The following is a 56,607-nucleotide window of genomic DNA, read 5'->3' on the forward strand; positions in this document are numbered from 1 at the left end:
GAAAGATGCTTGTAGAGCATGGAGAGTTTCACCCATTTGGAGTTTACCTTGCCTCTACTGGAGATATGGTGCATACGGGCGTCAAGATGAATGGTGGAGGCGCCGCAGGTCGGATGAGGCTGCTTCAGTTGGCGCTGCAGGAGCGGAAGGATTGTGCGATCGCATACGGCATAGCTTCCAATGTATGGTTGCCGCAGAATGATGATTCTGGTCTCGATGCGGTTAAAGTGTTCTTGGAGCATCGGGATGGGTATTGTGCGGAAGTGTTCTGCCCGTATGACCTTTCCAAGAGTGATCCGCTGATAGTTGCGGAAATTTTTGCTCAAGAAGGCGATGCAGTCTTCTTCTCCCGCTCGCCCGCTGACGACGAGAGGTGTTAAGCTTGACCGCTGAATGCCTGGTGCCGCCGTTCGATAGGCGAGTCGTTGTGGCGTAGGTCGTAGGTTCGACTCCTGTTTCCGGCACCAGTTGTAATGAAAAGCCCCGGCCTTGGTCGGGGCTTTTTTTGTGCTCCGGTAGTGCCGGCCGCTGGCCGGCAGCTCCAGTAGTGCCAGCCCATGGCTGGCAGCCCAGGATTTCCGAGTCTCGCGGTCTACTCGCCCCTCCGGCTTCCCAGGCGCTTAGCTCCTCGCACAGTTCCTGACCTGGCAACCGCAGCCGGCCATTCCTGTGCTATGAATACCCAGCCTTGCTCCAAGGCTCTTTCAGGGATTGGAAGGATGCACAGGTTCGGGGGAACTGCAGGCGGCGTGTCGACCCGCTTCAGGGGATTTGAGGGTCGAATTCGGAAGTCGGGAGCATTAGGCGCTTGGCTGTGCTGCGTGCTGCTGATCGGCTTTGGCTTGTCGCCAGCCGCAATCGCCCAGGAGACGGTCACCTACATCCACACGGACGCCTTGGGCTCGGTCGTAGCCGAGAGCGATGCCAACGGCAACGTGATCAGACGCTATGACTACGAGCCGTACGGTGCCGTAGTAGGTGGTCAGGTCACGGACGGGCCGGGGTATACCGGTCATGTGAGCGATGCGGCCACCGGGCTGAGCTACATGCAGCAGCGGTACATGGATCCGCAGTTGGGGGTGTTCCTGTCGGTAGATCCGGTAACGGCGTATGAGCAGCCAGTGGGGCAGTTCAATCGATATCGATATGCGAACGGCAATCCGTACAAGTTCACGGATCCTGATGGGCGCAACCCGACTATCCTTGCACCGGTTGTAGTCGGTCCGCTTGTAGTTGCCACGGTCTACTATCTGGGTACGACGCCTGAGCAACGTCAGCAGGCAGGACAAGCGATAGATCGAGGCATAAAAAGGCTTTTCCAAAGAAATGAGGCCGCAGATTCAACGAGCGATGCTGGCACGTCTGCACAGCCTGGTGATGCAGATAGTTCCGAAGGCTGCATCTACTGCGTAGACGGATCCAAGACCCAGTCCGGCAAAGATTACATCGGATCAACGGATGACATGGGGCGGAGGCAGCGCGATACTTCCGACGGAAGGGACCGAAGTGGCGCTGAGAGAATTGGAAGCTATTCTAAAGGTGACAGGACGGGTCGTCAGAACCAAGAGCAGCAGGCCATAAATGATCGAGGTGGCAAAGAAAATTTGGATAACAAACGAAATGAGGTAGCTCCCCCTCGATGGGAGGAGCGAAATATCAGGCCGCCAGAGAGGTAGCGTCTAAGTGATCAATGAACGCCCCATTCCGGATGCAGCCTTCGAGGATGAGAATGCAGTAGAGATGCTGCGTGTCTGGATTGCAGCAAAAGGGCTGCATTGTTCTATGAAGGTTGGAATGTATAGGGAGCAGTTTGAAGTGCCTGAAGAAAGGGCCTGGGGAAGAATTTTGGCAGACGTTGCACGGCATCTGGCGAACGCGCTGGAAACCGGGTACGGTGCTGATGCGCATGCCTCCCTTCGTGAGATACAGGAGTGCTTCAATAATGAGCTTGGCAAAAATTCACCTGCAATCAAAGGTGGTTTCATCGATCGTCATTAAGTGATGGTCGTGGCTGCGTAGGTCGCAGGTTCGACTCCTGTTTCCGGCACCAGTTGTAGAAAAGCCCCGGCCTTGGTCGGGGCTTTTTTTGTGCTCTGGTAGCGCCGGGCCATGCCCGGCGGAATGCCGGCCGCAGTAGTGCCAGCCCATGGCTGGCAGCCCTGGATTTCCGAGTCTCGCGGTCTACTCGCCCCTCCGGCTTCCCTGGCGCTTAGCTCCTCGCACAGTTCCTGACCTGGTAACCGCAGCCGCCCATTCCTGTGCTATGAATTCCAGCCTTGCTCCAAGGCTCTTTCAGGGATTGGAAGGATGCGCAGGTTCGGGGGAGTTGCAGGCGGTGTGTTTACCCGCTTGAGGGGATTTGAAGATCGAATTCGGAAGCTGGGGGCATCAGGCACCTGGCTGTGCTGCGTGCTGCTGATCGGCCTTGGCCTGTCGCCATCCGCTATCGCCCAGACGACGGTCACCTACATTCACACGGACCCCCTTGGCTCGGTCGTAGCTGAGAGCGATGCCAATGGCAACGTGATCAAGCACTATGACTACGAGCCGTACGGTGCCGTGGTGGGTGGACAGGTCACGGACGGGCCGGGGTATACCGGCCATGCGAGCGACTCGGCTACCGGCTTGAGCTACATGCAGCAGCGGTACATGGATCCACAGTTGGGGGTGTTTCTGTCAGTGGATCCTGTGACGGCGTATGAGCAGCCTGTGGGGCAGTTCAACCGGTATCGGTATGGGAACGGCAATCCGTACAAGTTCAAGGATCCTGATGGGCGTGATGCTATAGATGCAGCACGTGGCTTCATAGGCGGCATGGCGGGCAACTTTCTCGCGACCCCGAGTCTTGTCCAACGACAGCAGGTAGATCTGACTCCGCAGACATTTGGAGGAATGAACGGAAACTCAGCAAACATCGACTATGCGATTGGCAGAGGAGCTGCGAATGCACTCGCTGCTGCCCTTGAACTGCCCTTGAACTGCCCTTGACGTTGTTTCCGGTGCAGCGATGGGGGCTGGTTCGGGTCGTCGCGCAGGGGCTGAAACTCTGGCAGAGGCGCGTGCTGCACGTAATGCCTTGGCGGGAGAGTTGGCGCCGCTCAAAGGCCAAGCGCCAGCAACAGTGACTGCTGGTTACAACGTAAGAACAGGGGAAGTTGCTGCCCGTGCTTGTGGTGGAGGAACATGTGCCGAGGGGCACGTCGCGAAGGCGTTGGGCGGCAACAAGGCCGATATTAGGTTTACCGAAGCAATTAGGCCGAGAACTGGTGCTGAAGTTCCTGTCTGCGCAGGCTGTGAAGCAGAGTACGGCCGCGCAGCCTTCCCAAAGGCAACCAAATTCCAGACGGATGAACTTAAAAAATGAACAAGCAGCAGTCCTATCCAGATGGTGTTGATTGCGCATGGCTGGGAGTGGATAGATTCGGCGCGGTTGCGGCCTTTGTTACTGCTGGCCAGGGGGAAGTTCCCAGTGCGATTTTAGCGGGGGATGTCGTTGATTTGCGTGTAATAGAATCTTTACTGATGGCGTTGCCAGTGATCGCAGATGTTAACTTGCGTGTGATGGTCCCGCGACCCGACGATTTTCTGGACATGGCTTGTCGTGGTCTGTACGTATACGATTGGAACGGCGCGCGCTATACACTTGTCGCTGAGCCCAAGAGTGCAATGCAGTGCTCTGCACTTAGTGATGAGTTGAAGTCGATTGCGGAGTTTGCGGTCTTTGATTCGATCGAGTTTTCCAGGCAGACAGACATTTCGGTTGGATCCCTGATGGAAGTAGTCCAGCCCACCATGTGAAATAGCGGTCACGAGGTGAGTCATGCATGCCGAGCATGATCGGGTCGGTTGGTCCGCTTTCCAGGCTTCGCTTGTTGCGCCGCAGTCCAGTTCGGAGAGCAAGGGCGTGATGCAGATCCTGGTCGGCGCATGTTCGGAAGAGGCGCGTGCTACTAATGCCAGCCCATGGCTGGCAACCCGGGATTGTCGAGTATCCCGGTTCGCTCATGTGCTTTTTCCTGCTTCTCAAGTGCTCGGTGCCTCGCGCAAAAGCCGGTGCAGATGAATTCTTTGGATCAACTGCCGCGTTGGAATTCCTTGATCCCCGTTCCTGTGCTATGAATACCGAGCCTTGCTCCAAGGCTCTTTCATGGATTGGAAGGGTGATCATGTTTGGGGGGGGCTGCAGGCGGTGTGCCTACCCGCTTCAGGGGGTTTGGATATTGAATTCGGAAGTCGGGTGCAGTGGTCGCTTGGCTGAACCGTGTGTTGCCGGCGGTATTGGCCTGCTGCCATGCATCTGAGAACCGAAGTATCCAGAACGTTGGGTAGAGCCCGATTGTGGTCGGGTCATGCGTGGGTTTCGTCAAAAAGGGGGCGATACAGATGTGTTCAAGGAACAGTTGGTGGGCATGCCTGCTGCGGATCCCGGATGCAGGGCTGTTGTTGGTCTTGCTGGCCGGGGGGGCGCCTGTTGCTCAAGGGCAGAATGTCACTCCTGACCTGGAGTATCAGCGCTACTTGGCAGCTGCCCAGAGAATTGAAGCCGAATCAACGTTCGGCGAGGAAATCAGCCCGCGCAGTGGAGCGCTCTCATTCCGCCAAGTGGATCTTGAGCTGATCGGAACGGGCCCCGCGATCCGAATCGCGCGGACATTCGGTGTTGGCGGTCGGACGCATAGATTAACTGACACTTCTGGTAACAGGATGGGGGAATGGGAGCTGGTAATTCCGCGCCTGAAAACGCTCGCAAGCGCCAAAGATTTTGCGGTCTCAAGCAGCAGCCCGCGTGGATGGCAGGTGGGGGCAGCCAGCAATGCGCGATGCACGCAGATGAGCAGTCCCGGTCCGGTCATCCCGCTCAAGGACTTGCCAATCGAGACGTCGACCTGGTGGGGGGGGTATCAGCTGGTGACTGATCGCGGGGAGGAGGAGGCCGTGCTGGGACGAATCAATCAATCGCCGATGGGAGCCCCGGCGCACGTTGCCAGAACCAAAAGCAACTGGCTCGTCTCCTGCCTTCCAGGAACCTCCAATGGCGAGCCAGGCGAAGCCTTTCTAGGAACTGCGCCTGATGGTACACGCTACTGGTTTGACTATCTTGTCTATCAGGATGCGCCAAGTGTAGGGGCGCCAGGCCCAGGTGCGCTTCCGCGAAAATACGCAAGCATGCTTGTCAGTCGTATCGAGGATCGCTTTGGGAACTCTTTGCAGTACACCTACAGTGGCGGCCTTTTGACTTCCATTTCAGCCAGTGATGGACGAAGTGTTTCTTTGCAGAACGATGGGGTGAACGTCACTTCGGTGTCGGCCATCAGTGATTCGGGAAGTCGAACATGGAGCTATGGCTATGCGAATGGAGCGCTAACGCGCGTTGGTTTGCCTGACGGCAGCGCGTGGACGTTCGCGCTGGGTGATCTTCCTGATTCGCAGATTGCATCCCTGACGACATCCTCAGGAAACTGTAGCGGGCGCGCGCCAGTTGGTGGCCTGTCTGGAGTCGCCAAGTCTGGACGTATCACATCTCCTTCCGGAGCGAGCGCTCTGTATACCGTGATGCCATTGCACTCCGGTCGATCCAATGTGCCGAAGTCGTGCTGGTCTTACTTCGGAGGCGGTGCGCTGTATGCGGACGTACCAAAAGATAGCTGGTCATTTGCGATAACGTCCAAGGTCGTCTCAGGGCCGGGTCTTCCCAGTAGATCCTGGCTTTTCCAGTACTCCGAGGGAAACTCTAGTTGGGATGAGGACTGCACGGGCGGATGTCCGGGAACTGTCTGGGCCGACCAGATATCCCCGGATGGATCTCGTCGTCGCCTCATATTCAGTAACCGCTATGGTGGTGACGAGAATCTTACATTGCGTGAGGAGTATTTCGCAGCGGGAACCGGGGCGTTGCTGCGATCGGTTGACTATGCTTACGCGATCTCTCCTCCAGTTGAATCCGCCAGCCCCTATCCTTGGCGCTCGGTGGGTCTTGATCGGACCCCGCGCAGCAATAAGCTGATCAGTGAGCGCTGGACGCCATTGCTGTCCACCACGATTCGTCAGGATGGTGAGGTTTTCAGGCACATCGTCAATCAGTACGACATATTGGCACGGCCAGTGTCCGTTACCCGATCCAGTGGTGTTGCGCCTTGAAGGGAATCAAAATGATCAAGAAGATCGCATGGCGCAGCGGCCAGCTCATGGCAGCATCTTCACTGCTGATGCTGTCGTTGAATGTTTGTGGGCAGAGTTTTTCTCGAACTGAAGTCACAACGTACTTCGACGATAGCGCGCGTTGGGTTCTGGGGCAGGTCTCCAGCCGGTCAGTCGATGGATTGGTCCTTGAGCAGACTTCATTCAGTCCAGCTTTGGCTGCTCCCGAAAAACGCTGGAATTCTGGGAAGATTGCGTGGTCGCTTTCCTATAATGCCAACGGCACCATTGCAACCTCCACGGATGGCAATGGAAACACCACGGCATTTGGTGGCTGGAAGTTGGGGATCCCGCAAGTCATTACCTATGCTGATGGAACATCGCAATCGGCAGTCGTCAGTGGACATGGGTGGATCACCCAGGTTGCTGATGAGAATGGCCATGTCACGCGCTACGGCTACGATCCTATGGGTCGTCTGGAGAGTATTGCCTACCCTGGTGACGATGCCGTTGCATGGGCAGGACTTTCACAGGCCTTCGTACAGGTCCAGACCAGCGAGTACGGCATCGATCCAGGGCACTGGCGGCAGCAGACAAGTACGGGCAATGGTCGTCGTGTGACCTATTTTGATGGCTTGTGGCAACCCTTGTTGATGGTCGAGTATGACGCGAACAATGTTGCGGGAACGCAGCGCTTCAGCGGCTTCGAGTACGATCATGAGGGGCGCGTGGTATTTGCCTCGTATCCCTCCGCTGACAGCAACCCCTCGCAGGGGGTCTGGACCAGCTATGACGGATTGGGGCGAACAGTCGGCGTGGCGCAAGATTCGGAGTTGGGCGTTCTGATGTCGACCACGGCCTATCTAAAGGATGCTTCGGGTATATACACCTTGCAGCGCAATGCGAGGGGAAGCGAGGTTCGAACCTGGTATCAAGTGTTCGACCAGCCATCCTATGAGCTGCCGGTCCGGATACTTCAGCCTGAAGGCGTTGTCACCACGATCAGCCGGGATGCTCTTGGAAAGCCCACCGCTATCACTCGCGGTGCTGAAACTGGAGGTGTTCAGATAAGCCGGCTTTACCGCTACAACTCCGCGCAGGAGCTCTGCGCCAGTGTCGAGCCCGAGAGCGGAACGACGTTGTTTGGCTACGATGGGGCGGGAAACCCTGCATGGAGTGCGGCGGGCCTGCCCCCATCCGTTCCGTGCGAACTCGAAGGCAATTCTCTCGGCGTTGTTTCGCGTCGGGTAGCGCGAGCCTATGACAACCGCAACAGGCTGTCGACCCTGACATTTCCCGATGGAAACGGAAATCAGGTCTGGAGCTACACACCCGACGGCAGACCGAGCAGGATCACGACGCAGGACTCCACTTCGTCGTCACCTGTGATCAATAGCTACAGCTACAACAAGCGCCGTTTGTTGATCGCAGAATCCGCCCAGCAAGCGGGAAGCTACAGCTGGACGCTGGGCTATGCATATGATGGAAACGGCTCGCTGGCTGGGGTCTACTATCCCAGCGGGATGTACGTGGACTATGCGCCAAACGGACTCGGTCAGCCGACTAGAGCTGGCCCTTATGCGAATGGGGTGACTTATTATCCAAATGGTGGAATGAGGAGATTTGTCTACGGAAATGGCGTTGTGCATGAGATGCATCAGAATGCCCGCCAACTTCCGGAGCGGGTGAACGAGGATGCTGTTCTTGGCAATGCATACCACTATGACAAAGCGGGGAACGTTGCGGATATTGTTGATTCCATCGACGCCTCCAGGACCCGCGTCATGAGCTACGATGGACTGGATCGCTTGACCAGGGCCGTATCCCCCTCCTTTGGCGGTACCGGGGATATCTCATACGGTTTTGACGCCGCTGACAATCTGCGTTCTGTCAGCTTGGGTGGCGTGAGGAAGCATCACTACTGGTACGACTCGAGCAACCGCTTGAGCAATGTGGTCAGCGATTCTGGTGCCACGGTCATCGGGCTTTCCTACGATGTCCAGGGAAATCTGGCCAACAGGAACGGGCAGGTATTTCAGTTCGACTACGGGAATCGTCTGCGCGCTGCGGTCGGAAAGGAGGTATATCGATATGATGGGCATGGGCGTCGGACAGTATCCTCGTTGCCCGGTGGCGGAGATATCGTTTCCATGTACGGTGTGGATGGCGTGCTGAGACGCCAGGACAATCAGCGCACCGCGAATGTGATCGAGTATGTCCATCTGAATGGAAGCCTCGTTGCTCAGGTGAGTGCTTCTACAGCCCCCGCTGCACCGGTGCTCGAGGTGCCGACCTATAGCGCGGATGGCACTTTTGTTGTCAGCTGGAGCGACATTGTGACGGCCACGCGCTTCGAACTGCAGGAGCAGGTTGATGGCGGAGCGTGGCGGGTGGGTTACACCGGCTCTGGGCGCTCCGAGGGCATGACGGCAAAGGCCGCAGGATACTGGAGCTATCGCGTTCGTGCGTGCCGTCAGTCGGTTTGCGGTGGATGGTCGCCGGTCGCGACTGTGGCCGTGAAGGTCGTACCCTCCGGTATTCCCAGCATATCTGTGCCTGCGTTGTCGACGTCCGGCGCGTTCAACGTGTCATGGACTGCAGTGGCTGGTGCGACCAGCTACCGCGTTGAAGAGCGGGTGGCGGGAGCCGCTTGGACGCAGCTTGGAAGCTCTTCGGCCCTATACCTGGGAATAGGCGGGCGCTCTGCTGGAAATTATTCGTATCGGGTGAGTGCGTGCAATGCTAGTGGGTGCGGCGCGGCTGGGGGAGAGGGCAATGTCAGAGTGGTGCTTCCGCCGACATCCGCGCCAACGCTCACTGTGCCGGTCAACTCTACCGATGGCATCTATACGATCGGTTGGCCATCTGTTGCTGCGGCAACAAGCTATCGGCTGGAGGAGCTCAGCCCGGCGGGAGGGTGGACTTTGCTCTATGTGGGAGGGGCCACCTCTCAGGGGGTTGCGGGAAGAACGAACGGAACCTATCAGTACCGTGCCGTGGCCTGCAATGATGGCGGGTGCTCCGATTACTCACCCGTGGCGACCATTCAGGTCCTTTTGCCGCCTGCCGGTAGCCCCGTGCTGTCGCTTCCTTCCAGTAACGTTAGTGGTGACTATGGAATAAGCTGGTCGGTTCAGGCGTTCGCAACTCACTACAGATTGGAGGAAAGCATCAACGGCGGTGCTTGGATGCTGATTCACGATGAGGGAGCGACATTGCGTTCCTTCACTGGACGGGCATCTGCAGCTTACAGCTATCGGGTTCAGGCGTGTAATGCCAGTGGTTGTGGCGGATGGTCGTCTCAAGTCACTGTATCCGTGTTGAGGATCCCCCCGACTCCTGGAAATGCGTATGCCATGTGGGATAGCCCTACCAAGAGCCAGTGGCTGGTGACGGTTCGTTGGGGGGCAGCCGCTGATGCAACCTACTATGAGTTGTCGGGATATGTTGTCTACAGTGGCCCGGCACGCACAGCTTCAAAACTGGTCAAGTCGGTTAACCCGCCGGCAGGGACGCAGAGTTTCCAGGTGCGTGCGTGCAATGCCAGTGGCTGTTCGGCATGGTCAGCCGTTTTCTATGCAAGCGCATGAGGTTGCTTGCTGAGTTGAAGCCGGCATTTCTACTTGGCAGAGTTCAAGGGATTTTTCGATAACTTGTTCCGGTTTCCGTGAATAATGCAAAGCCCTGGCCTAGGCCAGGGCTTTTTTTGTGTCCAGGCGATCGAGCGTCGGCAGCCTCACCGAAGGCTGCAAGCCTTCATCAACGCCTCGTCATCCCTGCGCCCCGTGCCAGCCACCACGCGAGCTGCCGGAGATAGCCACCTGCTGCTCCCGCCGATGCGCCGATCAGCAGGCGTGCAAGCACTCTGGTCCCGCGCGCGGCCCGCTCCCGCATCCGAGGCAGTACCGCCACCACCTGCGCACCCAGCAACAGCATCAGCACGTCCAGCCCGAGCGCATCCACCACCGGCAGCAACGGCGACAGCGCCGGATTGCAGGCCAGCACGATCACCAGCGCAGCACCCAGCACGGCCATCAGGCGGCGCCCGGCGGGCAGCGTGGTCCAGTTCAGCAGCCGGTTGATCAGGCGCATGGCGTTCCTTGTGTCACGTGCAAGACTCCTCATCAGGCTCAATCGGGCGCACCGACTGCCGCAGCACGGTTTTCAACCGCGCCGCGCCGGTCCTGCGCGGGTCGCTCAGGTAGATCTCATGATGGGGGCCGGCAAAGGTGTAACCCAGTGCGGGCATCAGTTCGCCGTGCAGATGGGCCAGGATCGGGCCCTCGTCATCGTAGGCACCCACATGCAGGGTCTGCAGGCAGAGGCCTTCTTCAAGAATTTCATGGCGAAGGCTGGCCGGGACCTCGCCCAGTTTCTTCGCCGCATTGGCGATGGCAGCCTCCAACTGCTCTGGACTGATCCCGTTCGGCGTACGGATCATCACCGTCCACCTCCACTCATCCTTGTGGCGTGCCACAAAGCTCGACGGATCCTCGGCGCTCCACAGCGCTTCCAGCGGTGGCACCACGTAGTCCTGGCCCATGGCCTTCAGCGCGAACTTCAGTGCATAGCTCACCGAGTACAGCCACTGCACGTCCTGCAGGTAGGCGGGGGCCGTGTTCGGGTCGCCGCGACCATCGACCATCACGTAGGGCAGGGGCGGCACATCGACCCGTACGAACTTGCCGGTGGGCGGTTGATAGAGCGCCCGGTCGCGCTTCCTGAAGTCGATCTTGTCCACGGGCCTTCCTCCTGCGCCGAGCATCCCATGCCGGTCACCCGCCAGCACGCCTGAACAGGTTCAGATGACTTTGCCGAAAGAGGGCGGACTGCCGGCCAGCACCGGATGCTAGGATGCCGCCCCCGGGCGTCCTGCCCGCCGCGCCTGCGCGGTGCGACAACGTGTCGCAGTCAGAATCAGGCCTTTCCTGCGCTCGATCATTGTCAATGCCTTTCTTAAATGGTGCGTGACGGCCTAAAATTGAAAGGCTGACTCGACCCCACCTCCCTGCCTGTCTTCCGGACCGGTGGGACCGGCTTTGGCCGGAACAGGCAGGACGGGGAACGGCATTCCCTCGCAATTGGATCGACCGATGATTCCGTTGAAAACCCTTGGGCGCTGGTTGCGCCCGGGCCTGCTGCTGTCGTTGCTGGTGATGCTCACCGGCTGCGATGCCGTGGCCATCCTCAGTCCGAAGGGCCAGATCGGCCAGGATGAGAAGACCCTGCTGATCACGGCTACCGTGCTCATGCTGCTGGTCGTCATCCCGGTCATCATCATGACCCTGACCTTCGCGTGGAAGTATCGCGCCTCCAACACCAAGGCCCGCTACGAGCCGAAGTGGTCCCACTCGACGGCGATCGAGGTGGTGGTGTGGTCCATTCCCTGCATGATCGTGCTGGTGCTGGCGGTCCTGACCTGGCGTTCGTCGCACGCGCTGGACCCGTACAAGCCGCTGGAATCGGACGTCAAGCCGGTCACCATCGAGGCGATCTCGCTGGACTGGAAGTGGCTGTTCATCTATCCGGAAGAGAAGGTGGCGGTCGTCAACGAAATCAAGTTCCCGGTCAACACGCCGCTGAACTTCAAGATCACGTCCGATACGGTGATGAATGCCTTCTTCATCCCGCACCTGGGCAGCATGATCTACTCGATGGCTGCGATGGAGACCAAGCTCCATCTGATCGCCAACGAGACCGGTGAATTCCCGGGCATGTCCTCGCACTACAGCGGCGCGGGCTTCGCCAAGATGCACTTCACCGCCTACTCGGTCACCGATGCCGAATACCGCCAGTGGCTGGACCAGGTCCGCGCCGGCGATCAGACCCTGGACAAGGCTTCGTTCAAGGCCCTGGGTGATGCGCGCAACGCCGAGTGGTATCCGGTCACCTACTTCGGCAAGACCGAAGAAGGCCTGTTCGACTGGGTCCTGGCCAAGCACATGGGCGACAACAAGCATTACGGCATGAAGCACGAGCACAAGGCCCCGGCCGACGGTGCTGCTGCTGAAGGCCACGATGCCCATGCGGGTCACGAGGGCCACGAAGGCCACGCCGACGCCGCTGCCGCTCCGGCCGAACACGCCGGACACACTGCTGACGAACACGCCGCCGCCGGTCACGCCGGCCACGCTGGTTCGGGAGAATGAACATGTTGGGTAAACTCTCAATTGAGTCGATCCCCCACGATCCGATCGTCCTGACGACGTTGATCGGCGCAGTTCTGGGTGGCCTGGGCGTGATGGCCCTGATCACCAAGTTCAAGCTGTGGGGCTATCTGTGGAAGGAGTGGTTCACCTCGGTGGATCACAAGAAGATCGGCGTGATGTACCTCATCGTCGCCTTCGTCATGCTGCTACGCGGTTTCTCCGACGCCATCATGATGCGTACCCAGCAGGCGCTCGCCGTCGGCGGGTCCGAGGGTTACCTGCCGCCGCACCACTACGACCAGATCTTCACCGCCCACGGCGTGATCATGATCTTCTTCGTGGCGATGCCGCTGATCACCGGCCTGATGAACCTGGCCGTGCCGCTGCAGATCGGTGCGCGCGACGTCGCGTTCCCGTTCGTCAACTCGCTCAGCTTCTGGCTGTTCGTGTCCGGTGCGGTGCTGATCATGCTGTCGCTGTGGATCGGTGAGTTCGCTGCCACCGGCTGGCTGGCGTTCCCGCCACTGTCGGGCATCGAATACAGTCCAAGCGTAGGCATGGACTACTACATCTGGGGTCTACAGGTCGCAGGCCTGGGTACCACGCTGAGCGGTATCAACTTCTTCATCACCATCTTGAAGATGCGTACCCCCAGCATGAAGCTGATGCAGATGCCGGTGTTCACCTGGACCGCCCTGGTGACCAACGTGCTGATCGTCGCGGCCTTCCCGGTGCTGACCATCACCCTGGTGCTGCTGACCCTGGACCGTTACCTGGGTACGCACTTCTTCACCAATGACGGTGGCGGCAACGCCATGCTGTACATCAACCTGATCTGGATCTGGGGTCACCCGGAAGTCTATATCCTGGTGCTGCCGGCGTTCGGTGTGTTCTCCGAAGTCATCGCGACCTTCTCGCGCAAGGCGCTGTTCGGCTACAAGGGCATGGTCTACGCCACCGCCTGCATCGGCGTGCTGTCGTTCATCGTGTGGCTGCACCACTTCTTCACCATGGGTTCGGGTGCCAACGTCAATGCCTTCTTCGGCATCACGACGATGATCATCTCGATCCCGACCGGCGTGAAGATCTTCAACTGGCTGTTCACCATGTTCCGCGGTCGCGTGCAGTTCACCACGCCCGTGCTGTGGACCATCGGCTTCATGGTCACCTTCACCATCGGCGGCATGACCGGCGTGATGCTGGCGATCCCGGCCATCGACTTCGTGCTGCACAACAGCCTGTTCCTGATCGCCCACTTCCACAACGTCATCATCGGCGGCGTGGTGTTCGGCATGTTCGCCGGCATCACCTACTGGTGGCCGAAGATGTTCGGCTTCCGCCTCAATGAGTTCTGGGGCAAGTGCGCGTTCTGGTGCTGGTTCATCGGCTTCTACGTGACCTTCATGCCGATGTACGTGCTGGGCTTCATGGGCATGACCCGTCGCCTGCAGAGCACCGTCAACCCGGCCTACGAGCCGCTGCTGCTGGTGGCTGCCGCAGGTGCCTTCATCGTGGGTGCCGGCATCCTGTGCCAGATCATCCAGGTGGCCGTGTCGATCCGCGACCGCAAGAAGACCGCCGACCTGACCGGCGACCCGTGGGATGCCCGTACGCTGGAGTGGGAAACCTCTTCGCCGCCGGCCTTCTACAACTTTGGCAGCCTGCCGGAAGTCACCGAGCTGGACGATTTCTGGGAGCGCAAGCAGCGTGGTGAAGCCTGGCCGAAGCCGGCCAAGTACACCGACATCCACATGCCGCGCAACACCGGCACGGGCGTTGTCATCGGTGCCTTCAGCCTGGTGTTCGGCTTCGCGATGATCTGGCACATCTGGTGGCTGGCCATCGTCGGCTTCGTCGGCATGATCGCCACGTTCATCTACCGCACCTTCGACCAGGACGTGGACTACTGGGTCCCGGCCGCCGAGGTGGAACGCATCGAGAACGAACACCGCAAGCACCTGGAATCCCAGGGCCTGGTGAAGTCGGAGCTGAAGGCATGAGCACCAATACCTCGACCCTGAGCCACGGGCACGCCGCGCAAGCGGCGGCCCATGGCCATGACGACCACGAGCACCACGACACCGGCGGCAACACCGTCTTCGGTTTCTGGGTGTACCTGATGAGCGACTGCCTCATCTTCGCCTCGCTGTTCGCCACCTACGTGGTGCTGGCCGGCGGCACCGATGGCGGCCCCACCGCGAAGGACCTGTTCGAGCTGCCGTTCGTGGCATGGGAAACCGCGCTGCTGCTGACCTCTTCGCTGACCTTCGGCCTGGGCATGATTGCCATGCACCGCAAGCAGATGGGCCAGATGTACCTGTGGCTGGGCATCACCTGGCTGCTGGGCTTCGGCTTCATGTGCATGGAAGTGTGGGAATTCCAGCACCTGATCCATCAGGGCTATGGTCCGGACCGTAGTGCCTTCCTGTCGGCGTTCTTCGCCCTGGTCGGTACCCACGGCCTGCACGTCAGCGCCGGCCTGCTGTGGCTGCTGGTGATGTTCGTGCAGCTGAAGAAGTACGGCCTGACCCCGACCAACAAGACCCGCATGGCGTGCCTGAGCCTGTTCTGGCACTTCCTGGACCTGATCTGGATCGGCGTGTTCTCCGTCGTCTACCTCAATGGAGCGCTGTAATGGCACATGACAACCATGCACACGACCATGCCGCCGGCGGTGAAAGCCATGGCAGCGTGAAGTCGTACCTGATCGGCTTCGTGCTGGCGGTGGTGCTGACCGTCATCCCGTTCTGGATGGTGATGTCGGGCGACTTCTCGCGCACCGTCAACGGTGTGGTGATCGCGATCACCGCGGTACTGCAGATGCTGGTCCACCTGGTGTTCTTCCTGCACCTGGACCGCTCTTCGGAAAGCCGCTGGAACGTCAACGCTGCGGCCTTCACCGTGGTGGTGATCGGCATCATCGTGGTCGGTACCCTGTGGGTCATGCACAACATGAACGTGCACATGATGCACTGACGTCTTCGCGACGTTGCCACGCAGAAAGGCCGCCCTCGGGCGGCCTTTTTGTTTGCCTGCGAATGGGTAGTGCCGGCCGCTGGCCGGCAATCGCGGGAAGCCGGCCAGCGGCCGGCTCTACCCCGCCACCCGGCGCAGGAACTCTTCGGCATCCATAGGCCGGCCAAGGTGATAACCCTGCAACTGGTCACAGCCCAGTTCGCTCAGGTACTCACGCTGTGCCTGCGTCTCCACGCCTTCGGCCACCACCTGCAGCTGCAGGGTGCGGCCCAGCGCGATGATCGACGACACGATGGCGGCGTCTTCGTCGTTGCGTTCCAGGTCATGCACGAATGCGCGGTCGATCTTGAGTTCGGTAGCCGGCATCCGCTTCAGGTACAGCAGGCTGGAGTAGCCGGTGCCGAAATCGTCGATGGCGATATGCACGCCCATCGCGGTCAGGTCGTTGAGGATCGCCAGGCTGGCGTCGACATCCTTCATCGCCGTGGTCTCGGTGATCTCCAGGGTCAGCCGCGCCGGTTCGATCCGGTGCCGCTGCAGCACCTCGCGCACGCTCTCCAGCAGCGCCGGCGAGGCGAACTGCAGCGGCGACAGGTTGACCGCCATCGACCATTCCGTATGCCCGGCCTCGTGCCATGCCCGCAGCTGCGCACAGGCGCGGTCCAGTACCCAGTCGCCGATCGGCAGGATCAGGCCGCTGCGCTCGGCGATGGGAATGAACACATCCGGCGCCAGCAGGCCCAGTTCCGGGTGCTGCCAGCGCAGCAGCGCCTCGGCGCCGGTAGCCGGTGCGCCAGCGGCCGGGAACTTCGGCTGGTAGTGCAGCAGCAGCTCGTCACGCGCGATCGCCTTGCGCAGGTCCTGCAGCAGGCGCAGCTGGCGGTTGGCGCTGAGCTGCATCGACGGAGTGAAGAAGGTATAGCCGTTACGGCCGGTTTCCTTGGTGTGGTACATCGCCGCGTCGGCGTGCGCCATCAGTTCGCGCTCGTTGCTGGCGTCATCCGGGTACAGGGCGATGCCGAGACTGGCGCTGACCTGCAGTTCGGCCGCATCCAGCGTGAACGGCTCGCCGGCGGCGGCGATGATGCGTTCGGCTACCACCACCGCGTCGTCCGGGATGTCGATGGCCAGCACGATCACGAACTCGTCGCCGCCGAGGCGCGCGAATGTGTCCTGCGGCCGCAGCAGGCCGCCGATGCGCTGTGCCACCGCCACCAGCAGGCGGTCGCCCAATTGGTGGCCGTAGGCATCGTTGACCGCCTTGAAGCCGTCCAGGTCGCAGAACATCACCGCCACCGCGCGGCCACGACGGCGCGCCTTCTCGATAGCCTGCTCGATGCGGTCCTGCAGCAGCATGCGGTTCGGCAGCTGGGTCAACGGGTCATGCAGCGCGGCCTGGATCAGCTTGTCGTTGGCGTGCGCCAGCGAATCGGCCGGCAGGCCGGTGCGCACGCGCATCTGCCGGTCGAACAGCGAGGCGACCAGGGCGATGCCCAGCGTGGCCACGGTGGTGACGATCACCAGCACCGCCAGCCAGCGGGTGTCGATGCCGCCACTGCCGACCGCGCCGCAGATGCTGCCTTCAGGGAAACGTGCGGCGGCCATGCCGGTGTAATGCATGCCAACGATGGCCAGGCCCATCACCAGCGAGGCCAGGGCGCGCAGACGCAGCGTGTTGCGCTGCTCGGCCCGCAGCCGGAAGGCGATCCATAGCGCGGCGCCGGCGGCACCGATGGCGACCGCGATCGAGGCGGCGAACCAGCCTGGGTGATAGTCGATACCCGGCTGCATGCGCATCGCGGCCATGCCCAGGTAGTGCATGGTGGCGATGCCCAGCCCCATCAGCACCGCCCCGGCCAGCAACCGTCGCCAAGGCAGGCTGGGCCGCGACACCAGCCACAGTGCATAGGCCGAAGCACCGATCGACACCGCCAGCGAGTACAGGGTGATGCCGAGGTCGTAGCCGACCGGGATCGGCAGGTCGAAGGCGAGCATGCCGATGAAGTGCATCGACCAGATGCCCAGGCCCATCGCCGCCGCGCCACCGGCCAGCCACCAGCGCGCCACACGACCTTCGGCCGTGGCCAGCCGGCCGGCCATGTCCAGCGCCGTGTACGAAGCAAGAATGGCCACCAGCAGGGAGATGGTGACCAGGCTCTGACTGTAACTGCCAGTCATGTCGGATCCAGTGGGGGAGGGAGGGGCGCCCGCAAGGCGCACGCCCGCGACCCCTATCGGCGCAGGTGGGCGGGACTTGAGCGGTCGCAGCAGCTGCGACCCGGCTCGGCTATCCTGCCACGCCTGTTCCCATTGCTGGAAATCATCCGATGGCTAAAGCCCGCACCGCCTACGTCTGCAATGAATGCGGCGCCGAATTCAGCAAGTGGCAGGGCCAGTGCACCGAGTGCAATGCCTGGAACTCGCTGTCGGAAATCGTGCTGGAAAGCGCGGCGGCGGCCAAGGCACCGGCCTCGCGCCGGGCCGGCTGGGCCGGCAAGATCGACCCGCCGAAGATCACCGCGCTGAAGGACGTGGAGCAGACCGAGCACCGCCGGGTCTCTACCGGCATCGGCGAGTTCGATCGCGTGCTGGGCGGTGGCCTGGTCGAGGGCGCGGTGGTGCTGGTCGGTGGCGACCCGGGCATCGGCAAGTCGACCCTGCTGCTGCAGGCGGTGGCGAAGATGGCGGCCGTGCTGCCGGTGCTGTACGTCACCGGCGAGGAATCGCTGGCCCAGGTGGCCGGCCGCGCGCATCGCCTGGAACTGCCGCTGGACGGCGTCAACGCGCTGGCCGAGACCGGAGTCGAATCGATCCTGCAGCACGCGTCCAAGGGCGGCCCGCGACTGATCGTGGCCGACTCGGTGCAGACCCTGTGGACCGAGAGCCTGACCGCCGCGCCGGGTTCGGTCAGCCAGGTCCGCGAGAGCGCGGCGCGTCTGGTGCGCTTCGCCAAGGAGACCGGCACCGCCGTGTTCCTGGTCGGCCACGTGACCAAGGAGGGCGGCATCGCCGGCCCGCGCGTGCTCGAGCACATGGTCGACGCGGTGCTGTATTTCGAAGGCGAGAGCGGCAGCCGCTTCCGCCTGCTGCGCGCGTTCAAGAACCGCTTCGGCGCGGTCAACGAGCTGGGTGTGTTCGCGATGGGCGACAAGGGCCTGAAGGAGGTCTCCAACCCGTCGGCGATCTTCCTGTCTGGTGGCAGCACCCACCAGCCGGGCAGCTGCGTGATGGTCACCCGCGAGGGCACGCGGCCGCTGCTGGTGGAGGTGCAGGCGCTGGTCGATGCCTCGCCGCTGTCGAACCCGCGCCGTGTCGCGGTCGGCCTGGAGCAGAACCGCCTGGCGATGCTGCTGGCGGTGTTGCATCGCCACGGTGGCGTGCTGGTCGGCGACCAGGACGTGTTCGTCAATGTCGTCGGTGGCATCCGCGTGCAGGAAACCGCGGCCGATCTGCCGGTGCTGCTGGCGGTTCTGTCCTCGCTGCAGGACCGCCCGCTGGCGGAAAAGACGATCGCTTTTGGCGAAGTCGGCCTGTCCGGTGAAATCCGCCCGGTACCCAATGGCGAAGACCGCCTGCGTGAGGCCGCCACCCATGGTTTCAAGCGCGCCATCGTGCCCAAGGCCAATGCGCCCAAGGGTGGTTCGGTGAAGGGCATGGAAGTGATCGCAGTGGAGCGCCTGTCCGAGGCCATCGACGCGGCGTGACCGCGCCGGTAGCGCCGGGCCATGCCCGGCGACGGTTGTCGTTCATCCCGCCGGGCATGGCCCGGCGCTACTGGCGCGGATCTGGAATACGACCTCAAACACGGCAACGGTCAGCCTCCCTGTGCTAGTTTTTCCCGCTCGACGAAGGCGCCCACTGGCGTCTTTCCGTGCCCAGGAGTAACCGATTACATGCAGGACACCGCACTCACCGCCCCCAACGCCGAAATTCGTCGCGCCGGGGTCGATCTCAATGGACTGATGACGGTGCTGGGCAAGCACCTGTATTCCACCCCGGTGGTGGCGCTGCGCGAGCTGGTGCAGAACGCGCACGACTCGATCATCCGCCGTCGCATTGAACAGCCTGGCGTCGAGGTGCCCTCGCGCATTTCGGTGCAGGTCGATGCCGCTGCTGGCGTGCTGCGCATCAGCGATACCGGTGCGGGCCTGACCCGTCAGGAGATCCATGACTACCTGGCCACTGTCGGCGTTGGCTATACCCGTGGCCTGCGCCAGGGCGGCGAGGACGATGAAGGCCTGATCGGCATGTTCGGCCTCGGCTTCCTGTCGGCGTTCGTGCTGGCGCGCAGGGTCAGCGTGCGCACCACCTCGTACCAGACGCCGGAGCTGGGGCACCTGTACGTGTCCAGCAACGCCGAGCAGTACACCGTCAGCGAAATGCCGGCGCGTGCGGTCGGTACCGAGGTGGAGCTGGAGCTGCATCCGGATTTCCTGCCGCTGGCCAACGAAGCGCGCCTGCACGAAGTGTTGGGCCGCTACTGCGCGCTGCTGTCCGAGCCGATTTTCATCGGTGCCGGGGCCGAGGCGCTCAACCCTGAGCCGCCGCCGTGGCGCGGCCAGGGGGAGGTCGCCGTGCATCCGGTGCAGGCGCGGCGCCAGGCGCTGCAGTTCGCGGCGCGCTTCGAGCACGACTTCGAGCCCATCGTGACCATGCCGTTGCGTGCCGATGGCAACAGCGATGCCACAGGCATGTTGTGGGTACAGGACGGCGCTACGTACGGCACCAGTGACAACCGCAACCTGTCGGTGTTCGTGCGCGGGATGCTGCTGGACGACGATGCGCGCGACCTGCTGCCGCCGTGGGCCGGCTTCATCGGCGGTGTGATTGAATCCTCGCGGCTGACGCCCACTGCCAGCCGCGAGGACCTGCAGCGCGACGACCAGTACCGCGCCGTGCAGCATGCATTGCTGGAAGCGCTGATCGATGGCCTGGCCGATGTCGCGCGGCAGCAGCCGGAAGCCTGGCGGCGCGTGCTGAGCCGCCACAACGAGGCGCTGCTGGGCGCGGCGCTGTGTGATGACCGCCTGTTCGAACTGCTGCTGGAGCATGTGCGCGTGCCGACCTCGCAGGGCGACCTGCCGGCCAGCGCGTTGCCGGCGCGTGGCGCGGTGCACGTGATTCTCGACAACGGCGGCGGCTTCGAGGAAATGCTGTTCCGCGCAATGGGCGTACCGGTGGCGCACGGCCATCGCTATGCGGTGGTGCCGTTCCTGCGGCGCTGGTCCCAGGCCAAGGGGTTGCGTCTGGTCGAACTCGGCACCGAGCAGGGCAACCGCGCGCTGTTCCGCACCGATGACAGCTTTGATGAGGCGCAGCTGGCATGGCTGCGCGAGCAGCTCGGCGATGGGGAGCAGCTGCTGCCGGCACGCTTCAGCCCCGAGGCACTGCCGGTGGTGGTGGTGCCTGACCGCGAAGCCGAACTGAAGCAGCGGCTGGAAGACGACGAGAACGACAAGCGTGTGTCGATGGCGGCGCTGCGCCTGGCCCGGCAGTTCACCGCGCGCATCGAGTCGCGCGCGCCGTCGCGGCTGTACCTCAATCTCGACAACCCGGCGGTGCAGGCCCTGCTGCGCGCCCAGCGCGACGGCCATCCGCAGGCCGAAGCCGCTGCACGCCTGTTGCGTTCGCTGAAGATCATCGTCGCCGCGCAGGGCCGTCCGCTGGCCCGCACGGCCGCCGCGCAAGGCCCGGATCTCAATGGCGCCTTCGCCGATATTGCCGGTGCCCTGCAGCAGATGCTGCGCTGAGCACCACACCCTCTCATCCAGCCTTCGCTAGACAGGAGCATTTACCCCATGGACATCTGGAACTGGGTCGAAAAACTGCAGGGTGACCTGCGCCAGGCCGGCCAGGCGCAGAACGCGCACCTGCTGAACCGTCTCGCCGACGAGGTCAGCGAACTGCAGGTCGACCGCGTCGACGCACTGCTGCCGGAAGCGCGTGCGCTGGGCAAGGCGCTGGACAACCCGTGGGTCGACGTTTACGTCGGCCACTGGGCGCTACGCAACCGCGTCGGCAACCGCGTCGAAGGCGAGAGCGCGCTGGGCGAAGCCGTGGCGTTGTTCGAGCGTGCGCATCGCGAGGACACCCTGGAGTGCCCGCAGTCGATCTGCGTGACCCAGGATCTTGCCGCCTGCTACGGCAACATCGATGGGCCCGGTTGGGTGCCCGAGCGTATCGAGGTGTGCGATGAAACACTGGGCCGCATCGACCCGAGCTGGGCCTGCTTCCAGTGCCTGAGCTGCGAGAAGGCCGATGCACTGCTTGATGATGGCCGCGGCCAGGATGCACTGGATTACCTGCAGGTGCAGTCCGACGCGATCGAGGCCTGCGGCAAGGAAGTGTTCGACAGCTTCCCGGAGATGCAGATCAAGATCCTGCTGGGCATGGGCCGCGCTGAGGAAGCGCTGGCGCTGATCGAAAAGCGCGAGGCCGAAGTGGCGGCGTCCGGCGAGTACGAGCCGGCCAACTGCACGGTGCCGCGCCGCCTGTCCAAGGCATGGGCGCTGGCCCAGTTGGGCCGCGACGAAGAGGCGCTGCAGCAGCTGGTGCCGTGGAGCGAACTGACGCCTACCTACTGGCGACTGTGGGCGAACACCGCCGCAGCGCTGTGCCAGCGTGATCCGGCGCGCAATACCTGGGACCTGGGCACGCGCTTCAACACCATCATCGAACACTTCGCCCGCGTCGGTTCGCATCGGCTGCTGATCGAGGTGGCCGCGCTGAGCCTGGAGCTGGCCCTGCAGCGTGGCGCGCGCTGGGTTGCGCAGCGCCAGCTGGAATTGGCCCGCACTCATCTGGCGCAGCTGCGCCAGGACCGTGGTGCGGCAGCGCTGGTGGCCGGCCTGGCGGCACGCATCGATGCATTGCCGGATGTGGCGCCGCTGCCGGTGCCGGCCAGCGAACTGCTGGCCTGGCTGCACGAGCAGGGGGAACAGAACCAGTCGCGCGATCCCGAGCGTGAGGCGCAGTGGTTGCTGCAGGCGCACGAGCAGCTACCCGATGACGAGGCGCTGGCCGAGATGGCTGCCTCCGCCTTGAGCGCCTGCGGGGCGCAGACGGAAGCGCGCGCATTGCTGTGGCGCTTCGTGCGCGCACACACGCAGGATGATGGCCCGGCCGCCTACACGCTGATGCGCTGGCTGACCGAGCACGGCGACGACGAAGGCCTGCGCCAGCTGGCTGATGCCTATCGCGGCAGCGTGCCGGTGTTTGCGCACTGGTGCGAGGTGCAGCGCGCCCGCCGCGTGTCGGACTGGCCGGCGCTGGAGCAGGCCGCGCAGGCGCTGCTGGCGGCCTCGCCGGGCTCGCATGGCGCACGCGGCACGCTGGCACGCATGTACATGGAAACCGGCCGTTTCAGCGAGGCGCAGGGCTGCTATGCGCAGCTGGTGGAGCTGCTGGAAGAGCCGAGCGCCGCGCACTGGGACCACATGAGTGCAGCCAGCGCGGCACGTGACTGGGACGCGGTGCGTCGCTCGGCGGCGGCGATCGGCATGGAGCTGTCCAGCCAGGACGGCGTGGTCGAGGAGCCGTGGGGCTGGGTGATCATCCGCAGCGAAGAGAACGGCGAGCCGATGGAGTACTACGCGCGCCGCAGTGGCCCGGTCACCGCACGTATCGTCGAGAACGCACCGGCCAACCGTGCGCAGCAGGTGGGCGACTGGGTGGTGTTCGATGCTGCGCTGGTGCACCCGGCGCCGGAGGAGGAGGAGGCGCGCGAGCATTTCATCCCGACCTATGCGCAGGTGCATGTCCTGGAGCGTGGCGGCTTCGCCCGCAGCTGGCTGATCGACGGTGCGCACCCGGGCGAAGACGCGTGGAATGCATTTGTCGCAGCGGCCGAGGCGCAGGGCTGGCAGGTGTGGTCGCACAGCCGCCCGGACTACACCGTGACCGATCCGGACGAGGAGGAGGGCACGCTGCCGGGCCTGCTGTTCACCGTCGCCCAGCCGCAGGACCATGCACCGCTGGCGCTGCACCGCTTCCTGCAGCAGGAAACCGCGACGTGGCCGCATCCGCATTGCTGGCTGCGGTTGGCCGAAGCCTGCGACCAGGATCGCCAGCCACATCTGGACGTGATCGAGCGTTACGGGTTGTAAGCTCACCGCGCTGCGCGCTCGCCGGGCATGGCCCGGCGCTACCCACCCGATTCCGGTAGCGCCGGGCCATGCCCGGCGTCCCCCCATGCAAGGAATGGAATACATGCGAAAGACAGGGATGTTCATGATCGCCGGGCTGCTGCTGGCGCCCGCCGTGCAAGCCACACCGGCCTGCCAGGAGCCCACCGCTGTGGCCCGTGCCTTCTACGAGGCAACCACCGGCAATGGCGATCTGCTGGAACCGCCGCCGGCGCTGGTCAGCCCGGCCTTCGTCAAGGCCCTGCGTGGCGAGCGCGCCTGCCAGACGCGTGAGGAAGGCATCTGCACCATCGATTCCGATCCGTGGCTGGACGCCCAGGATGGTGACGTCGACAGCCCGGTGCGATACAGCTGGAAAAAGATCTCGGCCACTACGGGCCAGGTTGAAATGCGCTATTCGGTATGGAATACGGCCTACCTGACCCGCCTGCCGATGGTGCGCGAAGGCCAGGGCTGCTGGCAGGTGGACGACATCCTCACCAACAGCGGTCGTTCGGTACGGAAGATCCTGGCCCAGCCGGTGCCTTGACCGTCTACGGCATCCACGCATGGCGTGGAGCTACTCCATGTGCGATTGCCGGCCAGCGGCCGGCACTACCGGGGTGGGTGCCGACCGTTGGTCGGCACGCCTTTATCGCGAATGCCCGAACACCAGTTCGATCACGAACTGGCTGCCGAAGAACGCCAGCAACAGCAACAGCATCGCCGCCAGCGTCCAGTGCACCGCTTTCATGCCGCGCCAGCCGTAACGTCGGCGGCCGATCAGCAGCACACCGAATACGATCCACGACAGCACGCTCAGCACGGTCTTGTGCACCAGCTTCTGCGCCAGCAGGTCGTCGACGAACAGCACGCCGGTGACCAGGGTCAAGGTCAGCAGCGCGAAGCCGACGGTGATCACCCGGAACAGCAGCGATTCCAGATCGGCCAGCGGCGGCAGCGCCCGCAGCCACGGCCGGAACTCGCGGCGTCGCAGTGCACGTTCCTGCAGCCACAGCATGATCGCCAGCAGCGCGGCGATGCTCAGCGTGGCGTAGGCCAGCAGCGCCAGCCAGGCGTGGCTGGCCAGGCGCCAGCCCAGCACCTTGCTCGGTTCGTGGCCGTAGCCGTGGTAAGCCAGCAGCAGTACCGCGGCCAGCGGGAACACCACCACGCCCAGTGCCGACATGCGCCCGCGCGCGCCGACCAGCGAGGTCAGCCAGGCCATGCCCAGGCCGACCAGCGACAGTGCGGCGAAGAAGTGCATGTCCGGCCCGCCGTTGGTGCGCATGGCCACCATCACGTGGTAGCCGCCGTGCAGCAGCATCGCCGGCAGGGCGGGCCACAGCCAGGCGGGGGAGCCGGTGCTTTCATCGCGGCCAAGCGCACGCACCAGCAGGGCGCTGGCGGCCAGGTAGAGCAGGGCGGCGATGAGAACGATTAACATCGTTGCAGTTTCGCATACCCCCGTGATGCTGGCGACGGCCCCGTGGTCGCAGTCCGGGGAGGGGAGCTGACCCGTTATACTGTCTGCCTTATTGTCCCCCGCTTTCAGACAGGTTGCGCCGCATGTTCGAGTCCCTGACCCAGCGCCTTTCCGGCACCATCGAGCGCCTGCGTGGCCGCGGCCGCCTGACCGAGGAGAACATCCGCGAGGCGACCCGCGAGGTCCGCATCGCGCTGCTCGAAGCCGACGTTGCGCTGCCGGTGGTGCAGGCCCTGATCGAGCGCATCAAGGTGCGCGCGGTCGGCCAGGAAGTGCTGAAGTCGCTGACCCCGGGCCAGGCCCTGATCAAGGTCGTGCGCGACGAGCTGACCGCGGTGATGGGCGCCGAAGCCAGCGACCTGAACCTCAATGTGCCCGCTCCGGCCATCATCCTGATGGCGGGCCTGCAGGGCGCCGGCAAGACCACTACCGTGGGCAAGCTGGCCAAGCACCTGAAGGAAAAGCGCAAGAAGAAGGTGATGGTGGTCTCGGCCGACGTCTACCGTCCGGCCGCGATCGAACAGCTGAAGACCCTGGCCGAGCAGGTCGGCGTGCTGTTCTTCCCGTCCAGCGCCGACCAGAAACCGGAAGCCATCGTCCGCGCCGCCATCGACGATGCGCGCAAGTCGTTCGTCGACGTGCTGCTGGTCGATACCGCCGGCCGCCTGGCCATCGACGAAGCGATGATGGCCGAGATCAAGGCCCTGCACGCGGCGGTCAACCCGGCCGAAACGCTGTTCGTGGTCGATGCCATGACCGGTCAGGACGCGGCCAACACCGCCAAGGCCTTCGGCGATGCGCTGCCGCTGACCGGTGTGGTGCTGACCAAGACCGACGGTGACGCGCGTGGCGGTGCCGCGCTGAGCGTGCGCTACATCACCGGCAAGCCGATCAAGTTCGTCGGTGTCAGCGAAAAGCCGGAAGGCCTGGACGTGTTCCATCCGGACCGCATCGCCAGCCGCATCCTCGACATGGGCGACGTGTTGTCGCTGGTCGAGCAGGTCGAGCAGCAGGTCGACAAGGACAAGGCCGCCAAGCTGGCCGAGAAGGTCGCCAAAGGCAAGAAGTTCGACCTGAACGATATGCGTGACCAGCTTGAGCAGATGCAGAACATGGGCGGCATCGGCGGCCTGATGGACAAGCTGCCGGGCCTGGGCAACATCCCCGACCACCTGAAGCAGCAGGTCAGCCAGGGCAAGGAAGTGCCGCGCATGATCGCCATCATCAGCTCGATGACCAAGAAGGAGCGGCGCAACCCGAACCTGCTCAATGGCTCGCGCCGCGCGCGCATCGCCAAGGGTTCCGGCGTGACCCCGGCCGACGTCAACAAGCTCATGAAGCAGTACATGCAGATGGAAAAGATGATGAGCAAGATGGCCGGCGGTGGCATGAAGGGCATGATGCGCAGCATGAAGGGCATGATGGGTGCCATGGGCGGCCGCGGCATGCCGTTCCGTTGATGCAGCGACGGGGTCGGCGCGCATCGCGATCCGGCCCCGGTCACAATGACTGGCGTATGCTGGGCGGCGACTTCTCCAACAGGTATGTCGCGTGAACGCATCGCCGATTCTTGAACGCGCCGACACTTTCTGTCGGCGTTTTTCATTGCAGCTTCCGATCCTGCTGGCACCGATGGCCGGTGCCTGCCCGGTGCCGCTGTCGGCCGCGCTGGCCAACGCCGGCAGCATGGGCGCGATGGGTGCGGTGCTGTCGCCGGCCGCCGATATCGGCCGCTGGATGGATGACTTCCGCGCTGCCTCTACCGGCCCGGCGCAGGTGAACCTGTGGCTGCCGGATCCGGCGCCCGTTCGCGATGTCACCGCCGAAGCCACCAGCCGCGCCTTCCTCGCCCAATGGGGGCCGGACGTGCCTGCCAGTGCCGCCGATGCTACCCCGGCTGATTTCGACGAACAGTTTGCTGCCTTGCTGGCCGCGCGCCCGGCCGTGGCCTCGACCATCATGGGCGTGCTGTCGCCGCGCCACGTGCAGCAGTTGAAGGACGCCGGCATCGCTTGGATCGCCTGCGCGACCACGCTGGCCGAAGCGCGCGCGGCGCAGGATGCCGGTGCCGACGCGGTGGTGGCACAGGGCGCCGAAGCCGGTGGCCATCGCGGTGCGTTCGACCCCAGCCTGGCCGAGCGCCAGCTGGTGGGCCTGTTCGCGCTGCTGCCGCGCCTGGCCGACCACCTGCAGATTCCAGTGATCGCCGCCGGTGGCATCGCCGATGGTCGTGGCATTGCCGCTGCGCTCACGCTGGGCGCCAGCGCGGTGCAGATCGGCACTGCATTCCTGCGCACGCCCGAAGCGGCGATCGCCTCTGCGTGGGCCGATGGACTGGCGGCCAGCGAACCGGAAGACACCTGGCCGACCCGTGCTTTCAGTGGCCGCCTGGGTCGCGGCCTTGCCACGCCCTATGTACGCGCCGCAGCCGCCGAAGGTGCGCCGGCGCCGCGCCCGTACCCAGTGCAGCGCGGCCTGACCGCACCGATGCGCAAGCAGGCAGCGCAGGAAAACCGGTTGGCCGCAATGCAGGCCTGGGCCGGGCAATCGGCATGGATGGCGCCGGCACGACCGGCCGCCGATGTGCTGCACGACATGTGGAGCCAGGCGCAGGCATTGCTGAAATGACGGTGACCTGCAACGGCCGGCCAGCACAGGTTGAGGATCTGCTGCCGGCGCTGGTCAACTACGGCCACTTCACCTCGCTGCAGGTGCGGGGAGGGGCGGTGCAGGGACCGGACCTGCATCTGGCGCGGCTGTCGCACGCAACGCGTCAACTGTTCGGCAGCGAGCTGGATACGGAGCAGGTGCAGGGCTGGATGGCGCAGGCCCTGCAGCTGGCCGGGCTGGCTGATGTCTCGCTGCGGGTGACCGTGTACTCGCGCCATTTCGATTTCCGCAATCCGCTGGCGGTGGTACCGGTGGACGTACTGGTGGCGGTGTCCTCGCCGGTGGCGCTGGCCGTACCCAAGCGTGTGCGCAGCGTGACCTGGCAGCGCGAACTGCCGCAGATCAAGCATGTGGGCACCTTCGGCCTGTTCGCCGAGCGCCGCGCGGCGATGGCTGACGGCTTCGACGATGTGCTGTTCGTGACCGCCGATGGCGCAGTGAGTGAAGGCAGCACCTGGAACCTGGCCGTGCACGACGGTGAACGACTGGTCTGGCCGCAGGCGCCGGCGCTGCGTGGTACCGCCGAGGCCTTGCTGAGGCAGCACTGGCCAGGCCCGCAGGTCACGCGACCGCTGGCACTGGCTGAACTGGGGGGGGTGAAGGCGGCCTTTGCCTGCAACGCCAGCGGCCTGTGGGCGCTGGACGCCATCGACGGGCATGCCCTGCCGGGTTCGCAGGCGCTGGCGGAACAGGGCAGGGCGGTGCTGGCGGCGGTGCCCTGGCGGGGATTGGGGTCAGATCCCTCTTGCCCTGAAAAAGGGATCTGACCCCGGTTGGCCAACCCTGGGGTTGGCTCCGGCCGACACTGCCGCTATAATCGCCGGCTTACCGCGCCATCCTGGCGACTGGGCAATAGGAAAAAAGACCATGGTCAAGATTCGACTGACCCGCGGCGGCGCCAAGAAGCGTCCGTTCTACCACATCATCGTGACCGACGTTCGCAGCGCCCGTGATGGCCGCAACATCGAGCGCGTCGGCTTCTACAACCCGGTTGCACAGGGTGGCGAGAAGCGCATCGAGCTGGATCTGGCCCGTGTTGACCATTGGGTCAAGAACGGCGCCCAGCCGACTGAAAAGGTCCGCAACCTGATCAAGGAAGCGACCAAGTCCCAGGCCGCTGCGGCCTGATCCCGAAGGGCCGCGCCTGGCGCGGCCCGTCTGGTTGAACGCAGATGAAAGATAACGAGCGCCGCATCCTGCTGGGCAGGATTGTCGGCGCTTTTGGTGTGCGCGGCGAAATAAAGCTCGAGTCCTGGACCGAGCCGCGTTCCGCTATTTTCCGTTACCAGCCGTGGATCCTGCGCAGTCCCAACGGGCAGGAATCCACGCTTGAAGGCGCCCGTGGCCGCGACAGCGGCAAGCATCTGGTGGCCCGTTTTCCGGGCATCGAAGATCGCGATACGGTCGAGGCGATGCATGGCACCGAGGTCTACGTGGCCCGCAGTGCACTGCCACCGCCGAATGCCGACGAGTATTACTGGGTCGACCTTGAAGGCCTGGATGTGAAGACCACCGAGGGCGTTGCCCTGGGCCAGGTCTCGCACCTGTTCAGCACCGGCGCCAACGATGTGGTGGTCGTGCGCGGCGATCGTGAGCGGATGATTCCGTTCGTGTTGCCGGAGTTCGTCAAGTCGGTCGACTTCGAGGCCAACCTGGTCGTGGTCGACTGGGACCCCGAGTTCTGAGTGTGAGCATGCGTTTCGACGTCATCACCCTGTTCCCCGAGTTCCTCGCCCAGTCCGCCGGACTGGGCGTGGTCGGGCGTGCGCAGGAGAAGGGCCTGTTCAGCCTGCACGGCTGGAACCCCCGTGATTACGCTGAAGGCAACTACCGCCGGGTGGACGACCGTCCGTTCGGCGGTGGCCCGGGCATGGTGATGCTGATCGAGCCGCTGCAGGCGTGCCTGCAGGCGATCCGCGATGCTGATCCGACCCCGGCGCGGGTGATCTATCTCAGCCCGCAGGGTACGCCGTTGACCCAGGCCAAAGTGCGGGAACTGGCGGCGCTGCCGCGCATGGTCCTGCTCTGCGGCCGCTACGAGGGCATCGACGAGCGCTTCCTGGAAGCCAATGTCGACGAGGAGATTTCCCTTGGCGATTACGTGCTGTCCGGCGGCGAGCTGGGCGCGGCGGTGATCATCGACGCCGTGGCCCGTCTGCAGGACGGTGCCCTGAACGATGCTGAATCGGCCGCCCAGGACAGCTTCGAAGGTGACCTCGGCCTGCTCGACTGCCCGCATTACAGCCAACCGGCCCAGCATCCGCTGGGTGACGTGCCGGAGGTGCTGCGCTCGGGCAACCATGCGGCCATCGCCGCCTGGCGCCGCCAGCAGTCGCTGGTCCGGACCGCGCAGCGGCGCCCGGACCTGCTGGATGAACAGGCACTGGGCAAGCCCGACCGAAAACTGCTCGACCAGGCCCGCCAGGCCCGGAAACAGAAGGCCAGCCCCTAGCGCAGGGCTGGCTTTTTCGGCTATCATGTCCAATTACCGCCAGCTTCGGCCGGCGCGCGCAGTACCCACAACAAACGTGCAGCACAGTCCAGTGACTGCATCAGCCTACGTTGTCGAAACGACACGCCCACCCGAACAAGAATCGGTGTAACCCATGAGCAAGCTGAACAAGTCCATCGTCGCGGAATTCGAATCCGCCCAGATCACCCGCGAACTGCCGAAGTTCAGCCAGGGCGACACCGTTGTCGTCAACGTGAAGGTGAAGGAAGGTGCCCGCGAGCGCGTGCAGGCCTATGAAGGCGTTGTGATCGCGACCAAGAACGGCGGCCTGAACTCCTCGTTCACCGTCCGCAAGATCTCGCACGGCTACGGCGTCGAGCGCGTCTTCCAGACCCACAGCGCCATCATCGACTCGGTCGAAGTGAAGCGTCGTGGTAAGGTCCGCGCCGGCAAGCTGTACTACCTGCGTGGCCTGGAAGGCAAGGCTGCCCGCATCAAGGAAGACCTGGCTGCCGCTGCTGCCGCCAAGGCTGCCCGTCTGGCCGAAAAGGCCTGATAAACAACTTCGGTTGTTGCCGCGACGGCCACCTTCGGGTGGCCGTTTGCGTTTTCGGCATCGCATCGGCCACGATCAGGCGATGAACGAGATCAACCCACGCTATCCCGCCGTGATCCAGTCGGCGTTGCGCTTCCTCGACGGCAAGGGGCTGGCGCGCGTGCAGTCGGCACCGTTGCTGCACCGGTTGTTGTGGCGCATGGGCATCGCACTGCCGCCGCCGATCCTGGCCGGCTTCGCCACCAACGCGCTGGTGCAGGGCCTGCTGTTCGGGCTGTTCTGGACCGGACTGATGTGGCTGATGTTGTGGCAGGGCAGCGAGCGTCCGCTGGTGCTGCTGCTGTTGGCCGGGCTGTTGGCCGGTGCCCTGTTCGGTGTCGTGATGGCGGCCCTGATGCGCTCGCTGCGACGTCACCGCAAGCTACCGGACTGGCGGCAGTTCCTGGCCCGTCAGGCGGACTGAGCCGATGGCGCACCGCGCCGTGACCGACAGGCACCCGTCGCGCTAGGCTGCCGCTTCATCCTGATGGACGTGCCGTGCGATGCCTGCCAAGCGAACCGCACCCTCCGCCGCGCCCAGGCTGCTGTCCGGTGGTAACCCGCAGATCGCCAAGGGCGAGGGCGATGCCACGGTGCAGGCCTATATCGCGGCGATGCCGGACTGGAAACAACCGCTCGGCGCGCGGTTGGATGCGCTGATCGAGCAGGCCGTGCCCGGCGTGCACAAGGCGGTGAAGTGGAATTCGCCGATGTATGCGGTTGCCAAGGGCGAGGGCTGGTTCCTCAGCTTCCATTGCTTCACCCGCTACATCAAGGTGGCATTTTTCCGGGGCGCCGCACTGAAGCCGATACCACCCGAGCCGTCCAGGAGCGCAGACACGCGCTACCTGCACATTGCACAGGACGGCGTGCTGGATGAAGCCCGGTTCCTTGACTGGGTGCGCCAAGCCGCGGCATTGCCCGGCGAGCGCATGTAAGCCCACCGTTCCGATCTACTTGCCGACGAGAACCGCTGATGGCCACGCACGCGCCGAACCCTGCCGATGCCGGAACCCCAGCAGCTGAACTGATCGATGCACGCATCGCCGAGCTGGGCGACTGGCGTGGTGAAACGCTGGCGCGCGTACGCGCGTTGATCCATGAAGCGCTGCCCGACGTGCAGGAAACCTGGAAGTGGCGCGGTACGCCGGTGTGGGAGCACAACGGCATCCTGTGCACTGGCGAAACCTACAAGCAGGCGGTGAAGCTGACCTTCGCCCATGGTGCGGCGCTGGCCGACCCGAAAGGCCTGTTCAATGCCAGCCTGGACGGCAACACGCGACGTGCGATCGACATCCATGAAGGTGCGATGCCCGATGCCGCGGCATTGAAGGCGCTGTTGCGCGAAGCGGCTAAGTTCAACGCTGCGAAAAAGAAGCGGTAGAGCCGGCCGCTGGCCGGCTGTTGCACGAAAGAAGAAATGGTAGAGCCGGCCGCTGGCCGGCTGTTGCGCGATGCGTCCGGAGAGGCATGAAGCTGCCGGCCAGCGGCCGGCACTACCGTGCATTGAACGATCCATGAGGTTGCCGGCCAGCGGCCGGCACTACCGCAGCGGCGCGGCATCCGGGTCGGCCACCGGTGAGGGTGGGCAGGCCGGAATCTCCGACGGCGTGGCCAGTTCTTCGGCATGCGACGGCTTGCCGATCATCGTGGCCTTGCGCCAGCCACCCCAGCGGTAATACGCCAGCGACAGCAGCATCGACACCAGCGAGCTGACCGGGAAGCTCCACCAGATCGCATCGGCACCCCAGTACGGCTGCAGCAGCTCGGCGAACGGTACGCGCACGCCCCACAGCGAACCGGCCAGGATCAGCAGCGGCGGAATCACCGCGCCGGTGGAGCGCACCACGCCGGAGATCACGAAGCTGACGCCGAAGAACAGGAACGAACCGATCACCACATGGTTGAGGTGGCGGGCGATGTCCAGCGCCTCGCTGGCCGGCGGCAGGAACAGCGCCAGCAGTTGCCGATCGAACAGCACCAGCGGCAGGATCAGTGCGCCGGTCAGCAGGAAGTTGAACAGCACGCCCTGCCGCGCGGTGCCGCGCACGCGGTCCCACCGCTGCGCGCCGACGTTCTGCGCGGCCATCGTCGAGCACGCCGCACCGATCGCCATTGCCGGCATCTGCAGGTAGTTCCACAATTGCAGCGCGGCGCCGTAACCGGCGCCGGTGTCGGTGCCGTACTGGTTGACCATGGTCATCAGCAGGATCACCGACAGCGAGATCAGCACCATCTGCAGGCCCATCGGCACGCCCTTGATCACCAGCGCCTTGAGAATGGTCAGGTCGAGCTTGAGCAGGCGCATGTCGGCGCGGCCCAGCCACAGGGTGTGGCGCTTGTGCCGCATGTACAGCAGCAGGCCGGCCAGCGACAGCGTCTGCGCGACCAGCGTGGCCCAGGCCGAGCCGGCGATGCCCAGCGCAGGGAAAGGCCCCATGCCGAAGATCAGCACCGGGTTCAGCACGATGTCCAGCGCCACCGACACCATCAGGAAACGGAACGGCGTGCGTGAATCACCGGCACCGCGCAGCGCAGCGGTGAGGAAGGCGAACGCGTACAGCGTCGGCATCGCCAGGAAGATGATCTGCAGGTAGGCCTCGGCCAGCGGCAGCGAGGCGGCCGGCGTGCCCATTGCTGCCAGCAGTGGATGCGCCATGAACCAGCCGGCGATGGCGATGATCACCGACAGGCCGATGAAGAAGGTGGCGCTGGTGCCGACCACGCGCCGCGCCTGCGCGATGTCGCGCGCGCCGATGGCCTGGCCGATCAGGATGGTCGAGGCCATGCCGAAGCCGAATACCGAGCCGATCAGGAAGAACATGATGTTGTTGGCGTTCGCGGTGGCGGTCAGTGCCGCCTCGCCGAGGAAGCGCCCCACCCAGACCGCATTCACCGAACCGTTCAGCGACTGCGCGATGTTGCCGGCCAGGATCGGCAGGGAGAACAGCAGGAGATTGCGGCCGATCGGGCCGGAGGTCAGGTCAAGCGGCGCTTTGGCCATGGAGTGGTGATCGAATCCCGGGAGGCGCACACTAGCACCAAGCCGGTTTGCGGGATGTGGCAATGCATCAACGACTGCGGGTGAAGCGGAGCATGGCGCTGGCCTTGATCGGCGTTGTACTGGCCGCATGTTCGACAGGTGACCGGCTGGGCGATACCCAGGTGCGGCCGACCGACCGACCCGAGTGCCTGGTCGGCAGTCAGCGCCAAGACCTGTCCGCTGGTGTACCCACGTTGATCGGGGGCAGCGGCTGCCGCACCGACCCCGACCATCCGCGTCCTCTGAACAAGCCACCGGAGTAGTCCCTACCGATGCCTGAGCTTTCCCCGTTGTCGCCCAGTGTCCGCCTGGACATCTGGTTGTGGGCGGCCCGTTTCTTCAAGACCCGCAGCCTGGCCAAGCAGGCCATCGAGACCGGCAAGGTCAGCGTGGCCGGGCAGCGCCCGAAGTCCTCGCGCGCGGTGCGCGTGGGTGAGCAGCTGCAGGTCGACCGCGGCGAGGAGCATTTCGAGATCCAGGTGCTGGGCCTGAGCGACCAGCGCGGGCCGGCGCCAATGGCACAGCAGCTGTATGCCGAGAGCGAGGCTTCGAAGGCGCGCCGTGCCGAACAGCGTGCACTGCGCATTGCGGCACGCGATGGTTTCCAGCCGCCGGAACACAAGCCGGACAAGCGCGCGCGGCGTTTGATCCGGGCCTTGGGTGACATCGACGCGTTCTAGCGAAATCCTGATTCCAACGGATTGTTCCTGTCGCGGTGCGAAACAAAGCGCCGGTCACGGTGCGTTCGGATTGCGCTGGGCAGGCTGGTTTTTCACCTATCGGAGGCCTGCCCATGCGTCGTCTGCTGTTATGCCTGTCCCTGCTTGCTGCTGCGCCACTGCACGCTGCCGACATCACCTTCTGGGACGTTCCGCAACGCGGTGGCAACAGCATGAACATGTCGCCTCCGGACCGGAAATATTTCGAGGCGCTGCGTGCGACGGGTGCGACCTGGGTGCGGCTGGTGCCGGACAAGTGGAAGGGGCAGGGCGGTCGTGACTTCCTGATCGGCAACGCCGATGACTATCGCGGACTGGTTCCGGCCGACCTGGCCACGCTGCGGCGGGTGCTGGATGACGCCGATGCGGCCGGGCTGAAAGTGGTGCTGACGCCGCTGTCGCTGCCGTTGCTGCGCTGGAAGCAGCACAACGGCGATGTAGTCGACCAGCGCCTGTGGCAGTCCTTCGACAACCATGTGCCGGCCCGTCGCTTCTGGCTTGACCTGGCCACGGCGCTGAAGGGTCATCCTGCCTTGGCCGCCTACAACCTCATCAATGAGCCGGTGCCCGAGTACGGTGCAGGCCTGGCCGAGCATGCGTCCACCGAGGAGATGCAGCAGTGGTATGCCGGTGTGCAGGACGGCCCACGCGATCTGCGCCGCTTCTACTCGGAGCTGATCGCCCGCATCCGCGAGGTCGACACTGCGATGCCGCTGATGCTGGATGCGGGCTGGTATGCCGCCGCCGACGGTTTCAACTACTGGCCGGCACCGTTGGCGGATTCGAAGCTGCTGTACAGCGTGCACATGTACGAGCCGTACGCGGCAACCAGTGCGCCGAACCAGACGCGTGCCAAACCCTGGCGCTATCCGGCGCAGGTGCCGTTCGGTACAGGCAGCGAGCGTTGGGATGCGGCGCGTGTACGCCGTTACCTGCAGCAGCCGATGACGTGGGCCGCCTCGCATGGCGTCGGTGCCAACCGCATGGTGGTGGCCGAATTCGGCTGCATGCGGCGGTGGCCGGACTGCGGCCGCTACCTGCAGGATGTGCTGCAGGTGCTGGAGCAGGACAAGGTGCACTGGGCCTTCTACGCCTTCCGCGAGGATGGCTGGGACGGCATGGACTACGAACTGGGCGACAAGCCGCTGCCGTGGTCGTACTGGCAGGCGCAGGAAAAGGGCGCCCATGTCGAGCCGCCGCGCTCGATGCAGGCGCCCTTGTTCGCGCCGATCCTGCAGCGTTTGAAGGCGGGCAACCGGTGAGCCGCCGGGCATGGCCCGGCGCTACCCATGGAGATGCCGGTAGCGCCGGCCCATGTCCGGCCAGGCTTTCCCTCAGCGCTTGCCGCCGAGCAGATTGCCGCCCAGCTTGAGCAGATCGCCCACGCCCAGCTGACCATCACCGTCCTGGTCCAGCAGGCTGCCGAGCAGGCCGCCGGCCAGGCCACCCTGCTGCTGTACCTGCTGCTTTTCCTGGCCGAGGGCCTGGCTGAGCGAGCCGGCATCGGCCTGGCCGCCACCGAGGCGCTGTGCCAGGAAGGCCATCACGATCGGCGCGAGGATCTGCAGCAACTGGCTGGTGCGGCCACTGTCGAGCTGGGTGGCCTGGGCCAGGCCGGTTTCCACCTTCTGCTGGCTGCCGCCGAAGATGTGGCCGAGGATGCCGGCGCCATCGCTGGCAGCGCCACCGCCGCCACCGCCCAGCACCGAACCGAGCACGCTGCCCAGGTCCAGGCCGCTGTGGTTGTTCTGCAATGCGCCGAGCAGCGCCTGTGCGCCCTGTGGCTGCGAGGCGTTGTTGCCCAGCGCGCCCATCAGCACCGGCAGCGCGGCACTGATCGCGCCGGAAGCCTGGGTATCGCTGATGCCAAGCTGCTGCGACACCTGTTGCAGCGGGGCGCCCTGCAACTTGGTCAGAAGTTCGTCGGTCAGGCTCATCTGGGGAATCCTCGATTGGGGTTGGGCGTGCAGAAGGTACGACGCGGACCGTTAAAACGGCGACGCCGCCTCACGGGGAGGCGGCGTGCCGTTCACGGGGGAGGGCGATCAGAGCTCGATGTCTTCGGCGCCCGGGGTGGCGGTGGGGAAGTCCGCTTCCGGCTGGGCCGGCTTGAACGGATCCGACGGCTGGCTGGCCAGCGCCTTCAGGGCCGCAGCGACGCCGGCGCCGTAGGCCGGGTCGGCCTTGCTGCAGTTGTCGATGTGGCGCTGCTTGATGAAGTCCGGTGCATCGCCCAGGGCACGGGCGGTGTTGGCGAACAGGCGGTCCTTCTGTGCCTGGTTGTAGCTGCGGAACAGCGCACCGGGCTGGCTGAAGTAGTCGGCGTCGTCCTCACGGAAGTTCCAGAAGTCGGCGTCGCCGCGGATCTTCATCGGCGGTTCGCGGTACTGCGGTTGTTCCTGCCACTGGCCGTAGCTGTTCGGCTCGTAGTGCGGCAGGCCGCCGTAGTTGCCGTCCACGCGCATCGCACCGTCGCGGTGGTTGCTGTGCACCGGGCAGCGCGCTGCGTTCACCGGAATCTGGTGGTGGTTCACGCCCAGGCGGTAGCGCTGCGCATCGGAGTAGGCGAACAGGCGCGCCTGCAGCATCTTGTCCGGCGACGGGCCGATGCCCGGCACCAGGTTGCTCGGTGCGAACGCCGACTGCTCCACGTCCTGGTACCAGTTGACCGGATTGCGGTTCAGTTCGAACTGGCCCACTTCGATCAGCGGGTAGTCGCTCTTCGGCCACACCTTGGTCAGGTCGAACGGATGCACGCGGTAGGTTTCCGCGTCCAGCTCCGGCATGACCTGGATGAACAGCTTCCACTTCGGGAAGTCGCCCTTCTCGATCGCGGCGAACAGGTCGCGGCCGTGGCTTTCGCGGTCATGGCCGACCAGGATCTGCGCCTGTGCGTCGGTCAGCGATTCGATGCCCTGCTGGCTGACGAAGTGGAACTTCACCCAGAAGCGTTCGCTGTCGGCATTGGTGAAGCTGTAGGTATGCGAGCCGAAGCCGTGCATGTGGCGGAAGCTGCGCGGGATGCCGCGGTCGCTCATCACCACGGTCACCTGCAGCAGGGCTTCGGGCAGCAGCGTCCAGAAGTCCCAGTTGTTGCGCGCGCTGCGCAGGTTGGTGTGCGGGTCGCGCTTGACCGCCTTGTTGAGGTCGGCGAACTTGCGCGGGTCGCGCAGGAAGAACACCGGGGTGTTGTTGCCGACCAGGTCCCAGTTGCCTTCTTCGGTGTAGAACTTCAGCGCGAAGCCGCGGATGTCGCGCTCGGCGTCGGCGGCGCCACGCTCGCCGGCCACCGTGGTGAAGCGGGCGAACATCTCGGTCTGCTTGCCGACCTTCTCGAACAGCCTGGCGCGGGTGTACTTGCTGATGTCGTGGGTGACGGTGAAGGTGCCGAACGCGCCCGAGCCCTTGGCATGCATGCGGCGCTCGGGAATGATCTCGCGGTTGAGGTTGGCCAGCTTTTCCAGCAGCCAGACGTCTTCCATCAGCAGCGGGCCACGCGGGCCGGCGGTCTTGCTGTTCTGGTTGTCCACCACCGGTGCGCCGAAGGCCGTGGTCATCGGCGTGACCGGGTCATCGCCGTGCTTCTGCTTGGGCGTGGTGCTCAGCTCGCGCTGCTGCTCGGCGCCCTGCTCCGGCGACGGGGCGGTGTGATACGGGCACTTGGCGTTGTTGTTGTCGGACTGGCTCATCGGCTGGCTCCTGGTGGCGGTGAAGACGTGGGAGAAACATCTTCACTCGACTTTAGCTATGGCCAGATGAAATGAATAATCGAATGATTCATTCAGGTTGATAGATTCTGTCAATTGAAACGCAGAATCGGATTTGCACAGTCTTTCAACAGGCCTCCCGCAAGGCGGCGGGAGGCCATGGGCGCGCGCTGCGGTTACAGCAGCGCCTTCAACCGGTACAACGCTTCCAGCGCCTGCTTCGGGGTCAGTTCGTCGGGGTCGATCGCGGCCAGTGCGTCCTGCGCCTTGCTCGACGGTGCCGCGAACAGGCCGAACTGCTGCGGTGCATCCAACGCCTGCGGCGCCAACTCGGCGGCATGGCTTTCACCACCGCGCTGTTCCAGCTCGGCCAGGCGCCTGCGCGCCTGCGCCACGGTGGCGCGCGGCAGGCCGGCCAGGGCGGCCACCTGCAGGCCGAAGCTGCGGTTGGCCGGGCCATCCTTCACTGCATGCATGAACACCAGTGCTTCGCCGTGCTCGACGGCGTCCAGATGCACGTTGGCGATGCCGCTGCGGCCGCCCTCGTGCTGCTCGTCGGCCAGCGCGGTCAGTTCGAAGTAGTGGGTGGCAAACAGCGTGTAGCAGCGGTTCTCGTATGCAAGGTGGCGGGCCACCGCATCGGCCAGCGCCAGGCCGTCGTAGGTGGACGTGCCGCGGCCGATCTCATCCATCAATACCAGCGAGTGCGCGGTGGCGTGATGCAGGATGTAGCTGGTCTCGGCCATCTCGACCATGAAGGTGGACTGCCCACGGGCCAGATCATCACCGGCGCCGATGCGGGTCAGGATGCGGTCGATCGGTCCGATCAGCGCACGGCTGGCCGGCACGAAGCTGCCGATGTGGGCCAGCAGCACGATCAGCGCGTTCTGCCGCATGTAGGTTGATTTACCGCCCATGTTGGGGCCGGTGATGACCAGCATGCGACGGTCCGGATGCAGGTCCAGGTCGTTCGGCTCGAACGGCTGGTCGCGCACCGCTTCCACTACCGGATGGCGGCCGCGTTCGATCTTCAGGCACGGCTCGGCCTGCAGTTCCGGGCGCGCCCAGTCCAGCGCCTGCGCGCGTTCGGCGAAGGCGGCCAGCACGTCCAGTTCACTCAGCGCGGCAGCGCATTGCTTGAGCGGTTCCAGCTGTGTGCCGAGGGTATCCAGCAACTGCTCGTACAGGTACTTCTCTCGCGACAGCGAGCGGTCGCGCGCGGACAGCACCTTGTCCTCGAACGCCTTCAGTTCTTCGGTGATGTAGCGCTCGGCGTTGGTCAGCGTCTGCCGGCGGGTGTAATGCACCGGCGCGCGCTCGGACTGGCCCTTGCTGATTTCGATGTAGTAGCCGTGCACGCGGTTGTAGCCGACCTTCAGCGTGGCGATGCCGCTGCTCTCGCGCTCGCGCTGTTCCAGATCGACCAGGAACTGGTCGGCGTGGGTCGACAGCCGCCGCAGTTCATCCAGCTCGGCATCGAAACCGTCGGCCAGTACGCCGCCATCGCTGAGCTTGAGCGGTGGCATTTCGGCGATGGCGCTGGCCAGCAGATGCGCGCATTCGTCGTGCTCGCCAAGTGCGGCATGCAGGGTCTGCAGGCGCGGCGAATCCAGCGGTGCCAGCACCTCGCGCACGGCCGGCAGCAGGCCCAGGCCATCGCGCAGGGTGGAGAAATCGCGCGGTCGTGCCGAGCGCAGCGCGACGCGGGTGAGGATGCGTTCAAGATCGCCAAGGCGACGGAACTGCTCGCGGATGTCGGCGTCGCTGCCGCGATCGATCAGCGTTTCCACCGCGTGGTGGCGCTGCACCAGGACTTCGCGCAGGCGCAGCGGGCGATGCAGCCAGCGGCGCAGCAGGCGGCCGCCCATCGGCGTTACCGTACTGTCGAGCACACCGAGCAGGGTGTTGCGGGTATCACCGTCGACACGTGTATCCAGTTCCAGGTGGCGACGCGTTGCCGCGTTCATCGCGATCGCTTCGCCGGCGGTTTCCATCGAGATGGAGGTGAGGTGCGGCAGGCGCTGCTTCTGGGTTTCTTCCACATAGCCCAGCAGGGCGCCGGCAGCAGCGGTGGCACGTGGCTTGTCATCGATGCCGAAACCGCTGAGATCGTGCAGCTTGAAGAAGTTCAGCAGCTGGCGACGACCACTGTCGGCGTCGAACAGCCACGGCGCGCGGCGGCGCACGCGACTGCGCTGGCGCAGGAACTCGGGCCAGTTCTCCTCATCGGGCACCAGCAGCTCGGCCGGCTCCAGGCGTGCCAGTTCGGCCTCCAGCGCATCATCGGTATCCACTTCGTTGACCAGGAAGCGTCCGCCGGCCAGGTCGGCCCAGGCCAGGCCGTAGCCCTGCTTGCTGCGCGACAGCGTCATCAGCAGGGTGTCGCGGCGTTCGTCCAGCAGCGCCTCGTCGGTGACGGTGCCGGGGGTGACGATGCGCACCACCTTGCGTTCGACCAGGCCCTTGGCCAGCGCCGGATCGCCGATCTGTTCGCAGATCGCCACCGATTCACCCAGAGCCACCAGGCGGGCCAGGTAGCCCTCGTAAGCATGCACCGGCACGCCGGCCATCGGGATCGGCGCGCCGCCGGAGCTGCCGCGCTGGGTCAGGGTGATGTCGAGCAGGCGCGCGGCCTTGCGCGCGTCGTCGTAGAACAGCTCGTAGAAGTCGCCCATGCGGAAGAACAGCAGCAGGTCCGGGTACTCGGACTTGGCTGCGAAGAACTGCTTCATCGCAGGCGTGTGTTCCTTCGAGCCCTTGCTGGCGCTGTTGTTTTCTTTAATATCAATCACTTGAGTTGAAGGGCTTTGAGTGGAGTGACGGTGATTCGAGGCGAATGAGGGCGAGTGACGGTGTTTTCTGTAGTGACGATATAGCGACGGGCGCGGGATGGGGTGGGGTGGGGTGTAGCAACGCCGTGTAGCAATGACCGCGGGCGTGCGTTACTGTAGCAACACCGGCACCCGGAGGGGCATGCGATGAAGAGTCCAGCGTCAAGCAGTAGGGCGGGTTCGCTCAAGTTTAGTTTGACCTACGCCCAGGTGCTGGCGCTGTCGGTCCACAAAGGCCCGGCCTTGGATGCGCAAGGAAAGGTTCGGCTGGTCCCGCGCCCGGACGGGAAGGCTTACGTGGTGCTGGACGGCGGGCCGGGGGCTCCCACGGGGTTTGGCTTCCGGGTCGGCTCCACGATGACCACCTACGTTGGCCAGAAACGAGGGCCCACGGGCACGCCGATCCGCTTCACCTTGGGCAACGTGAGCGACATGGGGCTGGACGAGGCCAGGGAGGCGTGCAGGGAGCACCTGGCGCTGTTGAAGGAAACGGGGAAGAACCCCGTCCACGTCAAGCGCCAGCAGTTGCTGGAAACGCTGGAAAGGGAATCGGAAAAAGAGTTCGGGGATCTGACCCTGCGCGAGGCATTGGAGCGTTACATCGCCCACTTGGACGCCCGCGCAAAGAACAAGAAGATCAAGCCGGCCAGCGTGGACGCGGTGAGGGACAGTTTGGCCCGCCTTTCACGCCCCACGGTTGGGTTGGCGGACAAAACCTTGAACGAGCTCCATTTGGAGGTCATCCAGCAGGCCTTTGATGCTTGCCGGATCAGTTCCATGCAACTGTCCAATCGCATTCCGCGGGACATGAGCAGAAAGCTGGCGGAGGTGGCGGATTGGGCCAAGCTCACCGTTTCCCAGCTGGAAGCGTTGGGCATCACCGGCAAATACATCCAGCGGGTGCGAGCTGCAGGGTTGAGTTCAACGGAACACACGTTTTCGGACGCCAGGCGAGCGGTGGATTTCCTCATCGACGAGGAAAGAGCCCGCGATCATCGGTTTGGCCGTCCCCAGCGCCAGTTCTACAACCCGCTGGTGGTGATCCATACCCGCGACATGCTCCGGGAAGCGCACGAGCTGCGAAACCATTACAGCCGGGCAGAGGTTCGCAATCCCCTGGACGACAAAACGCTGCCCAAGGTCCTCAAAGCCATTGCAGCACGGCGGGACGAACAAGGCGGGCGCAATGCGGCCGGGGCGGACTACCTGCTGCTGACCTTGCTTTGGGGAACACGGCGCAGCGAGGCTGCTCCGTTGCGCTGGTATGACCGCTGCACGCCCGGAGAGTTGTCGCAGGAAATGGTGTCCTGGGTCTGGCTGGCGGGGCCAGAGGACATCAACCCGACCACCAAGCGGGCGGGCAGCCAGGTCTACCTTTTCGAGACCAAGAACAAGGAGCAGCGGTTCTTGCCCGTCACCTACTTCGCCGAGCGCGTCCTGCAGCGGCGCTTCAACGAGCGCGCAGACGATACAGGGGCCAAGCAGGGATTGGAGGCCGCCAAGGCCGCGCTGAGCGCCGCGAGCAAACGGGGTGGGCAACGGGGACTGATCGACGCCTTGGAGGCGGCGGTGGCCGACGCTGAGCACGCGTTGGATCGAACCCGGTTCGTCTTTCCGGCAAGGTCCGGGCGCAGCAAAACGGGTCATTACTCCGACAGCAAATCCATCATCGCCAACGTGCGTCGCGACGCTGGGCTGATCGATTTGCGCGAGGAGGTGGACATCGGCCTGACCCCCCACGATTTGCGTCGCACTCTGGGGCGCTATGCCGAACGGATTCACGGCACCAAGGCCCGGGTCGTGTCGCAGATGCTTCACCACCGGATCAAGGACAAGGATTCCGCGGCCACCGACGCGATCTACACCGAGCAGGAGTGGTCGGTCCTGCGTCAAGCGTTTGCCGTGGTGGAAGAGCACATGATGGCGAGCAGTCCCCGGGTCTGGAACCGCTGGAAGGGCACGGACAAGCCGCGGCTGGATGAGGTCAACGACCCGCCAGTGACGATTTTTGCAGCACGCAACCAGAAGGTGGCGCTCGATGACGAGGATTGAGCCCGTTCGCACAGAAGAGGCGTTCCAAGCCAAAGCGGAAGCCTCTTGGAACGCAGAGTTGGCCCGGGCGAAGAGCGCTGGAGGCGGGTTGGTGTCCGCCAAGGCCGCCGCGTGGTTCTTGGGCATCCATGCCGACACGCTGGGCGAGTGGAGGCGACGCACCCCGCCCACCGGGCCCCGCTTTCAGAAGGCCACCGGCAGCGCCGTCAATGGCCCCAACCAGCGTGTGAAATACGACTACGACGAACTGGTGGCTTGGAAGGATGGGCGTCAGGGCAGGTCAGCGAAAGAGCGTCGGCTGAGCGCTGAGCTGGAGCGCTTGAGCCAACAGCAGCGAGAGCTGGAGCTGGAGCGGCAGATCCACGAGGCCAAGGTGGCATTGGAAAAGCTGCGCAAGAACGCCGGGCGCTTTGCTGCGTTGATCACGTCCCATGAAGGTTGGGCCATTCCCCACCCATGGGCGGTGGTGGGAGGGCTGATTGCCGGGCACGTGCTCACCGTGGACGAGGACACCCTGGATCGCGCCCTGGCCGAGGGCGAACTCTGGGAGGCCCCCCTGGCCGAGGCGCTGCTGGAGCCTTGGACCAGCGTCGCGGCGCGCGAGCCATTCGATGACGCAATGGAGGCGGCACAATCCGCGTTCCAGGCGGCGTGGAGGGCGGTCCGGAACCAAGCCCGTGCGCAAGGCTTGGACGACGGCCTGCCGCCCGCGGCGGACCCAATCACTCGCACACCGTTCCGGTTCTGACCGGCTACCATCGTCATTCCACCCATGCGGCAAACCCATGTCCCTTGATTCCAAGCAGGAAGCGGAAACACAGCTGTTAAAACGCTACAGAAAAACCTGGGGCCAAAAGCACCCGGCGTTCCTGGCCGGCGAGGGCGTCTCCTGGAAGCGTCTGAAGAACGACATTGACCAAGAGGCGAAAGCGGCCAAGGCGAAAACGAAGGTGGAGTTGAGCCCGCCGTGGACATCGGCGCAGGCCGCTGGACTTCTGGGAATCAACCAAAAGGTTTTCCGGGTTCTCGCAACGATGGACAGCGAAACAGGTCCGTTGCTTGCAGACGATGGCAAGCATGCGGCCATTGGCCTGCCCCGACTTCTGGAATGGGCAGAAGGGGTGAGGGGCGCCCCCAAGGTTCGCCGCTGGCGTGAGTCTCGGCGCGATGAGGACTTGCTTGGGGCAACCGTCAAAAGGCCAGCGGCGACGTTCCAAGTGGTCAAAAAAACCCAGATCCGCCTGGGGCTGGTGGACGGCAAGGTGTCAACGCTGGACCTTTCCCACCTCAGTGAAGAGGAGAGGGTTGCACTTGCAGCGCTGCTGCGTGGCGCGCGTGGGGCGCTCCAGCAGGACGAGCGGGGCGTGGTGATGTTCATGCAAAAGGAAGCCACGCTGCCCGAAGCGTTCACGCTGCCCTGGGCGGACGAGGCGCTGAAAAAGGATTGCGCGGGACGCTACAAGGAGCTGCTGGAAAGCGCCCAGGGCGAGCTGGCCCAGCTCCTAACCCGGGTGGAGCAAGACATCCGAAAAGCCCGTGAGGCGGTTGCTCAAGAGGAAAGCCCAACCGCCCAAGCCGTCCAGGCGGCAATGCTGGACATGTGGAGGGGAGAGGAGCGCGACGTGCAGATGCTTCAGTCCGAGGTTCGCGAGGCGTTGTTCGATTTGACCCTGCCGGCTGCCACAGGTCAGGCTCGCAAGCCGTGCCCGTTCTGACCGGAGGCTGGAGCATTTCTCGCCGGCTACCCGCCGGCTCGGTCTTGGAAGAAAAGGCAGGGAGGCCGCGGCTTCCGCCGCAGCCTTGTTCACCCGCTCAAGCCCCAGGTCGCCCTTGGGGCTTTTTTGTGTCCGCACGGGAAAGGGGCAAGCGCCCCTTTTGGGCCCGATTCCCATGTCCTGATCGATAGGCTGGCGCCACACCAATCGACACAGACACCGCCATGCAGCCGCTCATCCTCTCGCTCGACCCCTCGCTCTCGACCCACTTCTCCACCCTGACACCGCAGGTCCTCATCGACGCCCTGGCCGACGCCTTGCCTCAGGCCCTGACCCAGCTCGCCGCTGACACCAGCACGTCGGTCATCGTGCCCAACCGCGACATGCGCGGCCACCACCCCGCCCGGGTGCTCACCCTGCAGCTGGCAACGCTGGACAGCTTCCTGGACGTGGCCGACGCCGCCAACGGCTAAGCCAGCAGCGCAGCGGTAACCCGGGCCTAGGCCCAACCCCCTCAACCCTTTTCGCGAAACGCGGCCGACCAGCCGTGCTGGCGGAGCTTTGCCCAAAAACCCCTCAACCCTGGAGATTTCCCATGAACGCTGCTGCTCACCCCTTCGACCCCAGCGCGCTGTCCCTGCCGAAGCAGCGCAAGAACACCTCGGCCCCTCGCGCCACCAAGCTCGCGTCCGCCATGGTCGGTTACGACCGCCTGCCCGCAGCACAAAGCACGGACACCTGGCTCACCCCGCCGGAGCTCATTTGGGGCAGCCCGAAGGAAGGCTACACTGGCCTGGGGCCCTTCGACCTGGATCCGGCAACGCCCGAGAACGGGATGCCGTGGCCCACCGCGGCTCGGATGCTCAAGCCCAGCGATGACGGCCTGGCGTCGGAATGGCCGGCGGATGCCTTCGTTTTCATGAACCCGCCGTTCGGCCGGGGGCAAGAGGCCTGGATGGAGAAGATGGCCAACCACCCGGGCGGTGGCATCGCCCTGGTGTTTGCGAGGACGGAAACCAAGTGGTTTCAGCGCTTCGTGCTCAACCATCCCAACATCAGCGCGGTGGTTTTCCAGGAGGGCCGCCTGAAGTTCCACCGGGCCAACGGAGACGTAGGTGACGCGCCCCCTGCTGGCCCTGCGTGGATTGCCTACGGCGAGGAGGGTGCCCGTCGCTTGAAGCGGGCGGTCAGGGAGGGGCAGATCCGCGGGTGTTACTTGGAGCTGGATTTCGCGCGTGTGAGTTGGGTGTTGGATGCTGACATGGGGGCGGCCAACGATGAATGAGGTCGCCAACCTGGTGAAGGCCATTCGCGCCATCCCTTCCACCGATGGCAAACCGTGGAATCCGCGGGTTGCAGTCGAAACGTTTGTTCAGCACGCGCTGATGTCACTCGGGATTTACCACGTGAAGCTGGTGGCTCACATCGACCCCAAAGTGCTTGCATTTACCCCCTTGCAAGAAAGAGCCGTCGCAGTGGCCGAGGTGGGGGCGGCCATCACCGCTTACTTCGACGCTGTCGCTGCAAGCAGGCCGTTTGAAGACATTCTTGGGCAGGTCCATGCCGAGCTGCTGGCCAGGAAGGGCGGGGAAGGGCTGGGGCAGTCTTTCACTCCCGGCGATCTTCTCGATCTGGTTCAAGCCCTTGCCACCAACCTCACCTGGCGGCACCCCAGTGCCAGCGTGGGTAACGTCTATGACTGTTGTTGTGGTGCCGGCTCACTGGCCCTGGCCGCGATCCGGAGTCGCCTCAACCTCATTTCAAGCAATGAAATCCGGGTTCGCGCGGGAGACATTGATCCCTTGTGCGCAGCGATGACAGCTTTGCAGATTCACATGAACCAGACCTTTCATTCCCTGCCGCTTAGGGAAGTCAAAGTGACGGTGGGAAACGAGCTGGTCCGAGGAAAAAAGCAGACGGAAGGAGAGGGGCAGGCAGAAGGGGACGAGTTGGCCGACCCTAGGCGATGCGGGTTCTGGTCCCACTCCTTCAACTACGAGTAGGCCGGAGGCCCGCCTTTCCCCTCTCCAAGACTCGGCGGCGAGCAGCCGCCGGCTCTTGCTCCAAGCCGCTTTTGCTTTTGCTCTTCAATCCGCAGAAACCGGGTAACAAGTGCTTGTTACCCCGCTTTCCTGAAAGCCATTCCATACGAAAAATAATCCAACCGTATCGGTTTGTTAGGAAAGACTGCTGGTTAACGCTCCTGCTGGTTAACCCCAAAACCGTTAACCAGCAGCCAAACCAGCAGCAAAACCCTTGTCACGTAAGGCTTTGAAGGCTCCTGCTGGTTTGCTGGTTAATTTTTTTCACTTTTTCTCTGCAACTGTAAAATGTTAAGAATAAGTGAAAATCTCTCGACCAAATGAGACGTTGGCGCGTAGCGTAAACCTGTTTTTTTAACCAGCAAACCAGCAGTTAGCTTATTTTTTGAACAAAAACGAGATTAAACAATCACTTGGAAGGTTTTTAGTTGCTGGTTTGTCTGCTGGTTTAAGAAAAAACAGAAAACCAGCAGAAAAGTTAACCAGCAGCTAAAAAATATTTCTGGGGAAGGGGCTTGACGGTTTCAAGAAACCTGCTTTCTTGAATGTATTACGGATGCAACACGGAGAACCCATGAGCACGCAGCAGAACCAAACCCCACGCAAAGACCCTTTCAATGCCCGCATGGAAAGGGCGTTGATTGAGCGGCTGAAAGCCGAAGCCAAGCGGTCGGGGATTTCTCCCAGCGAGAAGCTGCGCCGGATCCTCGACAACGCGTTGCCGCACGTCGCCTAACCCCACAAACGCGAAACCCCGCCTTGCCGGGCGGGGAGTCGTTGGAGCCGAACTACAATGTCTACGAACAATCTCCCTCAAGATCCGTCGGTCGTCAACCCCCCTGAGGTTGCTTTTCTCATCGAAAAGCACTGGGAGAAAAACCGGCGGGATTACGCCAGCAATCTCAAGGTTGAACAACGGGCCTTGGATCGCCACAAGCAAGCCAAGCTCAACAAAGGCGAGCTGCGCCCGGAAAGCCTGGACTTCTTGTTCGCTCGCCACCTCCAGTTGGGGCTCGACGGCCACCTCTGGGCCAGCGTCCGCGACGAATCCGCGACGCAATCGACGCTGGTCTACCGTTGGAGTGCAAATCACTGGGCGCTGGTTCACCGCGGCCTCGGCGACGGCCTGGCGTCCGACTGGCTCGATGCCAACATCCCCGCAAAGGCCAGCGACAAGCTCGCTTCGAGTTGCTGGGCCTACGCCCGCACCCGCCTAGGCCAGCAAAGCGCGTTGCCGCAGTTGGAACCCAAGCGGGCGGTGGTCCCCTGCGCTGACGCTTACCTGGAAATCACCGCCGACAGCATCCAGGCGTTGGAACCCCAGCCGCGCTACGGCATGACCCACGCCCTGAACATCGCCACGGGCGCCACGCCCGGCCAGCGCTACATCCCCAGCTCCGTGCCGGCCGATAGCCTGCTGGGCAAGTTCCTGGCCCATGCGTTGCCGGACGAAGGCGTGCGCGCCTTGGTGCAGGAGCAGTGCGGGATGACCTTGCTGCCCGGTTCCTATCAGATCGCGGCGTGGTGGCATGGCGCCGCCGGCAGCGGCAAGAGCACGCTGGCCGAGTGCGTCGAAGGCGTCCACAACAAAGTGGCCCGCCTGGACCTGGGCACGTTGAGCGACACGTTTGCACTCGAAGGCATCCTGGGCAGCCAGCTGATCTTGGTGGATGAGGTGGAGTGCGAGAAGTGGAAAGAGGGCACGTTCAAGACCCTGGTCAGCGGCAACGGCATCGCGATCAATCGCAAGCACCTCTCGGTTCTGAACTACCAGTCCAAGGCCAAGTGGATCATCAGCTCCAACTCCGCGCCGTTCTTCCGCGACAAGTCCGGCGGCGTGGCCCGCCGCCTCTCCATCGTGGAGTGGGCGAACGTGATCCCGGAGAGTGACCGCATTCCTGACTTCAGCAAGAAGCTGCTTGCAGAAGAAGGCCAGTTGTTCCTCGACTGGATGCTGGAAGGCGCCCGCCGAGTCGTGGCCCGCGGTCGCTTCATGGCCGACCACGAGCTCCCGGAGGCTGCGCGTGCTTACAAGCAGGCCGTCATCCACAACGCCGATTCCATCGCCGCCTGGGCCCATGCCGACCGCGTGCAGTTCGGTGCCGCCGCTGGCAGTGAGCAGTGGCAAAGCGTCAAGGCCATCCATGCCCGCTATGCGGCCTGGTGCGAGAAGAAGGGCTTTGAACCGGAGGAAATCCTCTCGCAGCGCCAGTTCACCCGCGGCTTGAAGACTGCCGGGCACCTGCGTGGGCGCCCGTCGAATCGGCGCGTGGAGGGCGAGCAGTTGGACTGCTACCTCTGCTGCTGGAAGGGCGAGCAGACCGACGCCGAGCGCGCACAAGAGCAGGAGCTCAAGCGGCTGGAGGCCCTGACCCCAGAAGCCCGCCAATCCGAATCTGAGCAGGCCAAGGCGGCCAACGACGCCCAGAACGAAGCACTGGCCGTCGCCGCCGAACGGCAAGACGAGCAGGACTTCGCCGACATGCCCGATGCCATCCGAGACGTCTTTGGCTTCACCAATACGCCCTACGAGCAGGTCCAGGCGGAACGCCGCGCCGAACGGGAGCGCCAAGCCAAGAACGCCGCCGCATGGGAGAGGCAGGATCGCCGGGAGCGACAGGCGCGCGAGCAACGCAAGGCCGAAGCGGAAAAGAAGAAGGCCGGCTAACCCAGCAACGCCGGGCATTTCCGGGGCAGGCCTTTACAACCGGCGACGTTGCGCTATTGCAAAGGGGTATCCAAACCAAAACGGAGCCCCCATGCCATCGCCCAACCACATCCCCGACGACGCGTTCCCCGAATCGGCCATCAGCCTGGCCGATCTAGAGAGCCCAGAGACACCGGAAGCGGACCCGCAATACTTGCTCGTGCAAAGCGGGTTTGGTCTCCATGTCCGTCTGGGAAAAGACGGCGACCAGGGATTGCGCAGCGAGGACGAAATCGCCGAGCTGGTGCGGCGAGCGTTGTATCACCGCAAGAGTCTGACCCTTCATATCGAGTTCTGACCCGACCCCACCCACAACCACCCGCTTGGAGGCGCAGGAGGTTGAAAAAGATTTGAGGCAACCCCGCATGTCCAAGTATTCCGATCTCATCCAAGCCACCGCCGAGCGAATGCTTGCGCTCATGCAGCAGGGCACCATCCCCTGGCGCCGCCCATGGAATGATCCCGACGCCCCGCAGAACGGCTCGATCAACGGGCCTTGGAACCCGACCACGGGCAAGGCTTATCGCGGCAGCAACACACTCATCCTGCGCGGTGCCCAACTAACCCATGGCTACCAAGACGACCGCTGGCTGACCTATCGCCAGGCCGAAAGCATTGGCACCCAGGTCAAGCGCGGCGAGAAGGGGCAGCGGATCGCCTACTGGGATTTCAGCAAGACGGGCAAGGCCAAAGACGGGGCCGAGCCGTTGACCGAGGGCGAAGAGAAGAACGGATACCAAGGGCCATCGGTGTTCGTCGCCACGGTGTTCAATGCCAGCCAAATGGACGGCATGCCCGAGCCCCCGCCGCCCTTCGTCATGCCCGAGTCGATCCGCAACTTGCGTGTGCGGGAGTTGTTGGACAAGCACCAGCCAAAACTTCATCACGACGGTGGCAACCGAGCGTTCTACTCCATCGCCGCGGATTCGATTCACCTGCCGAAGCACCACACTTTCAGAGATGACGTCAGCTATCAGGCCACGTTGCTCCACGAGTTGGCCCACTGGACCGGCGCCAAACACCGGCTCGACCGCGACCAGGCCGGTCGGTTCGGCAGCCAGGACTACGCAAAAGAGGAACTGGTGGCGGAGTTGTCCAGCCTTTTCATTTCCGAGCGCCTGGGTATTGCCCTGGGCAAGGAGCACGAAGAGCAACACGCCGCCTACCTGCAGTCCTGGATGAAAGCCCTGGCCGATGACCCCAGGACCCTGTTCCGCGCAGCCAGCCAAGCGGAGAAGGTCATGACCTTTTTGGACATCCCGGCGTTTGAACGCGAGCCGCTGCCGCAGGTCAAGAAGGAGCAGGACATGGAGCAGGGGCGAAAGACGGAAGCCGGTCGAAGGACCCCATCGCGACGCAAGGAACGCCAGGTTGCTTAGCGCAGGTAGGGGGTTGACCTTTTGAGGTTTCGAGTTAGAAATGAATGTGCTGGGGGAAGTCCCGGCTGTGGTCCGATTCCTCTACTTCTAACTGAGAACTTTTCCAGGGTGAGCGGTTAGAAGGTGGTTGGGTGGTTATCCTTGCTGTTGTTATAATCCTTGGTTTCCGACGTTTGCCGTCGTCGGGGTTGAAAGAATGCTTGGTTAGTGATTTCCTAGGCCGTTTAACTAAGCGCCATGTTGTTTCTTGAGCTTCTTACGCTGGATTGAGAGGGGTGGCGAACGCCACCCTTTTCTCTTTGCAGCCCCTTGCGCATCCCCTTTTCTTTGTTATGGGTATTTCTACTCACACAAAAAAGGAGGATCTATGCGCAATCTTTGTTTGTCGGCCATCGCCGGTGCGTTGCTGCTCTCTGCGGGGTGTTCCAGTCAGCCCGGCACTGCTCCACTTGAGAGCGAAACTGCGGCCACTTCCGTGACCTGTTGGGGGAGGTAGACCTGCCCAAGGGCGCGACCCTGGACGATTTCCCCAGCCTTCTCAATGCCGGGGGTATCGCTTGGGAGAAGGTCCAAGAAGGAAGGGTTCAGCTCGAAGGCTCCTTCGACCGTCCTTGGAGCGACGGCCGTTCGTTGGCAGTGGCCGTTGACGTTCTCGGCCGAACCACCCGGTTGATCGTGCGGGCTGGCGACCAGCCACGGCTTTCACCGCCGGCCGTTTGTGTTCGCGGTGTTGGGAGGGATGCCGTCGCGTCGGATATTTCGGAAGCGCATCCCTGTAAGTAACGAGAAAGGCGGCGAAAGCCGCCTCTTTCTTTTCCAGATCCCCTTGCGCAAACCAAACCTTTTGTTATGGATGGTGCAACCCATTCAAAAAAGGAGGCCTCATGCGCGTTTTGGTTCTTTCTCTGGCCCTTGTCGGCCTGCTCCCCTTGACGGCCTCGGCTGCTGACACTACTTCCGCCCGCCGATACGGCGCCAGCGAAACCTTGTCCGTTCAGAACGCCCGCCTGGGCGAGGTGCTGATGGTCCGCAGCGTGGACATCAAATCTGACAATCGCCTCAACGCCGGTTCCGCCATCGGCGCGGCCGTGGGTTATGGGGCCGCTCGCGAGGTCAAAGGCGACTACCGCAGCGCCGCCAGGGTGGCGGGTGGGGTGATTGGGGGCGTCGCCGGCACGGCCATCCAAAACGGGGTGAGCAAGCGCCGCGGGATGGAAGTGTATGTCCGCCATCTGGAGACCGGAAAAGTCATTGCCATTGTTCAGGCCGATGACCTGCCGATCCGCGCCGGTGACAAGGTGTTCTTGACGGGTAGGGGCAGCAAGACCCGCGTTGTGCCGATTGAGGGGCAGCGCTGATGGATGGCTCCACTCAAGCAGTGCTAGACCCGTGTTGCGGTAGCCGCATGTTTTGGTTCGACCGAGCCGACGAGCGCGCCATTTACGGCGACATCCGTTCCGAGGAACACACACTGTGCGACGGCCGGCACCTGGAAGTTCGCCCGGACCAGGGCATGGACTTTCGAGCCCTGCCATTCCCGGACGGGCGCTTCAAGCTGGTCGTGTTCGATCCGCCTCACTTGCGCAAAGCGGGGGAGCAAAGCTGGATGCGCGCCAAGTATGGCTGCCTCAACCCCAGCACTTGGCGCGAAGACCTGCGAGCCGGGTTCGCCGAATGCTTTCGCGTGCTGGAGCCTTCGGGGGTGCTGGTCTTCAAGTGGAACGAAACCCAGATCAAGGTCAGCGAAATCTTGGCACTGACGGATGAGAGGCCCCTGTTCGGTCACCCCAGCGGCAAGCGTGCAGCGACGCACTGGATCTGCTTTATGAAGGGGCAGCGCTGATGGCTATATCTATTTCGGCTGGGGCCTTTGTCTGGGACGGCATGGACTCTTTGGCCGAGGAACTCCGTGCGCTTCCCTTTGCGCTCCAAATCCTGGATGGCATGGACTGCTCCCCTGCGCAACCTCACGAGCTGCACCACCTGCCAATGGCGTGGAATCTCAAGCCCAGCCAGTGGGGCCAACCTCTCACCTTCCAGGCGCGCCCGCTGAGGAGTCGCGCGGGAGGCCGCCCATGGTGAGCGCGATCCTTCTGCTGACCCTGCTTGGCCTCATGGTCCTGGTCCCGCTCTGGACGTTCAAGCGCTTTGGCGACGCTAAGGCAGCCTGGCAACGGGTAAGAGGCGGTGAGCGAGACGCTCGCACGCACGGCCGCGTCGTGATCCATGGCGGGCTGTTTGGAGTTGGGATGGTGGTCATCGCCGCGTTCTTGGCCCAAGCCACCTTCAGCGTCTGGCACCAGCTCGCCACCGGGGGAGGCCTGTTTGTCCTCGGCACGGTCGCGGTGCTCTGTCTGCTGGCCTTTTTCTGGGGCAAGGGGAGGTCGCGCGGATGAGTGCGTTGACGATGCTAGTTATTTCCGTGCTGGTCCTTGCTGTGTTTCTCTGCTCGGCGGCGTTTCTCTCTTTTATGATCGCGTTGACTTACCCGACCGTAAAGCAATCGCTGGCCCTTTTCTGCGCCGGGAAGCGCGACGCATCGCTCTACGTGGATTTCGCGATTTTTGGGGGGATCTTCGCGGGTTGCGTCCTCACGCTCGCATTCGGGGCGGTGGTAATGGCCCTCAACATTTCCAGCGCTGAGGACGCCGCTCTATACGCGGCCACCTTGCTTAGCGCGGGGCTGGGCTACTGGGTGGGCCGATGACACGCGAGCCGTCCACCTTGTTTGCCCCAGGCGTTCTTCCCGGGCCGGATGGCATCGAGCTGTTGCCGATGCCCGCAGACATCCGGGCCATCTACGACGCAGCCCAACGCAACACGCCTTTCAGCAAGGACGTGGACGACGCCCTGGCCGCGCACCGCAACGCACACGGCGAAGCGGAGCAAATCGAGCACGCCCAGCGTGTGGATCCTGCGGATGCCATGCCCTCGGAGCGCTACCGGGCGTATGTGAGCCAACGCCGCTATGCGGTCCGCGCCTGCATTCAGGCCGGCATGGCACGAAAGGACATCGCAAGGTTCCTCGGGGTGGCTGTTTACACCTTGCAGAAAGATGCTCAAGCCCTTGGACTGCGGTTGCCGGTCTGCCAACGACAACCGAGGAGCATTGCAGGGCACTCGGTTGAGGAAGTGCTGAGCCTGCTCCACGAACTGGGCACCCGCACCCGTGTGGCGGCTCGGATCGGCGTCACGCAGCAAGCGGTTAGCCTGTTTTGCAAGAAATACGAACTGGACATACCGCAAAACGGAAAGAAGGCGGTTGTTCTGGCTCGGCGCAAAGAGGTGCGCCGGTTGAGCGAGGCCGGCCTATCGGTGTCTGAAATGGCGCAACAGTTGGCCGTGCCATACGCGTGCATAACGGCCGACCGCAAAGCGCTGAAGCTGCCGCGTGTGCGTCTGCCGGCAGAGAAAATGACCCTTTTGGGCTTGAGTCGAGCAGAGATCGAGGCCCTTCTTGCTCGATTCCAGACCATCAAGGCAGTGGCGTTGCATCTCGGAACCAGTGGGGCGCATGTGTCCTCTTACATGAAGAGAGCCGGCCTCAAAGCGCCACGGGACGGGCGATGCCGCCAGGCCAACACACCATCGACCGACCGCAAACCGCTGAAGCTTCCGGGCATGCGTAAACCGGCGGAGAAAATGACCCTCTCGGGCTTGAGTCGAGCAGAGGTCGAGATCCTGCTCGTCCGATTCCAGACGGCCAACGCTGTGGCTCTGCATCTTGGGGTCAGCGCGTCGTCTATATCTGTTTACATGAAAAGAGCAGGTCTCAAAGCGCCGCGCGATGGGCGACGTCGTCAGGCCGCTCCATCATGATTCCACGCAAAGGCTTCCTCGGCGGCCGCTCCCCGGCCCAGGTTCAATCCTTGCTGGACGAAGGGGGGACTCAGCGCGCCTTGGCCCAACGCCTGGGCGTCACCCACCAAGCCGTGAACCGCTTTGTCCGGCGGCACCGCCTGGCGGGCTCCGGACGGCAGGCGTTCCGGGACCGCCAAGCCCGCGAGCTCGCTGAGCGTCGCCAGCAGGTGCAGCGGCTGGTCCGAGCCGGGCTGACCTCGGTCGAGGTGGCCCAGCGCTTGGGCGTGTCGCCGGCCACCATCGGCCTGGACCGCCAAGCCCTTTGGTTGGGGCGCGTCCTGAAAGGGCCGGAGCACCGCACCTTGCGGGGGCTGGCCCTGGACCAGGTTCGGGCTCGCTTAAAGGAGGTCAGCCGGGCTCAGTTGGCGCGGGAGCTCGGGGTGAGCAGCTCGGCCGTGTATCGCTACTGCAGGAATGCGGGCCTCAGCACGTAGTAGCCGAGACATATCTCCAGGCCCAAGTGCCGATGCGTCGTCAGGCTCTAAAGCCCCGCCGGTTTCCTATTTCGCAAAGCTCATTTCGATCAATGATTTAGAGCCGGATGGTCCCTTAGGGATTGGCCCAAATGCACCCGTTGAAGGATACTTGGAGCCTGTTCGAGGGGATGTATTCGATGCCACTGCTCAACTGGTCCGACCGTGATGAGGACCTGACCCGCTCCGCCCTGACGCCCTATCGACTCTTGGAGCCGGTGGCAAGCTTGTCCTATGGGGAGGTGGACGCTCCCAACATGCTGATCGAGGGCGACAACCTGGATGCGTTGAAGGCGTTGCTGCCTTACTACGCCGGCCAGGTTGGTTGCGTCTACATAGACCCGCCGTTCAATACCGGAGCGATGTTCCCGAAATACGACGACAACTTCGAGCATTCGATTTGGTTGTCAATGATGTATGCCAGGCTCGAACTCATCCACGAGCTTGTTTCAGAGAAGGGATCTCTTTTTCTTCATCTGGACGATAACGAGGTTGACTATGCGAAGGTGATGCTGGATGAGATTTTTGGCCGGTCCAACTTCGTCAACAGGATAACTATCGCTGCCCGCTCTCCTTCTGCATTTAGCACTGTCAATCCTGGTGTATTCAAAGCATCGGAATACATTCTTTGGTATGCCAAGAACAAAGAGAAGTTTGAAGACGTAAGTGCCCGCATTCCACGCGGTGTTGACTATGCCTACAACCTTTGGCTGGAGAACCGGGATTTGCCTGAGAGTGAATGGAGGTTTTCGTCTCTTGCCGATAAATACGCTGAGGTGCCACGGAACGCAAGGATCAAACACCCTAAGTCTATTCTCCAGCACTTCGACAAGTGGGTTCTGAAGAACTCAAGCCAAGTCTGCCGCTTAGCATCCATTAGCGACTCCGGTGCGGGTCAGGCAATCGTTGATCTAAAGAAAGAGTCTCTCAGTCGACCTGGTGAGGTTCTAAAGCTGGAGCGGGGCGAATCGCTCGATACGGTCTACATCTTGGACGGTCAGCAAATCCTTTTCTACAGCAAGAACGTTGTTGAGATTGATGGAGAGCCTGTCGCCTCCTCAATGCTTACGAATATCTGGAGTGATATCTCGTGGGAGGGTATTGCTGGCGAGGGCGGCGTGACATTTAAGAAAGGTAAAAAGCCCGAGCGGCTCCTGCGTCGTTGCATTGAGTTAACGACTAAACCTGGGGACCTTGTTCTCGATAGTTTTCTTGGAAGCGGGACGACAGCAGCAGTTGCTTTGAAGCTCAATCGCAGGTTTGTTGGTATTGAGCGAGGTGACCAGGCGCGAAGCCATTGCCAAGCGAGGCTTGTATCCGTTGTGGAAGGAGAGCAATCAGGTATTTCGAAAGAAGTCGGTTGGAAAGGTGGCGGTGGCTTTCGCTTCTACAAGCTCGGCGTGCCCGTGTTCGATGACGAGGGTCACATCCGCGACGGCATCAAGTTCGAGCACCTGGCCGCCCACGTCTGGTTCGCCGAGACTGGTGC

General features: G+C 63.5%; 53 protein-coding genes (2 of these 53 running past the window's edge). 45 read left to right on the forward strand and 8 right to left on the reverse strand.

Annotated features, from left to right (window positions below):
• The 7 genes from AC3ITW_RS05760 to AC3ITW_RS05790 form a co-directional block, all read left to right on the forward strand.
• Positions 1-380: the 3' portion of a hypothetical protein gene (locus AC3ITW_RS05760; RefSeq protein ID WP_100434230.1), read on the forward strand. Its footprint begins 55 nt before the window's first position; only the last 380 of its 435 coding nucleotides appear in the window; the start codon falls outside the window, past its left edge; its stop codon occupies positions 378-380.
• A gap of 441 nt (positions 381-821) precedes the next feature.
• Complete coding sequence (locus tag AC3ITW_RS05765) at positions 822-1,676, forward strand: RHS repeat-associated core domain-containing protein (RefSeq protein ID WP_489390135.1); 855 nt, start codon at positions 822-824, stop codon at positions 1,674-1,676.
• A 7-nt stretch (positions 1,677-1,683) separates the two neighbouring features.
• Positions 1,684-1,998: a DUF5076 domain-containing protein gene (locus tag AC3ITW_RS05770; protein WP_227417111.1), complete on the forward strand. Its 315-nt coding sequence runs from the start codon at positions 1,684-1,686 to the stop codon at positions 1,996-1,998.
• 309 nt (positions 1,999-2,307) lie between these two features.
• The gene (locus AC3ITW_RS05775) at positions 2,308-2,988 is read left to right on the forward strand and encodes an RHS repeat-associated core domain-containing protein (protein WP_489390136.1); all 681 of its coding nucleotides are present in this window, start codon (positions 2,308-2,310) and stop codon (positions 2,986-2,988) included.
• Between the two features lie 372 nt (positions 2,989-3,360).
• Positions 3,361-3,798, forward strand: a complete 438-nt coding sequence (locus AC3ITW_RS05780) for a hypothetical protein (RefSeq protein WP_489390137.1) — start codon at positions 3,361-3,363, stop codon at positions 3,796-3,798.
• Between the two features lie 642 nt (positions 3,799-4,440).
• The gene (locus tag AC3ITW_RS05785; protein WP_489390138.1) at positions 4,441-6,138 is read left to right on the forward strand and encodes a hypothetical protein; all 1,698 of its coding nucleotides are present in this window, start codon (positions 4,441-4,443) and stop codon (positions 6,136-6,138) included.
• 11 nt (positions 6,139-6,149) lie between these two features.
• Complete coding sequence (locus tag AC3ITW_RS05790; RefSeq protein WP_489390139.1) at positions 6,150-9,728, forward strand: wall-associated protein; 3,579 nt, start codon at positions 6,150-6,152, stop codon at positions 9,726-9,728.
• A gap of 169 nt (positions 9,729-9,897) precedes the next feature.
• Here AC3ITW_RS05790 and AC3ITW_RS05795 read toward each other — a convergent pair whose 3' ends face one another.
• Both AC3ITW_RS05795 and AC3ITW_RS05800 read right to left on the reverse strand, forming a co-directional pair.
• Entirely contained in the window at positions 9,898-10,230 is a 333-nt protein-coding gene (locus AC3ITW_RS05795) for a hypothetical protein (protein ID WP_100434233.1), read from the reverse strand.
• A 13-nt stretch (positions 10,231-10,243) separates the two neighbouring features.
• Positions 10,244-10,879, reverse strand: a complete 636-nt coding sequence (locus tag AC3ITW_RS05800; protein ID WP_489390140.1) for a GyrI-like domain-containing protein — start codon at positions 10,877-10,879, stop codon at positions 10,244-10,246.
• Positions 10,880-11,231: 352 nt separating this feature from the next.
• On the opposite strand from AC3ITW_RS05800, the gene cyoA reads away from it, so the two are divergent.
• From cyoA to cyoD, 4 genes are read left to right on the forward strand one after another with little or no spacing between them, the layout of a single operon-like run.
• A complete protein-coding gene (cyoA, locus tag AC3ITW_RS05805; protein WP_012510426.1) occupies positions 11,232-12,287 on the forward strand; it encodes a ubiquinol oxidase subunit II in 1,056 nt (351 codons plus the stop codon).
• A gap of 2 nt (positions 12,288-12,289) precedes the next feature.
• Entirely contained in the window at positions 12,290-14,287 is a 1,998-nt protein-coding gene (cyoB, locus tag AC3ITW_RS05810; RefSeq protein ID WP_012510427.1) for a cytochrome o ubiquinol oxidase subunit I, read from the forward strand.
• Positions 14,284-14,922, forward strand: a complete 639-nt coding sequence (gene cyoC, locus AC3ITW_RS05815) for a cytochrome o ubiquinol oxidase subunit III (protein WP_012510428.1) — start codon at positions 14,284-14,286, stop codon at positions 14,920-14,922. The genes cyoB and cyoC overlap by 4 nt, the downstream gene beginning before the upstream one ends.
• A complete protein-coding gene (gene cyoD / locus AC3ITW_RS05820) occupies positions 14,922-15,263 on the forward strand; it encodes a cytochrome o ubiquinol oxidase subunit IV (protein WP_004148769.1) in 342 nt (113 codons plus the stop codon). The genes cyoC and cyoD overlap by 1 nt, the downstream gene beginning before the upstream one ends.
• Positions 15,264-15,380: 117 nt before the next feature.
• On the opposite strand, the gene AC3ITW_RS05825 is transcribed toward cyoD, so the two are convergent.
• Positions 15,381-17,441 (reverse strand): putative bifunctional diguanylate cyclase/phosphodiesterase, encoded by a 2,061-nt coding sequence (locus AC3ITW_RS05825; protein ID WP_489390141.1) that lies wholly within the window; start codon positions 17,439-17,441, stop codon positions 15,381-15,383.
• A gap of 149 nt (positions 17,442-17,590) precedes the next feature.
• On the opposite strand from AC3ITW_RS05825, the gene radA reads away from it, so the two are divergent.
• From radA to AC3ITW_RS05845, 4 genes are all read left to right on the forward strand, one after another.
• On the forward strand, positions 17,591-18,967 hold the full coding sequence (gene radA / locus AC3ITW_RS05830; RefSeq protein ID WP_004148820.1) for a DNA repair protein RadA: 1,377 nt from the start codon (positions 17,591-17,593) through the stop codon (positions 18,965-18,967).
• A gap of 189 nt (positions 18,968-19,156) precedes the next feature.
• Positions 19,157-21,013, forward strand: coding sequence for an ATP-binding protein (locus AC3ITW_RS05835; RefSeq protein WP_489390142.1), 1,857 nt, complete (start codon positions 19,157-19,159; stop codon positions 21,011-21,013).
• Positions 21,014-21,061: 48 nt separating this feature from the next.
• The gene (locus AC3ITW_RS05840; protein ID WP_448122713.1) at positions 21,062-23,368 is read left to right on the forward strand and encodes a hypothetical protein; all 2,307 of its coding nucleotides are present in this window, start codon (positions 21,062-21,064) and stop codon (positions 23,366-23,368) included.
• Between the two features lie 103 nt (positions 23,369-23,471).
• Positions 23,472-23,936 carry a YqhG/Tai3 family protein gene (locus AC3ITW_RS05845; RefSeq protein ID WP_489390143.1) on the forward strand — a complete coding sequence of 155 codons (465 nt, stop codon included), beginning with the start codon at positions 23,472-23,474 and terminating at the stop codon, positions 23,934-23,936.
• Between the two features lie 102 nt (positions 23,937-24,038).
• Here the strand turns inward: AC3ITW_RS05845 and AC3ITW_RS05850 are convergent, their stop codons facing one another.
• Positions 24,039-24,833 (reverse strand): cytochrome C assembly family protein, encoded by a 795-nt coding sequence (locus AC3ITW_RS05850; protein ID WP_032127560.1) that lies wholly within the window; start codon positions 24,831-24,833, stop codon positions 24,039-24,041.
• Between the two features lie 122 nt (positions 24,834-24,955).
• Here AC3ITW_RS05850 and ffh point away from each other — a divergent pair, with 122 nt between their 5' ends.
• The 10 genes from ffh (at position 24,956) to AC3ITW_RS05900 (ending at position 31,973) form a co-directional block, all read left to right on the forward strand.
• Positions 24,956-26,332, forward strand: a complete 1,377-nt coding sequence (ffh, locus tag AC3ITW_RS05855) for a signal recognition particle protein (protein WP_004149025.1) — start codon at positions 24,956-24,958, stop codon at positions 26,330-26,332.
• A 91-nt stretch (positions 26,333-26,423) separates the two neighbouring features.
• Positions 26,424-27,500, forward strand: a complete 1,077-nt coding sequence (locus tag AC3ITW_RS05860) for an NAD(P)H-dependent flavin oxidoreductase (RefSeq protein WP_100467990.1) — start codon at positions 26,424-26,426, stop codon at positions 27,498-27,500.
• Positions 27,497-28,309, forward strand: coding sequence for an aminotransferase class IV family protein (locus AC3ITW_RS05865; protein ID WP_489390144.1), 813 nt, complete (start codon positions 27,497-27,499; stop codon positions 28,307-28,309). The genes AC3ITW_RS05860 and AC3ITW_RS05865 overlap by 4 nt, the downstream gene beginning before the upstream one ends.
• Positions 28,310-28,409: 100 nt before the next feature.
• On the forward strand, positions 28,410-28,670 hold the full coding sequence (rpsP, locus tag AC3ITW_RS05870; RefSeq protein WP_012510436.1) for a 30S ribosomal protein S16: 261 nt from the start codon (positions 28,410-28,412) through the stop codon (positions 28,668-28,670).
• Between the two features lie 44 nt (positions 28,671-28,714).
• On the forward strand, positions 28,715-29,227 hold the full coding sequence (gene rimM / locus AC3ITW_RS05875; protein WP_004149035.1) for a ribosome maturation factor RimM: 513 nt from the start codon (positions 28,715-28,717) through the stop codon (positions 29,225-29,227).
• 8 nt (positions 29,228-29,235) lie between these two features.
• Positions 29,236-29,994 carry a tRNA (guanosine(37)-N1)-methyltransferase TrmD gene (trmD, locus tag AC3ITW_RS05880; protein WP_100434242.1) on the forward strand — a complete coding sequence of 253 codons (759 nt, stop codon included), beginning with the start codon at positions 29,236-29,238 and terminating at the stop codon, positions 29,992-29,994.
• 154 nt (positions 29,995-30,148) lie between these two features.
• Positions 30,149-30,550: a 50S ribosomal protein L19 gene (gene rplS / locus AC3ITW_RS05885; protein ID WP_004149090.1), complete on the forward strand. Its 402-nt coding sequence runs from the start codon at positions 30,149-30,151 to the stop codon at positions 30,548-30,550.
• Positions 30,551-30,632: 82 nt separating this feature from the next.
• Positions 30,633-31,013 carry a DUF6404 family protein gene (locus AC3ITW_RS05890; RefSeq protein WP_100434243.1) on the forward strand — a complete coding sequence of 127 codons (381 nt, stop codon included), beginning with the start codon at positions 30,633-30,635 and terminating at the stop codon, positions 31,011-31,013.
• 79 nt (positions 31,014-31,092) lie between these two features.
• Positions 31,093-31,527, forward strand: coding sequence for a DUF1801 domain-containing protein (locus tag AC3ITW_RS05895; protein ID WP_180889287.1), 435 nt, complete (start codon positions 31,093-31,095; stop codon positions 31,525-31,527).
• A gap of 38 nt (positions 31,528-31,565) precedes the next feature.
• Complete coding sequence (locus AC3ITW_RS05900; RefSeq protein ID WP_004149096.1) at positions 31,566-31,973, forward strand: DUF1801 domain-containing protein; 408 nt, start codon at positions 31,566-31,568, stop codon at positions 31,971-31,973.
• Positions 31,974-32,132: 159 nt separating this feature from the next.
• On the opposite strand, the gene AC3ITW_RS05905 is transcribed toward AC3ITW_RS05900, so the two are convergent.
• Positions 32,133-33,593 carry an MATE family efflux transporter gene (locus AC3ITW_RS05905; RefSeq protein ID WP_032969269.1) on the reverse strand — a complete coding sequence of 487 codons (1,461 nt, stop codon included), beginning with the start codon at positions 33,591-33,593 and terminating at the stop codon, positions 32,133-32,135.
• 62 nt (positions 33,594-33,655) lie between these two features.
• Here AC3ITW_RS05905 and AC3ITW_RS05910 point away from each other — a divergent pair, with 62 nt between their 5' ends.
• From AC3ITW_RS05910 to AC3ITW_RS05920, 3 genes are all read left to right on the forward strand, one after another.
• Positions 33,656-33,895: a hypothetical protein gene (locus AC3ITW_RS05910; RefSeq protein WP_012510442.1), complete on the forward strand. Its 240-nt coding sequence runs from the start codon at positions 33,656-33,658 to the stop codon at positions 33,893-33,895.
• A 9-nt stretch (positions 33,896-33,904) separates the two neighbouring features.
• The gene (locus AC3ITW_RS05915; RefSeq protein ID WP_489390145.1) at positions 33,905-34,312 is read left to right on the forward strand and encodes an RNA-binding S4 domain-containing protein; all 408 of its coding nucleotides are present in this window, start codon (positions 33,905-33,907) and stop codon (positions 34,310-34,312) included.
• Positions 34,313-34,425: 113 nt separating this feature from the next.
• The gene (locus AC3ITW_RS05920; RefSeq protein ID WP_489390146.1) at positions 34,426-35,613 is read left to right on the forward strand and encodes a glycoside hydrolase family 5 protein; all 1,188 of its coding nucleotides are present in this window, start codon (positions 34,426-34,428) and stop codon (positions 35,611-35,613) included.
• A gap of 72 nt (positions 35,614-35,685) precedes the next feature.
• On the opposite strand, the gene AC3ITW_RS05925 is transcribed toward AC3ITW_RS05920, so the two are convergent.
• The 3 genes from AC3ITW_RS05925 to mutS form a co-directional block, all read right to left on the reverse strand.
• On the reverse strand, positions 35,686-36,288 hold the full coding sequence (locus AC3ITW_RS05925) for a DUF937 domain-containing protein (protein WP_012510444.1): 603 nt from the start codon (positions 36,286-36,288) through the stop codon (positions 35,686-35,688).
• Positions 36,289-36,396: 108 nt separating this feature from the next.
• On the reverse strand, positions 36,397-38,040 hold the full coding sequence (locus AC3ITW_RS05930) for a catalase (protein WP_100434245.1): 1,644 nt from the start codon (positions 38,038-38,040) through the stop codon (positions 36,397-36,399).
• Between the two features lie 194 nt (positions 38,041-38,234).
• Entirely contained in the window at positions 38,235-40,790 is a 2,556-nt protein-coding gene (gene mutS / locus AC3ITW_RS05935) for a DNA mismatch repair protein MutS (RefSeq protein WP_489390147.1), read from the reverse strand.
• Between the two features lie 294 nt (positions 40,791-41,084).
• On the opposite strand from mutS, the gene AC3ITW_RS05940 reads away from it, so the two are divergent.
• The 17 genes from AC3ITW_RS05940 to AC3ITW_RS06020 all read left to right on the forward strand — a co-directional run.
• A complete protein-coding gene (locus AC3ITW_RS05940; protein ID WP_224119354.1) occupies positions 41,085-42,941 on the forward strand; it encodes an integrase arm-type DNA-binding domain-containing protein in 1,857 nt (618 codons plus the stop codon).
• Positions 42,942-43,032: 91 nt separating this feature from the next.
• On the forward strand, positions 43,033-43,689 hold the full coding sequence (locus AC3ITW_RS05945) for a nucleotide-binding protein (protein WP_235319588.1): 657 nt from the start codon (positions 43,033-43,035) through the stop codon (positions 43,687-43,689).
• Positions 43,690-43,726: 37 nt separating this feature from the next.
• Positions 43,727-44,656, forward strand: coding sequence for a hypothetical protein (locus tag AC3ITW_RS05950; RefSeq protein WP_046429566.1), 930 nt, complete (start codon positions 43,727-43,729; stop codon positions 44,654-44,656).
• Between the two features lie 224 nt (positions 44,657-44,880).
• On the forward strand, positions 44,881-45,129 hold the full coding sequence (locus tag AC3ITW_RS05955; RefSeq protein WP_046429568.1) for a hypothetical protein: 249 nt from the start codon (positions 44,881-44,883) through the stop codon (positions 45,127-45,129).
• Between the two features lie 122 nt (positions 45,130-45,251).
• Complete coding sequence (locus AC3ITW_RS05960; protein ID WP_229295621.1) at positions 45,252-45,941, forward strand: phage N-6-adenine-methyltransferase; 690 nt, start codon at positions 45,252-45,254, stop codon at positions 45,939-45,941.
• A complete protein-coding gene (locus AC3ITW_RS05965) occupies positions 45,934-46,659 on the forward strand; it encodes an N-6 DNA methylase (protein WP_033833383.1) in 726 nt (241 codons plus the stop codon). The genes AC3ITW_RS05960 and AC3ITW_RS05965 overlap by 8 nt, the downstream gene beginning before the upstream one ends.
• A gap of 613 nt (positions 46,660-47,272) precedes the next feature.
• Positions 47,273-47,434 carry a DUF3450 domain-containing protein gene (locus AC3ITW_RS05970; RefSeq protein WP_136191690.1) on the forward strand — a complete coding sequence of 54 codons (162 nt, stop codon included), beginning with the start codon at positions 47,273-47,275 and terminating at the stop codon, positions 47,432-47,434.
• 57 nt (positions 47,435-47,491) lie between these two features.
• Positions 47,492-49,366 (forward strand): DNA primase family protein, encoded by a 1,875-nt coding sequence (locus AC3ITW_RS05975; RefSeq protein ID WP_180834177.1) that lies wholly within the window; start codon positions 47,492-47,494, stop codon positions 49,364-49,366.
• A 91-nt stretch (positions 49,367-49,457) separates the two neighbouring features.
• Positions 49,458-49,703 (forward strand): hypothetical protein, encoded by a 246-nt coding sequence (locus tag AC3ITW_RS05980; protein WP_049433832.1) that lies wholly within the window; start codon positions 49,458-49,460, stop codon positions 49,701-49,703.
• A gap of 67 nt (positions 49,704-49,770) precedes the next feature.
• A complete protein-coding gene (locus tag AC3ITW_RS05985; RefSeq protein WP_057502475.1) occupies positions 49,771-50,784 on the forward strand; it encodes an ArdC family protein in 1,014 nt (337 codons plus the stop codon).
• Between the two features lie 884 nt (positions 50,785-51,668).
• A complete protein-coding gene (locus AC3ITW_RS05990; RefSeq protein WP_049420820.1) occupies positions 51,669-52,142 on the forward strand; it encodes an outer membrane lipoprotein in 474 nt (157 codons plus the stop codon).
• A 47-nt stretch (positions 52,143-52,189) separates the two neighbouring features.
• On the forward strand, positions 52,190-52,627 hold the full coding sequence (locus AC3ITW_RS05995; protein WP_230548482.1) for a class I SAM-dependent methyltransferase: 438 nt from the start codon (positions 52,190-52,192) through the stop codon (positions 52,625-52,627).
• Between the two features lie 232 nt (positions 52,628-52,859).
• Positions 52,860-53,180 carry a hypothetical protein gene (locus AC3ITW_RS06000; protein WP_049420819.1) on the forward strand — a complete coding sequence of 107 codons (321 nt, stop codon included), beginning with the start codon at positions 52,860-52,862 and terminating at the stop codon, positions 53,178-53,180.
• Positions 53,177-53,491: a hypothetical protein gene (locus tag AC3ITW_RS06005; RefSeq protein WP_139042370.1), complete on the forward strand. Its 315-nt coding sequence runs from the start codon at positions 53,177-53,179 to the stop codon at positions 53,489-53,491. The genes AC3ITW_RS06000 and AC3ITW_RS06005 overlap by 4 nt, the downstream gene beginning before the upstream one ends.
• Before the next feature lie 68 nt (positions 53,492-53,559).
• Positions 53,560-54,603 (forward strand): hypothetical protein, encoded by a 1,044-nt coding sequence (locus AC3ITW_RS06010; protein WP_139042369.1) that lies wholly within the window; start codon positions 53,560-53,562, stop codon positions 54,601-54,603.
• Positions 54,600-55,079 carry a hypothetical protein gene (locus AC3ITW_RS06015; RefSeq protein WP_057502473.1) on the forward strand — a complete coding sequence of 160 codons (480 nt, stop codon included), beginning with the start codon at positions 54,600-54,602 and terminating at the stop codon, positions 55,077-55,079. The genes AC3ITW_RS06010 and AC3ITW_RS06015 overlap by 4 nt, the downstream gene beginning before the upstream one ends.
• 131 nt (positions 55,080-55,210) lie before the next feature.
• Positions 55,211-56,607 carry the 5' portion of a site-specific DNA-methyltransferase gene (locus tag AC3ITW_RS06020; protein WP_197585577.1) on the forward strand. It continues 259 nt past the right edge of the window, so 1,397 of the gene's 1,656 nt are visible here — the first part of the coding sequence; it begins with the start codon at positions 55,211-55,213; the stop codon falls past the right edge of the window.

The sequence above is a fragment of the Stenotrophomonas sp. KH_052 genome (assembly GCF_057838755.1).

What these genes read in the sequence shown, in the direction of transcription:
- AC3ITW_RS06000 (WP_049420819.1), top strand. Translation starts at nt 52,860, where the DNA reads ATGGTGAGCGCGATCCTTCTGCTGACCCTGCTTGGCCTCATGGTCCTG.
- AC3ITW_RS05900 (WP_004149096.1), top strand. Translation starts at nt 31,566, where the DNA reads ATGGCCACGCACGCGCCGAACCCTGCCGATGCCGGAACCCCAGCAGCT.
- rpsP (WP_012510436.1), top strand. Translation starts at nt 28,410, where the DNA reads ATGGTCAAGATTCGACTGACCCGCGGCGGCGCCAAGAAGCGTCCGTTC.
- AC3ITW_RS05955 (WP_046429568.1), top strand. Translation starts at nt 44,881, where the DNA reads ATGCAGCCGCTCATCCTCTCGCTCGACCCCTCGCTCTCGACCCACTTC.
- ffh (WP_004149025.1), top strand. Translation starts at nt 24,956, where the DNA reads ATGTTCGAGTCCCTGACCCAGCGCCTTTCCGGCACCATCGAGCGCCTG.
- AC3ITW_RS05975 (WP_180834177.1), top strand. Translation starts at nt 47,492, where the DNA reads ATGTCTACGAACAATCTCCCTCAAGATCCGTCGGTCGTCAACCCCCCT.
- AC3ITW_RS05865 (WP_489390144.1), top strand. Translation starts at nt 27,497, where the DNA reads ATGACGGTGACCTGCAACGGCCGGCCAGCACAGGTTGAGGATCTGCTG.
- cyoA (WP_012510426.1), top strand. Translation starts at nt 11,232, where the DNA reads ATGATTCCGTTGAAAACCCTTGGGCGCTGGTTGCGCCCGGGCCTGCTG.
- rimM (WP_004149035.1), top strand. Translation starts at nt 28,715, where the DNA reads ATGAAAGATAACGAGCGCCGCATCCTGCTGGGCAGGATTGTCGGCGCT.
- AC3ITW_RS05980 (WP_049433832.1), top strand. Translation starts at nt 49,458, where the DNA reads ATGCCATCGCCCAACCACATCCCCGACGACGCGTTCCCCGAATCGGCC.
- AC3ITW_RS05970 (WP_136191690.1), top strand. Translation starts at nt 47,273, where the DNA reads ATGAGCACGCAGCAGAACCAAACCCCACGCAAAGACCCTTTCAATGCC.
- AC3ITW_RS05840 (WP_448122713.1), top strand. Translation starts at nt 21,062, where the DNA reads ATGGACATCTGGAACTGGGTCGAAAAACTGCAGGGTGACCTGCGCCAG.
- AC3ITW_RS05775 (WP_489390136.1), top strand. Translation starts at nt 2,308, where the DNA reads ATGCGCAGGTTCGGGGGAGTTGCAGGCGGTGTGTTTACCCGCTTGAGG.
- AC3ITW_RS05780 (WP_489390137.1), top strand. Translation starts at nt 3,361, where the DNA reads ATGAACAAGCAGCAGTCCTATCCAGATGGTGTTGATTGCGCATGGCTG.
- AC3ITW_RS05790 (WP_489390139.1), top strand. Translation starts at nt 6,150, where the DNA reads ATGATCAAGAAGATCGCATGGCGCAGCGGCCAGCTCATGGCAGCATCT.
- AC3ITW_RS05995 (WP_230548482.1), top strand. Translation starts at nt 52,190, where the DNA reads ATGTTTTGGTTCGACCGAGCCGACGAGCGCGCCATTTACGGCGACATC.
- cyoB (WP_012510427.1), top strand. Translation starts at nt 12,290, where the DNA reads ATGTTGGGTAAACTCTCAATTGAGTCGATCCCCCACGATCCGATCGTC.
- mutS (WP_489390147.1), bottom strand. Translation starts at nt 40,790, where the DNA reads ATGAAGCAGTTCTTCGCAGCCAAGTCCGAGTACCCGGACCTGCTGCTG.
- AC3ITW_RS05965 (WP_033833383.1), top strand. Translation starts at nt 45,934, where the DNA reads ATGAATGAGGTCGCCAACCTGGTGAAGGCCATTCGCGCCATCCCTTCC.
- AC3ITW_RS05990 (WP_049420820.1), top strand. Translation starts at nt 51,669, where the DNA reads ATGCGCGTTTTGGTTCTTTCTCTGGCCCTTGTCGGCCTGCTCCCCTTG.
- AC3ITW_RS05950 (WP_046429566.1), top strand. Translation starts at nt 43,727, where the DNA reads ATGTCCCTTGATTCCAAGCAGGAAGCGGAAACACAGCTGTTAAAACGC.
- AC3ITW_RS05930 (WP_100434245.1), bottom strand. Translation starts at nt 38,040, where the DNA reads ATGAGCCAGTCCGACAACAACAACGCCAAGTGCCCGTATCACACCGCC.
- cyoC (WP_012510428.1), top strand. Translation starts at nt 14,284, where the DNA reads ATGAGCACCAATACCTCGACCCTGAGCCACGGGCACGCCGCGCAAGCG.
- AC3ITW_RS05895 (WP_180889287.1), top strand. Translation starts at nt 31,093, where the DNA reads ATGCCTGCCAAGCGAACCGCACCCTCCGCCGCGCCCAGGCTGCTGTCC.
- AC3ITW_RS05915 (WP_489390145.1), top strand. Translation starts at nt 33,905, where the DNA reads ATGCCTGAGCTTTCCCCGTTGTCGCCCAGTGTCCGCCTGGACATCTGG.
- AC3ITW_RS05985 (WP_057502475.1), top strand. Translation starts at nt 49,771, where the DNA reads ATGTCCAAGTATTCCGATCTCATCCAAGCCACCGCCGAGCGAATGCTT.
- AC3ITW_RS05795 (WP_100434233.1), bottom strand. Translation starts at nt 10,230, where the DNA reads ATGCGCCTGATCAACCGGCTGCTGAACTGGACCACGCTGCCCGCCGGG.
- AC3ITW_RS05850 (WP_032127560.1), bottom strand. Translation starts at nt 24,833, where the DNA reads ATGTTAATCGTTCTCATCGCCGCCCTGCTCTACCTGGCCGCCAGCGCC.
- AC3ITW_RS05920 (WP_489390146.1), top strand. Translation starts at nt 34,426, where the DNA reads ATGCGTCGTCTGCTGTTATGCCTGTCCCTGCTTGCTGCTGCGCCACTG.
- AC3ITW_RS05905 (WP_032969269.1), bottom strand. Translation starts at nt 33,593, where the DNA reads ATGGCCAAAGCGCCGCTTGACCTGACCTCCGGCCCGATCGGCCGCAAT.
- radA (WP_004148820.1), top strand. Translation starts at nt 17,591, where the DNA reads ATGGCTAAAGCCCGCACCGCCTACGTCTGCAATGAATGCGGCGCCGAA.
- AC3ITW_RS05845 (WP_489390143.1), top strand. Translation starts at nt 23,472, where the DNA reads ATGCGAAAGACAGGGATGTTCATGATCGCCGGGCTGCTGCTGGCGCCC.
- cyoD (WP_004148769.1), top strand. Translation starts at nt 14,922, where the DNA reads ATGGCACATGACAACCATGCACACGACCATGCCGCCGGCGGTGAAAGC.
- AC3ITW_RS05890 (WP_100434243.1), top strand. Translation starts at nt 30,633, where the DNA reads ATGAACGAGATCAACCCACGCTATCCCGCCGTGATCCAGTCGGCGTTG.
- AC3ITW_RS06015 (WP_057502473.1), top strand. Translation starts at nt 54,600, where the DNA reads ATGATTCCACGCAAAGGCTTCCTCGGCGGCCGCTCCCCGGCCCAGGTT.
- AC3ITW_RS06005 (WP_139042370.1), top strand. Translation starts at nt 53,177, where the DNA reads ATGAGTGCGTTGACGATGCTAGTTATTTCCGTGCTGGTCCTTGCTGTG.
- trmD (WP_100434242.1), top strand. Translation starts at nt 29,236, where the DNA reads ATGCGTTTCGACGTCATCACCCTGTTCCCCGAGTTCCTCGCCCAGTCC.
- rplS (WP_004149090.1), top strand. Translation starts at nt 30,149, where the DNA reads ATGAGCAAGCTGAACAAGTCCATCGTCGCGGAATTCGAATCCGCCCAG.
- AC3ITW_RS05825 (WP_489390141.1), bottom strand. Translation starts at nt 17,441, where the DNA reads ATGACTGGCAGTTACAGTCAGAGCCTGGTCACCATCTCCCTGCTGGTG.
- AC3ITW_RS05925 (WP_012510444.1), bottom strand. Translation starts at nt 36,288, where the DNA reads ATGAGCCTGACCGACGAACTTCTGACCAAGTTGCAGGGCGCCCCGCTG.
- AC3ITW_RS06010 (WP_139042369.1), top strand. Translation starts at nt 53,560, where the DNA reads ATGCCCGCAGACATCCGGGCCATCTACGACGCAGCCCAACGCAACACG.
- AC3ITW_RS05960 (WP_229295621.1), top strand. Translation starts at nt 45,252, where the DNA reads ATGAACGCTGCTGCTCACCCCTTCGACCCCAGCGCGCTGTCCCTGCCG.
- AC3ITW_RS05910 (WP_012510442.1), top strand. Translation starts at nt 33,656, where the DNA reads ATGCATCAACGACTGCGGGTGAAGCGGAGCATGGCGCTGGCCTTGATC.
- AC3ITW_RS05835 (WP_489390142.1), top strand. Translation starts at nt 19,157, where the DNA reads ATGCAGGACACCGCACTCACCGCCCCCAACGCCGAAATTCGTCGCGCC.